The 57,671-nt window shown below is 52.8% G+C and carries 51 protein-coding genes (2 of these 51 running past the window's edge); 24 read left to right on the top strand and 27 right to left on the bottom strand.

Going from position 1 to position 57,671, the window contains the following annotated elements; all coding sequences use genetic code 11:
• The 3 genes from ABU190_RS05495 to fabI form a co-directional block, all read right to left on the bottom strand.
• Positions 1-192, bottom strand: partial view of an exoribonuclease II gene (locus ABU190_RS05495; protein WP_354690658.1) — the start only. The gene continues 1,743 nt to the left of window position 1, outside the view; 192 of the gene's 1,935 nt are visible here — the first part of the coding sequence; the start codon lies at positions 190-192; its stop codon lies beyond the left edge, outside the window.
• A gap of 139 nt (positions 193-331) precedes the next feature.
• The gene (locus ABU190_RS05490) at positions 332-1,489 is read right to left on the bottom strand and encodes a CMD domain-containing protein (RefSeq protein ID WP_354690657.1); all 1,158 of its coding nucleotides are present in this window, start codon (positions 1,487-1,489) and stop codon (positions 332-334) included.
• A gap of 243 nt (positions 1,490-1,732) precedes the next feature.
• A complete protein-coding gene (gene fabI / locus ABU190_RS05485; RefSeq protein WP_039076945.1) occupies positions 1,733-2,521 on the bottom strand; it encodes an enoyl-ACP reductase FabI in 789 nt (262 codons plus the stop codon).
• A gap of 766 nt (positions 2,522-3,287) precedes the next feature.
• Here fabI and ABU190_RS05480 point away from each other — a divergent pair.
• A complete protein-coding gene (locus ABU190_RS05480) occupies positions 3,288-4,469 on the top strand; it encodes a fimbrial protein (protein WP_354690656.1) in 1,182 nt (393 codons plus the stop codon).
• 180 nt (positions 4,470-4,649) lie between these two features.
• Here ABU190_RS05480 and sapF read toward each other — a convergent pair whose 3' ends face one another.
• From sapF to pspF, 6 genes are all read right to left on the bottom strand, one after another.
• The gene (gene sapF / locus ABU190_RS05475) at positions 4,650-5,456 is read right to left on the bottom strand and encodes a putrescine export ABC transporter ATP-binding protein SapF (protein ID WP_354690655.1); all 807 of its coding nucleotides are present in this window, start codon (positions 5,454-5,456) and stop codon (positions 4,650-4,652) included.
• Position 5,457: 1 nt separating this feature from the next.
• Positions 5,458-6,450, bottom strand: coding sequence for a putrescine export ABC transporter ATP-binding protein SapD (gene sapD / locus ABU190_RS05470; protein WP_354690654.1), 993 nt, complete (start codon positions 6,448-6,450; stop codon positions 5,458-5,460).
• A complete protein-coding gene (gene sapC, locus ABU190_RS05465; RefSeq protein ID WP_354690653.1) occupies positions 6,450-7,340 on the bottom strand; it encodes a putrescine export ABC transporter permease SapC in 891 nt (296 codons plus the stop codon). Before sapC ends, sapD begins: the two co-directional genes overlap by 1 nt.
• Positions 7,327-8,292, bottom strand: coding sequence for a putrescine export ABC transporter permease SapB (sapB, locus tag ABU190_RS05460; protein WP_354690652.1), 966 nt, complete (start codon positions 8,290-8,292; stop codon positions 7,327-7,329). The genes sapC and sapB overlap by 14 nt, the downstream gene beginning before the upstream one ends.
• Positions 8,289-9,932: an ABC transporter substrate-binding protein SapA gene (gene sapA / locus ABU190_RS05455; RefSeq protein WP_354690651.1), complete on the bottom strand. Its 1,644-nt coding sequence runs from the start codon at positions 9,930-9,932 to the stop codon at positions 8,289-8,291. Before sapA ends, sapB begins: the two co-directional genes overlap by 4 nt.
• Before the next feature lie 98 nt (positions 9,933-10,030).
• Positions 10,031-11,011 (bottom strand): phage shock protein operon transcriptional activator, encoded by a 981-nt coding sequence (pspF, locus tag ABU190_RS05450; RefSeq protein WP_354690650.1) that lies wholly within the window; start codon positions 11,009-11,011, stop codon positions 10,031-10,033.
• A gap of 166 nt (positions 11,012-11,177) precedes the next feature.
• On the opposite strand from pspF, the gene pspA reads away from it, so the two are divergent.
• The 8 genes from pspA to tyrR all read left to right on the top strand — a co-directional run bounded on the left by pspA (position 11,178) and on the right by tyrR (position 17,384).
• Complete coding sequence (gene pspA / locus ABU190_RS05445; protein WP_039076953.1) at positions 11,178-11,846, top strand: phage shock protein PspA; 669 nt, start codon at positions 11,178-11,180, stop codon at positions 11,844-11,846.
• Between the two features lie 67 nt (positions 11,847-11,913).
• Complete coding sequence (pspB, locus tag ABU190_RS05440; RefSeq protein ID WP_354690649.1) at positions 11,914-12,138, top strand: envelope stress response membrane protein PspB; 225 nt, start codon at positions 11,914-11,916, stop codon at positions 12,136-12,138.
• Entirely contained in the window at positions 12,138-12,497 is a 360-nt protein-coding gene (gene pspC / locus ABU190_RS05435; protein WP_039076955.1) for an envelope stress response membrane protein PspC, read from the top strand. The genes pspB and pspC overlap by 1 nt, the downstream gene beginning before the upstream one ends.
• A gap of 17 nt (positions 12,498-12,514) precedes the next feature.
• Positions 12,515-12,733, top strand: coding sequence for a phage shock protein PspD (gene pspD, locus ABU190_RS05430; RefSeq protein ID WP_039076956.1), 219 nt, complete (start codon positions 12,515-12,517; stop codon positions 12,731-12,733).
• Positions 12,734-12,824: 91 nt separating this feature from the next.
• Positions 12,825-13,139: a thiosulfate sulfurtransferase PspE gene (pspE, locus tag ABU190_RS05425; RefSeq protein ID WP_079497516.1), complete on the top strand. Its 315-nt coding sequence runs from the start codon at positions 12,825-12,827 to the stop codon at positions 13,137-13,139.
• 112 nt (positions 13,140-13,251) lie between these two features.
• A complete protein-coding gene (locus ABU190_RS05420) occupies positions 13,252-14,649 on the top strand; it encodes a YcjX family protein (protein ID WP_079497544.1) in 1,398 nt (465 codons plus the stop codon).
• Entirely contained in the window at positions 14,646-15,692 is a 1,047-nt protein-coding gene (locus ABU190_RS05415) for a YcjF family protein (RefSeq protein WP_193796074.1), read from the top strand. Before ABU190_RS05420 ends, ABU190_RS05415 begins: the two co-directional genes overlap by 4 nt.
• Before the next feature lie 150 nt (positions 15,693-15,842).
• Positions 15,843-17,384 carry a transcriptional regulator TyrR gene (gene tyrR / locus ABU190_RS05410; RefSeq protein WP_132439331.1) on the top strand — a complete coding sequence of 514 codons (1,542 nt, stop codon included), beginning with the start codon at positions 15,843-15,845 and terminating at the stop codon, positions 17,382-17,384.
• 42 nt (positions 17,385-17,426) lie between these two features.
• On the opposite strand, the gene tpx is transcribed toward tyrR, so the two are convergent.
• Positions 17,427-17,933, bottom strand: coding sequence for a thiol peroxidase (gene tpx / locus ABU190_RS05405; protein WP_132439330.1), 507 nt, complete (start codon positions 17,931-17,933; stop codon positions 17,427-17,429).
• A 117-nt stretch (positions 17,934-18,050) separates the two neighbouring features.
• Between tpx and ycjG the strand changes: the two genes are divergently transcribed.
• Positions 18,051-19,025, top strand: a complete 975-nt coding sequence (gene ycjG, locus ABU190_RS05400; protein ID WP_354690648.1) for an L-Ala-D/L-Glu epimerase — start codon at positions 18,051-18,053, stop codon at positions 19,023-19,025.
• Here ycjG and mpaA read toward each other — a convergent pair.
• Positions 19,007-19,720, bottom strand: a complete 714-nt coding sequence (gene mpaA / locus ABU190_RS05395) for a murein tripeptide amidase MpaA (RefSeq protein WP_039076961.1) — start codon at positions 19,718-19,720, stop codon at positions 19,007-19,009. The genes ycjG and mpaA overlap by 19 nt on opposite strands.
• A gap of 187 nt (positions 19,721-19,907) precedes the next feature.
• Between mpaA and ABU190_RS05390 the strand changes: the two genes are divergently transcribed.
• Both ABU190_RS05390 and ABU190_RS05385 read left to right on the top strand, forming a co-directional pair.
• Complete coding sequence (locus ABU190_RS05390; protein ID WP_354690647.1) at positions 19,908-21,524, top strand: ABC transporter substrate-binding protein; 1,617 nt, start codon at positions 19,908-19,910, stop codon at positions 21,522-21,524.
• A gap of 341 nt (positions 21,525-21,865) precedes the next feature.
• A complete protein-coding gene (locus ABU190_RS05385; RefSeq protein WP_354690646.1) occupies positions 21,866-22,054 on the top strand; it encodes a YdiH family protein in 189 nt (62 codons plus the stop codon).
• A gap of 55 nt (positions 22,055-22,109) precedes the next feature.
• On the opposite strand, the gene ABU190_RS05380 is transcribed toward ABU190_RS05385, so the two are convergent.
• On the bottom strand, positions 22,110-23,330 hold the full coding sequence (locus tag ABU190_RS05380) for a sensor domain-containing diguanylate cyclase (protein ID WP_354690645.1): 1,221 nt from the start codon (positions 23,328-23,330) through the stop codon (positions 22,110-22,112).
• Between the two features lie 143 nt (positions 23,331-23,473).
• On the bottom strand, positions 23,474-24,841 hold the full coding sequence (locus ABU190_RS05375; protein WP_354690644.1) for a diguanylate cyclase: 1,368 nt from the start codon (positions 24,839-24,841) through the stop codon (positions 23,474-23,476).
• 456 nt (positions 24,842-25,297) lie between these two features.
• Between ABU190_RS05375 and ABU190_RS05370 the strand changes: the two genes are divergently transcribed.
• Together ABU190_RS05370 and zntB are read left to right on the top strand one after the other, a co-directional pair.
• Positions 25,298-26,494, top strand: a complete 1,197-nt coding sequence (locus ABU190_RS05370) for a methyl-accepting chemotaxis protein (protein ID WP_354690643.1) — start codon at positions 25,298-25,300, stop codon at positions 26,492-26,494.
• Positions 26,495-26,627: 133 nt separating this feature from the next.
• Positions 26,628-27,611, top strand: coding sequence for a zinc transporter ZntB (zntB, locus tag ABU190_RS05365; RefSeq protein WP_039076965.1), 984 nt, complete (start codon positions 26,628-26,630; stop codon positions 27,609-27,611).
• A gap of 458 nt (positions 27,612-28,069) precedes the next feature.
• Here the strand turns inward: zntB and ttcA are convergent, their stop codons facing one another.
• From ttcA to nifJ, 4 genes are all read right to left on the bottom strand, one after another.
• Complete coding sequence (gene ttcA, locus ABU190_RS05360) at positions 28,070-29,005, bottom strand: tRNA 2-thiocytidine(32) synthetase TtcA (protein ID WP_039076966.1); 936 nt, start codon at positions 29,003-29,005, stop codon at positions 28,070-28,072.
• Positions 29,006-29,149: 144 nt separating this feature from the next.
• Positions 29,150-29,245, bottom strand: a complete 96-nt coding sequence (locus ABU190_RS05355; RefSeq protein WP_139153700.1) for a YoaK family small membrane protein — start codon at positions 29,243-29,245, stop codon at positions 29,150-29,152.
• A 482-nt stretch (positions 29,246-29,727) separates the two neighbouring features.
• Positions 29,728-29,940, bottom strand: a complete 213-nt coding sequence (locus ABU190_RS05350; RefSeq protein WP_193796080.1) for a KTSC domain-containing protein — start codon at positions 29,938-29,940, stop codon at positions 29,728-29,730.
• 123 nt (positions 29,941-30,063) lie between these two features.
• Positions 30,064-33,588: a pyruvate:ferredoxin (flavodoxin) oxidoreductase gene (gene nifJ / locus ABU190_RS05345; RefSeq protein ID WP_354690642.1), complete on the bottom strand. Its 3,525-nt coding sequence runs from the start codon at positions 33,586-33,588 to the stop codon at positions 30,064-30,066.
• Between the two features lie 559 nt (positions 33,589-34,147).
• Between nifJ and ABU190_RS05340 the strand changes: the two genes are divergently transcribed.
• From ABU190_RS05340 to ABU190_RS05330, 3 genes are all read left to right on the top strand, one after another.
• Positions 34,148-34,618 carry an Hsp20 family protein gene (locus ABU190_RS05340; RefSeq protein ID WP_354690641.1) on the top strand — a complete coding sequence of 157 codons (471 nt, stop codon included), beginning with the start codon at positions 34,148-34,150 and terminating at the stop codon, positions 34,616-34,618.
• 225 nt (positions 34,619-34,843) lie between these two features.
• Positions 34,844-35,041 carry a hypothetical protein gene (locus tag ABU190_RS05335; protein ID WP_354690640.1) on the top strand — a complete coding sequence of 66 codons (198 nt, stop codon included), beginning with the start codon at positions 34,844-34,846 and terminating at the stop codon, positions 35,039-35,041.
• Between the two features lie 299 nt (positions 35,042-35,340).
• Positions 35,341-35,607, top strand: a complete 267-nt coding sequence (locus ABU190_RS05330) for a DUF333 domain-containing protein (RefSeq protein WP_072039689.1) — start codon at positions 35,341-35,343, stop codon at positions 35,605-35,607.
• On the opposite strand, the gene hslJ is transcribed toward ABU190_RS05330, so the two are convergent.
• A complete protein-coding gene (hslJ, locus tag ABU190_RS05325) occupies positions 35,601-36,029 on the bottom strand; it encodes a heat shock protein HslJ (protein ID WP_354690639.1) in 429 nt (142 codons plus the stop codon). The genes ABU190_RS05330 and hslJ overlap by 7 nt on opposite strands.
• Before the next feature lie 112 nt (positions 36,030-36,141).
• Positions 36,142-37,131: a 2-hydroxyacid dehydrogenase gene (locus ABU190_RS05320; protein ID WP_079497506.1), complete on the bottom strand. Its 990-nt coding sequence runs from the start codon at positions 37,129-37,131 to the stop codon at positions 36,142-36,144.
• Between the two features lie 208 nt (positions 37,132-37,339).
• Between ABU190_RS05320 and ABU190_RS05315 the strand changes: the two genes are divergently transcribed.
• Together ABU190_RS05315 and ABU190_RS05310 are read left to right on the top strand one after the other, a co-directional pair.
• Positions 37,340-39,982 carry a YdbH family protein gene (locus ABU190_RS05315; RefSeq protein ID WP_354690638.1) on the top strand — a complete coding sequence of 881 codons (2,643 nt, stop codon included), beginning with the start codon at positions 37,340-37,342 and terminating at the stop codon, positions 39,980-39,982.
• On the top strand, positions 39,979-40,173 hold the full coding sequence (locus tag ABU190_RS05310; RefSeq protein ID WP_271850371.1) for a YnbE family lipoprotein: 195 nt from the start codon (positions 39,979-39,981) through the stop codon (positions 40,171-40,173). The genes ABU190_RS05315 and ABU190_RS05310 overlap by 4 nt, the downstream gene beginning before the upstream one ends.
• Before the next feature lie 6 nt (positions 40,174-40,179).
• Here ABU190_RS05310 and azoR read toward each other — a convergent pair whose 3' ends face one another.
• On the bottom strand, positions 40,180-40,785 hold the full coding sequence (gene azoR, locus ABU190_RS05305) for an FMN-dependent NADH-azoreductase (protein ID WP_354690637.1): 606 nt from the start codon (positions 40,783-40,785) through the stop codon (positions 40,180-40,182).
• Between the two features lie 202 nt (positions 40,786-40,987).
• Between azoR and hrpA the strand changes: the two genes are divergently transcribed.
• On the top strand, positions 40,988-44,890 hold the full coding sequence (hrpA, locus tag ABU190_RS05300) for an ATP-dependent RNA helicase HrpA (RefSeq protein ID WP_354690636.1): 3,903 nt from the start codon (positions 40,988-40,990) through the stop codon (positions 44,888-44,890).
• 564 nt (positions 44,891-45,454) lie between these two features.
• Here the strand turns inward: hrpA and ABU190_RS05295 are convergent.
• From ABU190_RS05295 to ABU190_RS05275, 5 genes are read right to left on the bottom strand one after another with little or no spacing between them, the layout of a single operon-like run.
• Positions 45,455-46,114 (bottom strand): O-methyltransferase, encoded by a 660-nt coding sequence (locus ABU190_RS05295; RefSeq protein ID WP_354690635.1) that lies wholly within the window; start codon positions 46,112-46,114, stop codon positions 45,455-45,457.
• Positions 46,115-46,129: 15 nt separating this feature from the next.
• The gene (locus ABU190_RS05290) at positions 46,130-47,518 is read right to left on the bottom strand and encodes an efflux transporter outer membrane subunit (RefSeq protein WP_354690634.1); all 1,389 of its coding nucleotides are present in this window, start codon (positions 47,516-47,518) and stop codon (positions 46,130-46,132) included.
• Complete coding sequence (locus ABU190_RS05285) at positions 47,515-48,597, bottom strand: HlyD family secretion protein (RefSeq protein ID WP_354690633.1); 1,083 nt, start codon at positions 48,595-48,597, stop codon at positions 47,515-47,517. Before ABU190_RS05285 ends, ABU190_RS05290 begins: the two co-directional genes overlap by 4 nt.
• 25 nt (positions 48,598-48,622) lie before the next feature.
• The gene (locus tag ABU190_RS05280; RefSeq protein WP_039076980.1) at positions 48,623-50,278 is read right to left on the bottom strand and encodes an MFS transporter; all 1,656 of its coding nucleotides are present in this window, start codon (positions 50,276-50,278) and stop codon (positions 48,623-48,625) included.
• Entirely contained in the window at positions 50,278-50,709 is a 432-nt protein-coding gene (locus ABU190_RS05275) for a MarR family transcriptional regulator (RefSeq protein WP_071194114.1), read from the bottom strand. The genes ABU190_RS05280 and ABU190_RS05275 overlap by 1 nt, the downstream gene beginning before the upstream one ends.
• Before the next feature lie 215 nt (positions 50,710-50,924).
• On the opposite strand from ABU190_RS05275, the gene ABU190_RS05270 reads away from it, so the two are divergent.
• Positions 50,925-51,722, top strand: coding sequence for a YdcF family protein (locus ABU190_RS05270; protein ID WP_354690632.1), 798 nt, complete (start codon positions 50,925-50,927; stop codon positions 51,720-51,722).
• 198 nt (positions 51,723-51,920) lie between these two features.
• Positions 51,921-53,360: an aldehyde dehydrogenase gene (gene aldA, locus ABU190_RS05265; RefSeq protein ID WP_354690631.1), complete on the top strand. Its 1,440-nt coding sequence runs from the start codon at positions 51,921-51,923 to the stop codon at positions 53,358-53,360.
• A gap of 135 nt (positions 53,361-53,495) precedes the next feature.
• Here aldA and ABU190_RS05260 read toward each other — a convergent pair whose 3' ends face one another.
• Positions 53,496-54,422: an alpha/beta hydrolase gene (locus ABU190_RS05260; protein WP_354690630.1), complete on the bottom strand. Its 927-nt coding sequence runs from the start codon at positions 54,420-54,422 to the stop codon at positions 53,496-53,498.
• A 103-nt stretch (positions 54,423-54,525) separates the two neighbouring features.
• Complete coding sequence (gene gap / locus ABU190_RS05255) at positions 54,526-55,527, bottom strand: type I glyceraldehyde-3-phosphate dehydrogenase (protein WP_354690629.1); 1,002 nt, start codon at positions 55,525-55,527, stop codon at positions 54,526-54,528.
• 181 nt (positions 55,528-55,708) lie between these two features.
• Here gap and cybB point away from each other — a divergent pair, with 181 nt between their 5' ends.
• Together cybB and ABU190_RS05245 are read left to right on the top strand one after the other, a co-directional pair.
• The gene (cybB, locus tag ABU190_RS05250; protein WP_039079139.1) at positions 55,709-56,239 is read left to right on the top strand and encodes a cytochrome b561; all 531 of its coding nucleotides are present in this window, start codon (positions 55,709-55,711) and stop codon (positions 56,237-56,239) included.
• A gap of 216 nt (positions 56,240-56,455) precedes the next feature.
• A protein-coding gene (locus ABU190_RS05245) for an MFS transporter (protein ID WP_039079138.1) crosses the window boundary here: on the top strand, positions 56,456-57,671 show its 5' portion. 110 nt of this gene lie beyond the right edge of the window; only the first 1,216 of its 1,326 coding nucleotides appear in the window; its start codon is at positions 56,456-56,458; the stop codon falls past the right edge of the window.

Below are 57,671 nucleotides of genomic sequence, written 5' to 3'. Positions count from 1 at the left end.
GATCACAGCGATAATTCGATCGCCGTGCATCACTTTTTTCATCTGCGGCGGCGGAATAAAGTAGCTTTTTTGCGCATCGACTTCGAGGAAACCAAAGCCTTTTTCCGTGGCTTTAACGACACCTTCCGCACGGGGTGTTTGGGAATGAAGTTGCTGTTTTAGCTGCGCGAGCAGCGGGTTGTCCTGAAACATAATTTTGTATTTTCGTGGCTGAAAGAGCGGCTGACAGTTTTACGCGAATCTGCCTGTTGCAGCAAGCGCTGTTTCAGCAAAATGCCCGTCCCTGACTTAGCATAAAGCCACATGCCGGGTAAGGGCGCTGGTGCCAGATTCAGGCGATATCACCGAAGGCAATTTTCAGACGGTTTAACCAGCCGCATAACGCACACCAGATAAGCAATCCAATGGCTGATTTTTCGTTAATGCCATTCTCGTTCAACTGAGCAAAATGCGCCGGGCTGAAACGATCGGGGGCGCAAGTCAACATCTGGACAGCTTGTGCAATGGCACCTTCCTTAATTTGTGTTTGCCCCTGGCGTTTGAGTACCCGATCGCCATTACGCACTGCTTCGGCAAGGTCATCATCACCGTTCCAGCCTTGCCAGGCTTCATTAAAACAGCTCACGCTGCCGTTAATTCGCGCGGTGTAGAGAGTGACCAGTTGCGTGATGTTGTCGTCCACCAGCGTCGGGAGCGCGCCACTATAAATTTCACCCAGCGCATCCAGTGAGGGGGACTCATGCGCCAGCACGGGCGCGAGAAGCTGAAAAGCAGGCAACGGTTGCCATTTAGCAAGTGACTCCATCTGACGTGCACTGGCGGTGCGTAAATCCACTGGCGCAATGCCTGGCGTCCACTGTGCTTGCGTTGCGTCAAACAAGGCGTGTTCGGCCTCTTGCTGCATTTCCATGCCGGGGATCCAGCGCACAGGCTGTCCTTGTAGCGCCTGAAAAGTGGCGATGGCGCGCGCCTGAAAACCAATAAAACCGATAACCTGGCCCATCAGAATAATGTCGTATTCTGTTAACCCCACTTCATCAAGCTGCTGTCGGGCACGTGCGTTAATAACGCCAGGTGACAGTGCGAGCTGGCGGGCATATTGCGTGATTTGCGCCAGACGCCGATTGCTCTCACGTGAAGAGTCCGGGCCAGGAAGAGGGGCCAGACGTGCGGCATAGTGATTACACAGGCGTTGCACGCCATATACCTGAGCGACAGTCAGCGCAGTACTCAGGCGGTCATAGGTGTTGAATGTGTGCAGGCGATTGACCGTCACGCGCTGGGGAAACAGGAATTTGTACAGTGTTCGTGCTGGCGTCAGCCAACTGTTGCACGCCTGAATTAACGAATCTGGCAGGGTGAGGTTTAACAGAAACGGGTCGTCAACAGTGGCTGCTTCGGGAACTAAGGGTAGCGCCTGAGCCTGACGGGCGCTCGACTGGGTTTCATGATACCAGTGGCTTTTGCCGGAAACACGGCGTTGTTCCATGGTCGTTCCTTGGTCTAAAAGTGGCGATCCGGACTCGTCGTTATGCTGGTACGCGGATCTTTTTCGCTGTTTTATCCTGGCGTAAGCGGTGGAAGGGATGAAAGAATGTTACGTGATAATAAATATCAGAAAGATATATATAACGTTAAAGCGTACAGACATCAGGATGAGGGGGAAAGGGCAGGAATACAAAGCGGAAAAGAGGTAACGAAATTCGCCCCCTGTGGCAGGGGGCGAGGGAAATTATTTCAGTTCCAGCTCGTTCATTGCAGCGATGTTGAAACCGCCATCAACGTGAACAACTTCACCGGAAATACCTGCGGACAGGTCAGAACACAGGAACGCAGCGGTGTTACCCACATCTTCAATGGTAACGGTGCGGCGAATCGGGGTAACCGCTTCGCAGTGGGAGAGCATTTTACGGAAATCTTTGATACCAGACGCCGCGAGGGTGCGGATCGGGCCAGCAGAGATACCGTTAACACGAACACCTTCCGGACCCATCGCGTTCGCCATGTAACGGACGTTCGCTTCCAGAGAGGCTTTTGCCAGACCCATAACGTTGTAGTTAGGAATAGCACGTTCTGCGCCCAGGTAGGACAGGGTCAGCAGTGCGGAGCCTGGGTTCAGCATTTCGCGGCAGGACTTAGCCAGTGCCACAAAGCTGTAGGAGCTGATGTCATGTGCGATTTTGAAGCCATCGCGGGTTACGGCATTAACGTAGTCACCGTCCAACTGGTCGCCCGGCGCAAAGCCGATGGAGTGAACGAAACCGTCAAATTTCGGCCATACTTTAACCAGTTCGCTGAACAGGGCTTCGATGCTGGCATCTTCTGCAACGTCACACGGCAGTACGATGCTGGAACCCAGTTGAGCGGCAAACTCTTCCACACGGCCTTTCAGTTTGTCGTTCTGATAAGTGAACGCCAGTTCAGCGCCTTCGCGATGCATAGCTTGCGCGATACCGTAGGCGATGGAAAGTTTGCTGGCAACACCCGTTACCAGAATGCGCTTACCGGTAAGAAAACCCATAGCTTTTAATCCTTATAGTCATTGCTTTTATTTACTTTAACAATCAACAAGTTATGATTGCCATTTCAACATAAATCAAAACGAAATCGAATTATCCCAGCAGCCGCTGTCGGTGTCACGTTTTTTCCGTGATGCCAGCGCGCGCCAGAGAATTGTTTCAGACTGACTCATTAACAGTTCGATACCGCAAAAGTATATCATCAGTCTGCCATTTCGGGTCATCCAACCAGCGGGAAAGAGGGGGGATATAAGCGGAGCAATACGAATGGGACATCTGGGTGATATCTGACCGTATTCATTTTAAATGACAATGATATTATTAGGATAAGTATCACTTTTAGTAATCAGGAACACTATTTTTGTGACGAGATTTACCCAGGGGAAATGCCATCAGGCTATAAGTATATTCTAACTCATATATCAATTCAGGTTTGCGATATTTGAATGGAATCAGTCGAAAATGGACTGTCTTGAATCAATATGTCTGGTTAAGATTATCCGCCAGCGCCAGAGGAAAAAATATACCTTTGCATAAAGAGTGTTTTAATGGTTGTCATAATCAAAAAACAATATTTTTGATAATTCCTGGTTAAATCTCTGGCTGATATATTATTCATGTGAATAATGTCATTTGGTTTTATATAAAAAACTAATTAAAAGGCAATTTTTTGGCTTGTGAGCTATTATTCTGGAGAGGGCTAATATCTATCCATGATGAACTATTGTATATTTTCCGCAATGGATAGTAGCTGGCAAGGAGTTCTCAATGCGGAAAATTTTGGCGGTAATGAGTGTGGTACTGATATTAGGTAGTAAAACAGTTCATGCGGAAAATATTGATGTCGTTGTAACAGGGACAGTCATAAGATCGTACAGTGTCAATCTCACAAATAAAGTTACGCTGGGAAGTGGTCTGTCGAATTGCGCAATGATAGGCAGTGCTAATTCAATCGACATGGGCGGGACCGTTGCAACGAAAAAAGATGGAAGCCCAAAAGTGTCCTATTATACGCTGATCAGGAATGATGGCTTTCAAATATCTGAGGTTTGTCAAGGGCAATATGGGAATTATCGAATTTACAAAACGTCTGTTGACGGCATTGGTATCTCCTATAATGATGCTGATCCAAGCTCAGAATCTAAAGGAAAGCCAATAACACCAACCGCGCTGACTAAATATGTAGCAACTGTAAATGCAACTAATGTCCATGTATGGGTAGACGTACGTTTATGGCGTTATTCGGCGTCAGCAGATTCACTGCCGTCCGGTTTACTGAATATTCAGGGGCCAGCCTTGTCGCAGGGTGTTGGGGCTACGGCGGCGGGAGACGTGATAAATAATTGTACTTCTTTTTCGACAGGTTCTGATCCCAGGTTATGTTTAACGGACATCATTAAATATCCGCAAATTACAACATCTGTCTATTCCGGTACCTGTGAATTTGTCGATGCGTCTAAAACAGTGCAAATGGGCAAGCGTAATATCCCGGCAAATGCGGCCGCGGGGTATGGCAGCCCGTGGGTGGATGCCAGTTTTCAGCTACGCTGCCCGAATGCCTGGGGCTATTATTCAAACCCGTCCAGCCCGACGACTGTTACAAGAAACAGTGCCGTGATGGTCACCGTTAAGCCGCGTGATGGTGTAGTGGATGCCTCCAAAGGTATTTTCAAACTCGACGGTTCCGGGGCGCAGGGGGTAGGCATTCAGCTTGCCTGGGGGGATTACGGCAGCCAGGGTCAGACGCCAGCGAAACCGGTGCAGCTCAATACGCCGACAAATGCGAGCGGCATAAGCAGTAATTTTGCCGTCGGGCCTTACGCCACAGGCAGTAATGCCGTGACAGGGGACGGTACGATAAAAATGGCTGCCCGGTATATTCGCACAACGGGTACAGTGCAACCAGGGCCAGCAAATGGCCTGGTAGAAATCCTGGCTAATTACCAGTGATGCTACGGCAGTGGAAAAATCGGTCCGCCGGGACGGGCCGATAACGCTGCGCAACCCCTTTCAGACTAATAAAGATGGTCAAACATATTTACCTGATAAAATCAGGGCAAATAACCAACAGCGCCTAATGAAAATCATCACGGTGCTATTTGCCGGGCGCGAAGAACGCCCTAAGCATTATCAGCGATCCTGCCGCCAGGCATCGGCGGTCAGCGCCTCGCCAAAATGTCCGGCAATCAAGCGCTTAGTCAGATCGTGAAGCGGCGAAGCCAGCACGCTCGCGGTACTCCCGCGTTCAACCACTTCACCCTGATGCATCACCAGAACCTGATCGCTGATATGTTTCATCATACCGATATGCTGGGTCACATAAATATATGAAATACCCTGTTTTTCCTGTAATTCCAGCATCAGGTTAATCAGTTGCGAGCGCATCGACATATCCAGCGACGCCAGCGCTTCGTCGGCAATGATCACCTTCGGGCGCAAGATTAAGGCGCGTGCCAACCCCAGACGCTGTTTTTGCCCCGGCGCGAACATGTACGGATAGTAACTGGCGTGATCGGGCAGCAGGCCAACCATGCGCAACGTTTCATAGATGCGCTTTTGCCGTGCCTCCGGCTCCAGATCAGTATTCAGACGTAGCGGGAAATCAAGAATCTGCGAGATGCGCTGACGCGGGTTTAGCGAGGTCGACGGGTCCTGGAAAATCATGCGGATACGTTGACTACGAAATGAATAGTCGCCGTAATGCAGAGGATGATCGTCAATCAGTAACTCACCGGTGGACGGTTCCACCATGCCTGTCAGCATTTTTGCCAGGGTCGATTTACCAGAGCCATTCTCGCCGATAATGGCCAGCGTTTGCTTCTCACGCAGGGTAAAACTGAGCGATTTAACCGCTTCCACGGTTTGCGGACGAAACCAGCCGGTACGATAGCGGAACGTCTTACTTATATTGCGCACTTCGAGCAGCGTTTCAACCATCTCACTCTCTCTCCATATTCAACGGGAAATGACAGGCATACAGATGGTTTTTCGCACCACTCAGACGCGGTCTTTCTACACATTTGCGCTGGGCATAAGGACAGCGCGGCCCAAGGCGACAGCCGATCGGCAGATGTTCGAGCAACGGAATGGCACCCGGCATGGTGTTCAGGCGGCTTTTATGCGGCATGGCACTGCCAAAATCAGGGATGGCGCGAATCAACGCCTGGGTATAGGGATGATGCGGTGTCGTCACCAGTTCTTCGCTTGGTGCGGTCTCCACGGTTTGCCCACAGTACATGACGTTAATGCGGTCGGCCCATTTGCTCAGCATCTGCAAGTCATGACTGATCAACAAAATGGTGGTGTTGTTGTTCTGGTTTAGTCGAGTTAACAGACGGAAGATTTGTGCCTGTGTTGTCGGCTCCATGGCGTTTGTCGGTTCATCGGCAATCAGCAGGCGTGGTTGGTTGGCCAGTGCGATAGCGATCATCACTTTCTGACATTCCCCTTCGGTCAGCTCATAGGGAAAGCTGCGCATCGCGTCTTTATGATCTTTAATGCCCACCCGGTGCAGCAGCTCAATAGCACGCTGTTTGCGCCAGCCAAAACGACGGAAGAAGCCGCCTTTCCACGTCCAGCCGGGGATATTTTGCATCAACTGTTTGCCAATTCGTTCAGACGGGTCGAGACACGACTGCGGCTCCTGAAAAATCATGGAGACGTTATGGCCTAGCAGCTTGCGGCGCTCGCGCGAGGAGAGCCGAATCAGATCGATATCATCAAAACGCATACGGTCGGCGGTCACCCGCCAGTTCTCTTTCGTCACCCCGCAAATGGCTTTGGCGATAAGGCTCTTACCCGAGCCGGATTCACCCACCAGACCGCGGATTTCCCCCTCGGCCAGCGTCAGGCTAACCCGGTCAACGGCCTTAACCCAGTCTTCACCGGTCTTTACTTCAATAGTTAGATTGCGAATATCCAGCAGTGGCATTATTCCACCCCCGCATTAATCGCGCGGCGAATACCATCGCCCAGCAGATTGACTAACAAAACGCTCAACATAATTGCAGCACCCGGTAGCATTACTGTCCAGGGGGCAACATAAATGAGTTCCAGTGCATCTCCGAGCATGGCACCCCATTCCGGAGAAGGAAGTTGTGCGCCGAGATCAAGGAAGCCCAGCGCCGCGATATCCAGAATGGCCATCGACAGCGAACGGGTAATTTCGGTGACCAGTCCGGAGGTCATGTTTGGTAGCACGGCAAACCACAAAATATTCAGCGTGGATGCGCCATCAAGACGGGCGGCAATAACGTACTCTTTTTCCAGTTCATCATGCACCAGGCTGTAAACCGACCTCACCATGCGCGGCAGAAGCGCCAGCCAGACGGCAAACATGGCATGAGAAAGGTGCGGCCCGGCGAAGGCCACCACAATGATGGCCAACAGCAGTGACGGAATGGAGAGCAGGGTGTCGAGAATATGGTTCAGTACCGCTGATCGCAGACCATGGGTCGCCCCGGCGAAGACACCTAACACCAGACCAACGAGCGTGGCGGCGAGCGTCACCACAAATGCGCCGCCGACGGTGGGGGCCGCGCCGCTTAGTAAACGGCTTAATACATCGCGGCCCAGGTCATCGGTGCCGAGAAAGAAAGAGACTTCGCCATAGCGCGACCAGGACGGCGGCAACAACTGATAGCCTAAAAACTGCTGATCAATGCCGTAGGGCGCGAACCAGCCACCGAACACGCATAACACCGCCAGCGCCGCACAGCCGTACAGACCGATCATTGCCGGCGTGTCACCATAGAATTTTCGCCACGCGGTGAGCAGGGCGCTGGGCGGGCGTTTTTCGCTATAGACGCTATCGTAAGGCATACCATTCCTTATGTTTCAATGGGTTCGCCAGTGCGCCCAGAATGTCAGAAAGCACGTTCACGATGATAACCAGTGAGCCTATCACCATTACCCCGGCAGAAATTGCCGCATAATCTTGCTGGCGTATTGCGTTGATGACCCAGCGTCCCAGGCCTGGCCAACTGAACACCATTTCGGTAATCATCGCCAGCGTCAACATGGTCGAAAACTGCAGCCCCAGGCGTGGGATGACCGGCGGCAGGGCATTATGCAGAACGTGGCGGCGCAAAATAGTCAGGCGTGACATACCACGCGTGGCGGCAGCCTTAATATAGTTTTTGTCGAAGACTTCGATGGTGCTGATACGCATTAAACGGATGACTTCGGTGGTGGGGGCAACCGCGAGTGTCAGAACCGGCAACACCATATGACGGATAGCGCTGATAATCATCTCGTCACGCCACGGCGAATCAGAAAGCCATGCATCGAGGATAGCGAACCCGGTAACAGGCTTCACTTCGTAGAGTAGATCGAAGCGGCCAGAAACCGGCAGCCAGCCCAGCGTCAGGGAGAAGAACAGTGTTAAGAGCAGCGCCAGCCAGAATACAGGAATGGAGAAGCCGAGCAGGGCGATGGCGCTTATCAATTTATCCTGCCACTTATTGCGCATAATGCCCGCCATCATGCCTATGGGAATACCCACCAGCAAGGCAAAGCCAAAGGCGAAAATACACAACTCCATGGTTGCCGGGAAAACCTCTTTCAGTTGTTCAGAAATCAACTGACCATTGATGCTCGAAACGCCAAAATCCCAGTGCAGTAGCCCGTTAAACCAAAAAACCCAGGCGTTCCACAGCGAGGCACCCTGCAATGGTGCATGTGGGGTGAAATAGCTCAAACTAAAGCCGATAAAAGTCAGCAGAAAGAGCGTCACCAGCAGGAGCAACAGGCGGCGTAAGGTAAAAATGATCATGGTTTTTTCACCTCTTCTTCTTTTTCCCGCGTCACCCCGGCAAACGAGGCGCTGCCAAACGGGCTCAGCACCAGCCCTTTAATATCGTAGCGATAGGCCTGCAGACGAAGCGATGAGGCGAGCGGCAGTACCGGCAGTTCCTGCGCCAGAATATTTTGCGCCTCATCGTAGGCATCAATGCGCGAGGCAAGCTGCTGCGACGCCAGCGCTTTTTGCAGGACGCTGTCAAATTCGCGGTTACACCAGTGGGCGAAATTGGTTTGGGAATCGATAGCCGCGCAGCTCAATAACGGACGGAAGAAGCTATCCGGGTCATTACTGTCGGTTGCCCAGCCAGAGAGGGTGAGGTCATGGTTCATGTCCATCAGACGCGCCTCCTGGAAACGGCCTTCAACAGGAACAATCACCACCTTCACGCCAACCTGCGCCATATCGGCCTGAATCAGTTCTGCTGTTTTGAGCGGACTGGGGTTCCAGGCCTGCGAGGTGGTCGGCACCCATAAATGCAGCGTCAGGTTTTCCAGCCCCAGCTCTTTAAGACGTTTTCGCGCTTTCTCCGGATCGTATTCGGTAACCCTGGCTTCACCGTCATAAGCCCAGGACGCGCGTGGTAAAATCGATGCCGCTGTTTCAGCCGTGCCGTAATAGATGGACTGCATCAGGCGCTGGTTGTTAATCGATAAGGCCAGCGCATGGCGAACTTCCGGGTTATTGAGCGGCGCTTTGTCAGTATTAAACGCCAGATAGGCGATATTCATGCCCGGACGCAGGGTCAGGCGCAGGCGCGGGTCGTCACGCAAAATCGTTAACTGACTCGCGGCAGGCCAGGCAAGCACATCGCACTCACCGGTCAATAATTTCGAGAGTCGGCCTGTACCACCGGAACCCAGATCCACCACCACTTGTGGCATCAGCGGTGTGCCACGCCAAAAATGGGCGTGACGTTGTAACCTGACATATTGCCCGGCGCGGTACTCTGCTAACTGGAACGGTCCGGTGCCGACGGGCTGGCGATCAAGAAGTTCCTGACGGTCAGATTTTGCCAGCATCGCCGCATACTCCGCAGACATCACCGAAGCGTAATGGGTCGCCAGATGCCATAAGAAGGAGGCGTCTGGCTGGCGCAGACGAAACTCGACGGTATGGCTATCGAGCTTGCGCACACTTTGTACGGAATCTGCGAATTGCAGACTGTCGAAATAAGGGAAGCTGGTGCCGTTAACGTTATGCCAGGGGTTATCGCGATCAAAAATGCGCTGAAAGGTAAAAACGACATCGTCTGCGTTGAAATTACGTTTAGGCTTGAACCACTGCGTCGTCTGGAAGGCAACGCCATCACGCAGGTGGAAGCGGTAGGTCGCACCGTTGTCCATAACTTCCCAGCTTTCCGCCAGTTCAGGTACCAGGCGGTAGGTATAGGGGTCAACGTCCAGCAGGCGGTCATAAAGTTGCGCTGCCAGCGTATCGACAATCAGACCGCTGCCCGCTTTCTGTGGATTAAACGTGCTTACTTGCCCGTTGACGCAATAAACGAAGCCACTGTCGCGAATATCGGCAGTCGCCGCCTGCGATGAAGCAGAGTGCGCAATACCGGCCCACAGGCTCGCGGTGATTAGCAGGAAAGGGGAAAGCAGACGCATGTTTTATTCAACGATTTTAGGTTCATGTGCAAAGTGTATCGCACTTGCCATAGCTTCGTACAAATGTCTGATAACGACTGCTGTTATTGTCAGCGATTTCAGCTTATCTGGTGCTTTTTCAGTAGCGCCCGCAACTGGTGATAGGTCAATCCCAACAGCTCCGCCGCTCGTTTCTGGTTAAATTTTGCCTGCTGCAAGCTGTTTAACAGTAACTCGCGTTCCTGCTGATGCTGGAACTGGCGGAGGTCGACAGGCAGCGCCGGTAAACCGTCCGATTCAGGTAAAACCGCGTCAACGATTGGCGTCTCGCTGTTGAAGGGGTCAATGATGATCTCATCGAGCGGCGTTTCACTTGTCCCGTGCCGGTAAACCGAGCGTTCAACGACGTTTTTAAGCTCGCGAATATTCCCCGGCCAGTTATAACGCATCAACGTTTCGCGCGCGCGCTCTGTAAATCCGGCAAACAACGGCAATTTAAGTTCGCGGCACATTTGGATGGCAAAGTGATCGGCCATCAGCATGATATCGCTCTGCCGCTGGCGTAACGGGGGAAGTTGCACCACATCAAAGGCCAGGCGGTCCAGTAAGTCGGCGCGGAAAGTGCCTTTGTAAACCATCTCCGGCAGGTTGGCGTTGGTGGCGCACACCAGGCGTACATTAACCTGCAGTGGCTGGCTGCCGCCGACACGCTCCAGTTCACCGTATTCAATCACGCGCAGCAGTTTTTCCTGCACCAGCATCGGGGCGGTGGCCAGCTCATCAAGAAACAGGGTGCCGCCATCGGCGCGCTCAAACCGACCTGGATGTCGTTTTTGCGCCCCGGTGAAGGCGCCCGCTTCATGGCCAAACAGCTCGGTATCAAGCAGATTTTCATTGAGGGCAGCGCAGTTGAGGGAGATAAACGGCCCTTGCCAGCGGCTCGACAAATAGTGCAGACGGTTGGCGATTAACTCTTTCCCTGTGCCGCGCTCACCGATGATAAGCACCGGTTTATCGAGCGGAGCCAGACGCGAAACTTGTTCCAGCACCTCAATAAAGCTGTTGGACTCGCCCAGCAGGTTGTCTCTTTGTTCAGTCATGATGAATTTCGCCACTTGTTAGCGTTATTCACCACTCTAAACTAAAAACACGCAACGGTAAAATAGAGTGTTTCTTTTAAAATCAACAAATTAAAAAATTGGCACGAAGATTGTAATACCTGAGAGCAGGGCAAGGCCCGATTACAGAAATTAAGAGGAACAGATTATGGGTATTTTTTCTCGTTTTGCCGACATCGTGAACGCCAACATCAACTCGCTGCTGGAGCGCGCTGAGGATCCGCAAAAGCTGGTGCGTCTGATGATTCAGGAAATGGAAGACACGCTGGTCGAAGTACGTTCAACCTCAGCCCGTGCGCTGGCAGAGAAAAAACAGCTCGTACGCCGCGTTGAGCAGGCGACCGCGCAACAGGTTGAATGGCAGGAAAAAGCCGAGCTGGCTCTGCGCAAAGATAAAGACGATCTGGCGCGTGCGGCGCTGATCGAGAAGCAGAAAGTGACGGCGCTTATCGATACGCTGGAGCAGGAAGTGGTGCAGGTTGATGAAACTCTCGCCCGGATGAAAAAAGAGATTGGCGAGCTGGAAAGCAAACTCAGCGAAACGCGCGCACGCCAGCAGGCGCTCTCTTTACGCCACCAGGCGGCGAGCTCGTCCCGCGATGTGCGTCGCCAGCTTGATAGCGGCAAGATTGATGAAGCGATGGCCCGTTTTGAGTCTTTCGAACGTCGTATTGACCAGATGGAAGCCGAAGCAGAAAGTCATGGTTTTGGTAAACACAAAACGCTGGATCAGCAGTTCTCTGAACTGAAAGCGGATGACGAAATCAGCGAACAACTGGCGCAGCTCAAAGCAAAAATGAAACAAGATAATCAATAACATTTTTGGAAGACATTGCAGGCGGCATCGGGAGATGTCGCCCCATTATCACCTGTAAGGAGTACACATGAGCGCGCTTTTTCTGGCCATTCCCCTGACGTTATTCGTTCTGTTTATTTTGCCGGTCTGGTTATGGCTCCATTACAACAACCGTACCTCACGCGGTGAACTACCGCAAAGTGAGCAGCAACGGCTGGCGCAACTGACCGACGATGCACGGCGAATGCGTGAACGTATTCAGGCGCTGGAAGACATTCTTGATGCAGAGCATCCGAACTGGAGAGATCGCTGATGGCAGGTTTAAACAGCAATAAAAAGTTATGGCGTATCCCGCAGGAAGGCATGGTGAAAGGGGTGTGCGCCGGTGTTGCGCACTATCTGGATGTACCGGTGAAGTTGATCCGTTTGATAACGGTGTTGGCCATGCTGTTCGGGCTGTTTTTCCCGGTTGTGGTGGTCTATATCGTTATGACCTTCGTTCTGGATCCGATGCCGGAGAGCGCAGTGGATGCCGAAAACACACCAACCAGCAGCCAGCTTCTGGATGCCGTGGACGCGGAACTGGCAGCCGGTGAGCGTCGTCTGCGCCAGATGGAGCGTTATGTCACCTCCGACACGTTCTCTTTGCGTAGTCGTTTCCGACAGCTTTAATGAAGAGGTATCAGGCAATGGCAACCTGGCGACAGGCTACACAGAAAGTTAAACCGGGGATGAAAATCGCCGGGAAAGTTGTCCTGCTGGCCGCGTTGCGCTATGGCCCGGCAGGGGTTGCAGGCTGGGCGGTGAAATCGGTGGCGCGACGCCCGGTAAAAATGTTGTTGGCTTTTGCGCTTGAACCGTTGCTCAATCGCGCGGCGAGCCGATTCTCGAAACGCTTTATGAAGTAACCCGTTCGCAAAATGCGATAACAGCGCTACAACCGGGTTGTAGCCGGGCGTATAGTTGGCGAAGGAATTAACAAAACCAAAGGAAGGAAAGATGTTAAAACAAACGGTTATCGCCGCTGCGCTCGCTGCCAGCACGCCCACTTTTGCCGCGGAGCACTGGATCGACGTGCGGATCCCGGAGCAGTATCAGCACGAACATATTCAGGGCGCACTGAACATACCGCTCAGTGATATTCAGGCCGGAACCTTTTCGCCACTGGCAAAAGAGGACACCCTTTATCTGTACTGCAATTCCGGGCGTCAGGCGACGCTGGCCCAGGAGGCATTACAGCAAATGGGTTACCAGCATGTCATCAATATGGGCGGCATAGCCGGTCTGAATAAGCCTGTCGTTACCTCCAAATAAACCTTCTGGCGGCGGGGCATTCGCCTCGCTACCGTTGATATCTGCCGAAGTGCACCTCATTTCATATATTCTATGAATAAATTTTCTGATTTCATGGCGGCACGGAATGACGATTGAACGCTGGAAAAATGAACTTAACGCCCTGGTAAACCGGGGAATGGATCGCCATCTGCGGTTAGCCGTTACGGGGCTTAGCCGCAGCGGAAAGACGGCGTTTATCACCGCAATGGTGAATCAATTACTTAATGTTCATGCAGGCGCGCGGCTTCCCTTGTTTAGCGCGGTACGTGAAGAGCGACTGCTTGGTGTTAAACGCGTTCCTCAACGTGATTTTGGTATTCCGCGTTTTACCTATGACGAAGGGCTTGCGCAGCTCTATGGTACGCCACCCGTCTGGCCTACCCCGACACGCGGTGTCAGCGAGATTCGACTCGCGCTGCGCTTCCGGTCGCAGGAGTCGCTGCTGCGCCATTTTAAAGAGACCTCCACGCTGTATCTGGAAATAGTCGATTATCCGGGGGAATGGCTGCTGGATTTACCGATGCTGGCTCAGGATTATCTAAGCTGGTCACGACAGATGCGCGGCCTGTTACAGGGGCAACGTGGCGAATGGTCGCAGAAGTGGCAGGCCTTGTGTGAAGGGCTGGATCCTTTAGCGCCTGCCGATGAAAATCGCCTGGCAGATATTGCCGCCGCCTGGACAGATTATTTGCATCAGTGCAAACGCGAAGGGCTGCATTTTATTCAGCCGGGGCGTTTTGTTCTGCCCGGTGATATGGCCGGTGCACCTGCATTGCAGTTTTTCCCATGGCCCAATGTGGACGAAACGGGGGAAGCCAGACTGGCGCAGGCGGGCAAACACACTAACGCGGGCATGCTGCGCGAGCGGTTTAACTACTATTGCGAACATGTGGTGAAGGATTTTTATAAAAATTACTTCCTGCGTTTTGACCGCCAGATTGTGCTGGTGGATTGCCTGCAGCCGCTTAACAGCGGGCCACAAGCCTTTAATGATATGCGTCTGGCGCTGACGCAACTGATGCAAAGCTTTCATTACGGTCAGCGGACGCTGTTTCGCCGTCTGTTCTCGCCGGTTATCGATAAGCTGCTGTTTGCCGCCACAAAAGCGGATCATGTCACGCTCGACCAGCACGCCAATATGGTGTCGTTGCTCCAGCAACTGATTCAGGATGCGTGGCAAAACGCCGCATTTGAAGGGATCAGCATGGACTGCGTTGGTCTGGCCTCTGTCCAGGCGACCCAGAGTGGGCTGATTGATGTTAATGGCGAGAAAATTCCTGCTTTACGTGGCCACCGGCTGAGCGATGGTTCTCCCCTGACATTTTACCCAGGTGAGGTGCCGGCGCGTCTGCCAGGCCAGGCATTCTGGGAAAAACAAGGGTTTCAGTTTGAGTCCTTCCGTCCTCAGGCGCTGGATGTGGATAAGCCATTGCCGCATATCCGTCTGGACGCTGCGCTGGAATTTTTATTGGGAGATAAATTGCGATGAGTGAACCCCTCAAACCGCGTATCGATTTTGCCGGACCGCTGGAAGCGGAGACCGTCATGCAGGTCAAGGCCGCGCAAACATTCAGCGACGATCTGGCCGATAACTTCGCGCCAGTCAATCCCGACGAGATCCGCGAAGAAGGCCCGGCAGAAGCCGCAGTAGAAGCGGCGCTGCACCCGAAACGTAGCCTGTGGCGCAAAATGGTGCTCACCGGGATGGCGCTATTTGGCGCAAGCGTTGTCGGTCAGGGCGTGCAATGGGCGATGAATGCCTGGCAAACTCAGGACTGGGTCGCCATGGGCGGGTGTGCCGCTGGTGCATTGATTGTCGGTGCGGGCGTTGGGTCCGTGGCGACGGAGTGGCGTCGGTTATGGCGATTGCGGCAGCGAGCCCAGGCACGAGACGAGGCGCGGGAACTGCTTCACAGCCACGGTACGGGGAAAGGGCGCGCATTTTGTGAAAATCTGGCGCGCCAGGCCGGGCTTGACCATGCGCATCCTGCACTCCAGCGCTGGTATGCTGCCATTCATGAGACGCAAAATGACAGGGAAGTGGTCTCGCTATATGCCCATATCGTCCAGCCTGTACTGGATAACCAGGCGCGGCGTGAAATCAGTCGCTCCGCGGCTGAGTCAACATTAATGATTGCCGTCAGTCCGCTTGCGGTGGTGGATATGGCGTTTATCGCCTGGCGTAATCTGCGTCTGATTAACCGCATTGCCACGCTTTATGGTATTGAACTGGGGTATTACAGCCGACTGCGTCTGTTTCGCCTGGTGCTGCTCAATATTGCTTTTGCCGGCGCCAGTGAAATGGTGCGTGAAGTGGGGATGGACTGGATGTCGCAAGATCTTGCCGCACGTCTTTCCGCCCGTGCTGCGCAGGGGATCGGCGCAGGCCTGTTGACTGCCCGATTAGGCATCAAAGCCATGGAACTGTGCCGCCCGTTACCGTGGCTTGGCGATGACAAACCGCGTCTTGGCGATTTTCGTCGCCAGTTGGTGGTACAGCTCAAAGAGACGGTGCAAAAAGGTAAAGCGTGATGATTATAAATTGCGCGCTGCGCGTTTAACTTTACGGCACAGCGCCCACTTTTCCGCCATGCTGTCAATATTTCTTGACAGACATCTTCCTGCCAGACGGGAACTGACATATCATCCCGGCATTCGTTGATTATCTGGGGTGATATTTCCATGCGTCTTGAAGTCTTTTGTGAAGACCGACTCGGTCTGACACGCGAACTGCTGGATTTACTGGTGTTACGCGGCATTGATTTACGCGGAATTGAGATAGACCCTGTCGGGCGCATCTACCTGAATTTTGCTGCCCTGGAGTTCAATACATTCAGCAGCCTGATGGCAGAGATTCGCCGCATCCCTGGCGTAACCGATGTGCGCACCGTGCTGTGGATGCCTTCCGAGCGTGAGCATCGTGCGCTGAGTGCGGTGCTGGAGGCGCTGCCGGAACCCGTTTTATCGCTGGATATGAAAGGGAAGATTGAACTGGCGAACCCGGCGAGTTGCCAGCTATTTGCGCTGGACCAGAGCAAACTGCGCAATCACAACGCGGTACAGCTCATTTCCGGTTTCAATTTCACGCGCTGGCTGGAAAGCAATCCGCACAACTCTCATAGCGAACATGTTGCCATTAATGGACAAAATTTCCTGATGGAAATCACCCCGGTCCATCTGGAAGGCGAATCCGGCGAACCGGTTCTGACCGGTGCGGTAGTGATGCTGCGTTCCACCGTCCGAATGGGGCGTCAATTACAAAACCTTTCGCAACAGGATCTGGGCGCTTTCAGCCAGATTGTCGCCGTCAGTCCGAAGATGCGTCAGGTGATGGAGCAGGCCCGGAAGCTGGCTACGCTTACGGCACCGCTACTGATTACCGGTGACACGGGGACGGGTAAAGATTTGCTGGCACGAGCCTGCCATATGGCCAGCCCGCGAGCGGCGAAACCCTACCTGGCGCTGAACTGCGCGTCGATTCCGGAAGATGCCGTCGAAAGTGAACTGTTTGGTCATGCCCCGGAAGGGAAAAAGGGCTTTTTTGAGCAGGCGAATGGCGGTTCTGTGTTGTTGGATGAAATCGGCGAAATGTCGGCGCGCATGCAGGTTAAACTGCTGCGTTTTCTCAATGACGGGACTTTCCGCCGGGTTGGGGAAGACCATGAGGTGCACGTCGATGTGCGGGTGATTTGCGCCACCCAGCGCAATCTGGTGGAGCTGGTGCAAAAGGGGATGTTCCGCGAAGATCTCTATTACCGCCTGAATGTTCTGACGCTGAATCTACCGCCGTTGCGGGAGCGTCCGCAGGATATCATGCCGCTGACCGAACTCTTTGTTGCCCGCTTTGCCGATGAGCAGGGCGTTCCCCGGCCTAAATTATCGGCCGATCTGGGTAATGTTCTGACCCGTTATGGCTGGCCAGGCAACGTACGTCAGTTGAAAAACGCGATCTACCGTGCGCTTACCCAACTGGAAGGCTACGAGCTACGCTCACAGGATATACTGTTGCCGGACTTTGATGCCACTACCATGCCTGTTGGCGAAGATGCGATGGAAGGGTCGCTTGATGAGATCACCAGCCGCTTTGAGCGCTCGGTACTGACACAGCTTTATCGCAGTTTCCCCAGCACGCGTAAGCTGGCTAAGCGTCTTGGTGTTTCGCATACGGCGATCGCGAATAAACTACGGGAATATGGTTTGAGCCAGAAGAAGGGTGACGAGTAAGACGAATTGCCCGGTAAACAGGGTGTTACCGGGCAGACTTTATTAGCCTTTCAGCACTTCAAGTGCGGCAGCATAGTCAGGCTCATTGGTGATTTCATTCACCAGTTGGCTGAAAATGACATTGTCGTTTTCGTCAATGACCACCACAGCACGTGCCGCCAGACCTTTCAGCGCGCCTTCGGAAATGCCCACACCGTAGTTTTCCAGAAACTCCGTATTACGCAGAGTGGACAGGGTGATCACATTGCTCAGACCTTCCGCACCGCAGAAGCGAGACTGGGCGAACGGCAGGTCAGCGGAAATGCACAGAACGACAGTGTCGTTTACGCCTGTTGCCAATTCGTTAAATTTACGCACAGATGCGGCGCATACGCCGGTATCAATGCTCGGGAAAATGTTCAGAACTTTACGTTTTCCTGCAAACTGGCTCAATGCAACGTCAGACAGGTCTTTCGCCACGAGAGAGAACGGTGCGGCTTTGGAACCGACCTGCGGAATCTTACCGGCAACGGAAACTGGATTACCCTGGAAATGGACAAGCTGTGACATATATATCTTCCTGTTTACATATAGTTAACTTCGTCGCTAGTGTATTCTGAAAGCAAGGATCACGGCAAACCTAATTTCACATCTATAATCGTGGAAAAGGCGGCAGAGGAGAAAGGGATGAGAAGCGTTAAGGTTTATGATGAAACCTGGCCGTTACACACGCCATTTGTCATTGCTCGAGGTGCGCGCAGCGAGGCTCGGGTAGTGGTTGTTGAACTGGAAGAAGACGGAGTGAAAGCCGTAGGTGAATGCACACCATACCCACGTTATGGCGAGAGCGAAGCTTCGGTGATTGCGCAGATTATGACGATCCTGCCGCAACTGGAAAATCGTTTGACCCGCGAAGAACTCCAGACATTGCTTCCTGCTGGGGCGGCGCGTAATGCCGTTGACTGTGCGCTTTGGGATCTGGAAGCCCGGCGACAGGGTATGACGCTTGGGCAGTATGTGGGAGTGACATTGCCCACTATAGTCACTACTGCGCAAACCGTGGTCATCGGTACGCCTGAGCAAATGGCCGCCAGTGCCTCGGCGCTGTGGGAGACGGGGGCAAGATTGCTTAAGGTGAAGCTTGACGATCATTTGATCAGCGAAAGGCTGGTGGCAATACGTGCCGCTGCACCGGAAGCCACGTTGATCGTTGATGCCAATGAGGCCTGGCAAAGTGAAGGGCTTGCTGCACGTTGCCAGCTTCTGGCAGACCTTGGCGTGGCAATGCTCGAACAGCCCCTTCCGGCAGGCGATGATGCTGCGCTGGATAACTTTATCCATCCTTTGCCCATCTGTGCCGATGAAAGTTGCCACACGCAACGGGATCTTGCCGCGCTGGCGGGGCGCTATGAGATGGTCAATATCAAGCTCGATAAAACCGGCGGGTTGACAGAAGCGCTGGCGTTGGCCCGTGCGGCGGACGAGCAGGGTTTTGGCCTGATGCTGGGCTGCATGATCTGTACCTCACGCGCCATTGCCGCGGCACTACCTTTGGTGGGTGAGGTTCGCTTTGCCGATCTCGACGGCCCTACCTGGCTTGCGGTAGATGTCGAACCGTCGCTGCAATTCACCCCTGGTCAGCTTCATCTCTCCACATCATGACGCAGTAGCGCTGTCATCGCGCTGAGGTATTTCTCGCTGGCTTCATCGGCTGAAACTGGCGGGAATTCCAGTGTGATGCAGTGCAAATTCATATCTGCGCACCAACTACCGAAAGAGCCGGGTGTTTCGTAGCCAACACTGGTGACCAGCGGTAAATTAAACGCCTGCGCCAGCCACTGACCAAAGGCGCTGTTGCGTGGATCTTCCACACAGGCCAGCGGATCGTGAAACGACACCACCCAGGCGGGGCGGACCTGGTGAATCAACTGGCACAATGCTTTAGTTTCAGGTTCGGAGCCGGGGGCATCACCTGTCGATAACACCACATCACGCGCTTCGGCGGCGCTGTTCCAGCGGTAAACCGTTTCGCCAGGTTTCCAGTTTGCGGCCGGAAAATTACGATTCAAATCCACGCCGCTGGCATTCGCACGCAGGCCAAGCTGGCAACCATCCGGATTGACGGCCAGCACAACATGGTGTCGACGAAGTTCTGGTTTCAATGTCCGCAAGGCGCAGGAAAGCGTCACAATAGAAGAATTTTCATCACCATGGGTTCCCGCAATGATAAGCCCGCTGGCATGTGAAGCTTCGGTTGCCGGAAACCAAATGAGCGGGGCACCTAACAGAGAGTGTCCGTAATATTCGCTACCGGAAGGAAAGGCGCCCCGTTCCGGGCGTGGGCGTGAAGCAGGCATAGTCATCCTTATTCTGGTTGGCTTATTGCAAGTGTTGGGCATATTTCTCGCCTGGGCAAATTATTGCTGTATTCAGGCAAAAAGGAATAGCCGTCAACTTTCCATCGACGAAAATTTGCATTCGCTCTTTCTAAAACAAATAATTACCTCATCTTTCGTTTTGCTTCAAAACATAAAAGGGGATCTCATGAAGCATCCTGTCTCGTTGCTCAGTTGTGCGCTTTTACTCTGTGGTTTTTCCTCATCGCCCTGGGCTGCGGATGTTCCGCAGGGCACAGTGCTGGCTCAGAAACAGGAGTTGGTTCGCCATATTAAAGACGAACCCGCATCGCTTGACCCGGCGAAGGCGGTAGGGCTGCCGGAGATTCAGGTCATTCGCGATCTGTACGAAGGCCTTGTCAATCAGAATGAGAAAGGCGACATCATCCCTGGCGTGGCCACCAAATGGCAGACCAGCGATAACCGCGTCTGGACATTCTCCCTGCGTAATGATGCAAAATGGTCCGACGGCACGCCGGTCACCGCACAAGATTTTGTTTATAGCTGGCAGCGCCTGGTCGATCCGAAAACAACGTCACCTTTTGCCTGGTTTGCGGCGCTTGCAGGAATCACCCACGCGCAGGATATCGTTGATGGCAAGGCGACGCCGGATAAACTTGGCGTGACGGCGGTCGATGCCCATACGTTGCGGGTGCAACTCGATAAGCCGTTGCCATGGTTTGCGAACCTGGCTGCGAATTTCGCCTTTTACCCGGTGCAGAAAGCCAATGTTGAAAGCGGCGCTGACTGGACGCGTCCAGGCAACCTGGTCGGCAATGGCGCTTATGTACTGGAAAACCGGGTGGTGAATGAAAAAATTGAACTCAAACCGAATACCCATTACTGGGATAACCGTAAAACCGTCATTCAGAAAGTGACATTTGTGCCGATCAATCAGGAAACGGCGGCGACAAATCGCTATCTTGCCGGGGGAATTGATATCACGGAGTCCTTCCCGAAAAACCAGTACCAGAAATTGCTCAAGGAGATTCCGGGTCAGGTTTACACCCCGCCGCAGCTCGGCACCTATTACTATGCCCTTAATACGCAAAAAGGGCCGACAGCCGATCCGCGTGTACGTCTGGCGCTGAGTATGACCGTTGACCGCCGCGTGATGGCTGAGAAAGTGCTGGGAACCGGGGAAAAACCGGCATGGCGATTCACTCCGGACGTAACGGCAGGCTTTAAACCACAGCCTTCGGCGCTGGAAAAGGTGAGCCAGGCGGAGCTCAATGCCCAGGCGAAAACCCTGCTCCAGGCCGCGGGCTATGGCCCACAACGCCCGCTGGAACTGACGTTATTGTATAACACCTCCGAAACGCATCAGAAAATCGCGATTGCGGTGGCGTCAATGTGGAAAAAGAATCTGGGCATTGATGTCAAACTACAAAACCAGGAGTGGAAAACATATATCGATAGCCGTAATACCGGCAACTTTGATGTTATCCGCGCCTCATGGGTGGGGGATTACAATGAACCGTCTACCTTTCTGTCGCTGTTGACATCCACTCATAGCGGCAACATCGCACGTTTTAACGATCCGGCATATGACAAGGTCATGAATCAGGCCGCACAAGAGACACAGGCCGAAGCCCGCAATGCGGATTACAATGCGGCCGAGAAGATCATCGCGGAAAAAGCACCTATCATTCCTATCTATCAATACACCAATGGTCGCCTGATTAAGCCGTGGCTTAAAGGCTATCCCATCACTAACCCGGAAGATGTGGCGTATACACGCACAATGTATTTGATTAAGCACTGAGTTTTCTGACGGTATAACGTCTTTGATATCCCCGCTGGCGCTAATACAGCGCCAGCACCGCGTTTTCCCATAGGCCGATGCTGCCATCAAAGAAAGGGGGGGTGTCATGTGGCTGGGGCGGGAGAAGTGCCAGGAAAAGTGTTAAACGGGCTGTGTCCTCGCAAAATTCATAAAAGTTAACTCATTTATTTCGCTATTCCCGGCGCATCATAACTCTCTGAATTTTATTGACTGCCTTGCACGAAAATAAGTGTGTAGACGAACGCGCATACGACTTTGGTCAAAAAATGGTCGAAATAATGTGTTATAGTGATTATGTTTTAACCACATATGAGGATTATATGCACACCGAATTAGACCCCACTCAGTTGGCAATTGAATATCTCCGTCGCGATAAAAGCGAATTGACGCCTGCGGAATACCTTAAGAAATTAAAACAACTCAGGCTGGAATTCGCGGATTTGCTGACGCTCTCGCATAGCGAGCTGAAAGAAGAGATCGATTTTGCCTGGCGAATGGGCATCCACTAAAGAACGCCCATCGTTGAAAAGCGCCCTCGGCAGGGCGCATTTTTTTGTCTCGAATTCAGGCTGCCAGCACCTTATTACGCCCACTGTTTTTTGCGCGGTACAGCGCTTCATCCACACGCTTAAACAGATCGTCCAGCGACTCTCCCGCCAGATGGCGAGCCACGCCGATACTCACAGTACATCCCGGAAGTTGGGGAATATTGATACTGGCGACGGCCTCGCGTAACTGTTCAGCGATGCCAATAGCGGTTTCCTCTGTCGTGTGGGGCAACAGCAACAGAAACTCTTCGCCGCCCCAGCGGAAAACATAATCTCCGCGTCGGCAATGTTGCTCAAGCGTGCGGGAAAGTTGTATCAGGACTTCGTCACCCTTCTGATGACCGTATTGATCATTGATGCGTTTAAAGTGGTCGGTATCGACCAGCAACAGGCTGAAATCGAACGCGGTCGGCATAATCTGTTCAGTCAGATGGTAGAACTGCCTGCGGTTCAGCAGACCGGTGAGTAAATCGCGGTGTGCGGCAAATTCCAGCTCCTGCTCAAGGCGTTTCTGCTCAGTAATATCGTGAATAATGCATAGCATCAGTCGATCATTATAGATTTCAACCGGACCAGCATAGGTCTGAACATGGCGGGTTGAGCCATCAGCCAGCCTGTGTACAAAATTGAGCGGTTTATGGCCGCCAGGCAGATGGGCGATTTCAGCCATCACTGGCAAAATACCACGTCCGAGGGTGTTGATCTCCCAGGTGTGCTTTTGGCACATCTCATCGTACGAGTAGCCGTAAAAACGCAGTGCAGCAAGATTGGCATCAACGATCAGACCATCTCTGGCGGGATCGATAAGCAGAATAGGTGCGGAGTTGGTATAGAAAAAACGGGCATAAAAGCCTTGTTTGCGATGGCGGTATGTTGTAGAACGGCTGGCTTTAACTCTGGCGGATGTTCCCGAGGATAATCCTTCAAAAAATATCACTTCTCCTATACCGCTGAGTTCGCGCAGGGAGGCTTTACAACTTAAACTCACCTCTTCGCCATCAATGTAAACAGTCCATACTTCGATAATATTTTGCTCGCCCCTGAGACCCGGCAGGTACATCGCCAGGCTGTGCTGTGCATATGCCGAATATGTACCAGTTCGCAATTCCCGTACTGAACGCTCAGCAGTCAATTTCTTCGCGGTTGCGTTGGTGAAGAGCAGTTCTTCTGTATCGGGTGAAACCACCCAAACGGGTGTCGTCAACAGGTTTAGCGCATCCAGGCGATCTGTAAGCATGGATTTATCCCCTTATTGTGCGCGTCGCTTTAGTCTTTGTAACTTATCGAATAATAACTTTTTCGGCAGTTTTTTTATCAGGCTTGAGGAAAATCTAACGCAAAAAAATGTGAATTGATATGTATCGTTGCAATAAGCAAACTTTACTTTTGGTTGATTGATATATCAGAGAGGAAAAAAGGAGTGTTTGCCGCATTGTGGGTTATTGCCGGATGCCAGACTTCCCAGCCATTACGCCCATTTTGTTTGACACGATACATCGCGGCGTCTGCTTTAAATTTCAGATCCTGAACGGTGTCACCGTGCAGAGGATAAAAACTGATGCCCACACTTAATGACACGTTTATGACATGCCCTTGTTCGTAAAACGGAAAATGAATACTGTCTACCAGTCTTTTTGCCAGCGTGGTGATTTCCTCATCTATACAATCAGGTACCAGCAAAATAAACTCATCGCCCCCAAGACGTGCCAGCGTCATTTTTGCATTGACGCAGGTCGAAAGTCTTACGGCGACGGACTTTAATAATAAATCGCCAACGTGATGTCCAAATGCATCATTGACCTGCTTAAAACGGTCAAGATCCATAAACAATACGGCAAATCGCTGCCGCTGGGCTGCTGCGCTGGCAAGGCAGGCATCCAGTAAAATATCGAATTGAATACGATTTGCCAGGTTGGTCAGAGGGTCGAAATGGGCCTGCATCTCCAGTTGATGATTCAACTGACGCAGGCTCTCTGTGAGCCGCGAGGTGCGGATTTGGGAGTCAATGAGTGAAATAAACAGCATTATTCCCAGTACAATCAGCGTGGAAGTAGAGACCCAGATCGAAAGGCCGGTTTCGCTCACGCTGGTATGTGTAGAGTAATAGGCGGTACTGCGAACAATAATTCCAGTGCTGTCTTTTCCATTACTAAACTCAACGGCGCTCATCGCCACATAATGCATTGCACATATCGTAATTCCGAGAACGAGACCCGCGAAAACCCGATAGATAAATGCGCCGTGATGGTTGAACTGGCGAACAAAGGCAAGCCATAGCGAAAAGCCGGAGGCAAAAAAAGCAATGGTTACAGAGAGGATGAGACGCGGCGTGTTCCAGTAGAGAGTGACGTAATCGGTGAGGGCGGCCATACCGAGAGCATGCATTCCCACTATGCCCAGACACAATAAACAGGTCGCCAGTATAAGGCGTTTAAAGGGCAGTATTTCTTCGCTGACAACAACGTTGATGGCCAGTGTTGCGGCAATTAAGGCAACAACGAAGGAAGCAATGGTTAACACTAAGTCGTAATGCATCACGATAGGCATGCGCATTGCCAGCATGCCAACAAAATGCATCGACCATATTCCCATGCCTAGTGTCGCACCACCACAGAGTCGCCAGAACAGCGCGCCACGAACGGTGGATGAAAAAATTTTGCTGGCGCTATCCAACGCCACAAATGAGGCAATGAACGCCACAACAAAAGAAATACCGATAAGTATGGGGTCCCACGATACATAAAGCATTATGCATTTCACGCCCGCTGAAAAGGAAAGAGTTAATTCTAATTTTTATTCTAGCAGCTAACCTGATGAATTTATGTTGTTGGAAATATTTATTGTTTATACTGCTATTTAAGCTGAATTAAAAGTAAATTATTATTATCGGCATTCATATGAGTAACTTTAGGATTACGAATCATTTTAGCGCTGCTTAAATATAATTTAAGCAGCGTAATGAATTAAATTATTGAGATGGAAAGCTGCTTTTTGCATGGCGGGTTACCTCCTGACATGACAAGTTATTTAGATATCTTAACTTTAAAATTTGCAGCACCTCTGGGTTTGTGGATTTTAATGTCGCTCTTAAGTTAAATTTCAGTGAAGGTAAGCTAAACATGTCTTGCGATCAAATTCGGGATGAAAAAGTTATTTTCGAATGCTATAAGAATATTATCCCTCGTGAAGTATTGCTGGTGCCCCATGCTTAAAAATATTAGTGTAAGAAGCTTTATATTATCATTCCTGATTGTCTCTTTTTTCATTATCGATCTTTTAGTGATCGCCATCTCAAAAAATATGGCCTTATTTACAGCAATTAGCGTGGTTTCGGTAGCAACATTGGGTTTGCTTTGGCTGTATATGACGTATTATTTAGTCACACCAATTAATACTGTGAAGAAAAGTATCGAAGAGGTGACCGCTGGCAACCTGTCGATTACGATTCCCGAATTTGGCAACAATTGCGCCGGACGGTTAATTCCGGGCATTAATAGCCTTTCTGCAAGTATCGCAACGCTGGTTAATGAAATTCGTCTCTCTTCACAGAACGCAATGGATCTCTCCGATCAACTGGCATCGCGAAGCGGCGAGCTGTCGGTTAAAACTGAGGAGCAATCTGCGGCACTGGTGCAGACAGCGGCCAGTATGGAGCAGATAGCCAGTAGTACCCAAAATAATGCCGAAAACACGCGGCTTGCCAGTACCCGGGCAAACGACGCCAGTGCGAATGCGCGTAAAGGTGGCGACTTGATGGGGCAGGTGGCGAAAAATATGCAGTCCATTACTGACTGCGCGGGCCAAATGGCAGATATCATCTCTCTTATTGATGGCATTGCTTTTCAGACAAATATTCTCGCGCTGAACGCTGCTGTGGAAGCGGCAAGAGCGGGGGATCACGGTAAAGGCTTCTCTGTTGTAGCAGGAGAAGTCAGAGGCCTGGCGCACCGCAGCGCCGAAGCGGCCAAAAATATTAAGTCGCTGATTGCCGTCACCACGGAAAACGTCACACAGGGGGCGACAGTCGTCAACCAGGCTGAACAGAATATGCATGAAATTGTCTCCGGTGCGAGTGTGGTCAGCAAGTTAATGGGGGAGATTGCTGTATCGACCCTGGAGCAAGAAAAAGGCATTTCGCAGATTACACTGGCGTTATCTGAGCTGGAAAAAGTGACGCAGAGTAATGTCACTATGGTAGAAGAACTGGCGGGTTCTTCTGACATTCTGAAAAACCGGGTTATCGAACTGCAGGCTCGTACCTCTAAGTTCCGTCTGGCGGACAACCAGGTAAAAGACACTGGTCCCGTTACGACACTCTCAAGCGTTCCTTCCGAAAATCGTAGAAATCGTCAGGCAAGCCCTGCCATCGGTAACCAGGAAAATTACTGGCATTCGTTCTAATTTTCAGGTCATCCCGCCTCTGGCCCGCTCATGCGGGCTTTTTTTAATATTTGTAACGAATTCAGCATGATGGTTGCTTAACGGGCGCAGAGAGCTAGACTGACAACAGCACTTATGTTGATTGGGAGGCGCTGTGGAAGCGATCAAAGGAACGGATGTTGATATTCCGGATGCGGTTTTCGCCTGGCGTCTGGATGGAAAGGGCGGAGTCAAACCGCTGGAACCGGATGATGTGATTGATGCACAGCATCCTTGCTGGCTGCACCTGAATTATACCAATCAGGAGAGCGCGCAATGGCTCGCATCAACGCCGCAGTTACCTAATAGCGTGCGTAACGCGCTGGCCGGTGAAAGCCTGCGTCCACGTGTCAGTCGCGTAGGGGAAGGTACGCTTATCACGCTGCGCTGCATTAACGGCAGCACAGACGAGCGCCCGGACCAGTTGGTGGCCGTACGTGTTTATATGGATGAACGGATGATTATCTCAACGCGTCAGCGTAAGGTGCTGGCGCTGGATGATGTCGTGAGCGACCTGGAGGAAGGGACCGGGCCGACGGATTGCGGCGGCTGGCTGGTGGATGTTTGTGATGCATTGACCGACCATGCCAGCGAGTTTATTGAAGAGCTACACGATAAGATTATCGACCTTGAGGATAATTTGCTTGATCAGGAGATTCCCCCCCGAGGTTTCCTCGCATTACTGCGTAAACAGTTGATCGTGATGCGACGTTATATGGCGCCACAGCGCGATGTTTTTGCCCGTCTGGCCAGCGAGCGGCTGCCGTGGATGACCGACGATCAGCGTCGCCGTATGCAAGATATTGCAGACCGACTGGGGCGGGGACTTGATGAGATTGATGCCTGTATCGCGCGCACGGCGGTGATGACGGATGAAATCACGCAAGTGATGCAGGAGTCGTTAGCGCGCCGAACTTACACCATGTCTTTGATGGCAATGGTCTTCCTGCCCAGCACCTTTTTGACCGGGCTGTTCGGTGTCAATTTAGGCGGAATACCCGGCGGTGGCTGGCGATTTGGCTTCGCACTTTTCTGCATTATGTTGGTCATCCTGATAGGGGGTGTTACCTGGTGGTTGCATCGTAGTAAATGGCTGTAAAATTTCACTTTTTTAACAAAAATTGAACATAAAAACGCCGTTTACTTTGAGCGATATCAATAAATGCTCTACGCAACCAGTGCAATATTGCACTCGCAGGTGAATGCAACGTCAAGCGATGGGCGTTGCGCTCCATATTGTCTTACTTCCTTTTTTGAATTACTGCATAGCACAATTGATTCGTACGACGCCGACTTAAAAGAGTCGGCTTTTTTTTGCCTCTCAGTTTGTCCGGTCTACCCTTAAAGGATGGCAACGCGAAAGAAGGAGGCGAAAATGCGTACATTAACCCCACTGCAGATGAGCGACCCACTTCCGACAGACCCGGTTCCAGTGCCTGACCCTATACCAAAACCGCAGCCCATTCCCGACCCGCCGTTCGACCCGGACCCTCGACCAATTGTCGATCCACCGCCGCACAGATAGAAAAAAGCCCTCTGTGAAAGAGGGCTGATGGCTTACTTGATTTCAAGTATATCGAGGCGACTGGCAGCGAAATCGCCGTCGTCTTCATCAGGCTGCCAGCCCGCTGGCCGTAAAGGGATCTCTTCGCGGTCAAAGGCGAGGTCGCCACCGTCCACCACCGCAGAACCGTGATGAATAGATTTGAAATCAAACAGGGTGGTATCGCTCAGATGCGAAGGCACCACGTTTTGCATCGCACTGAACATCGTCTCAATACGCCCAGGATAACGTTTATCCCAGTCGCGCAGCATATCGGCAATAACCTGACGTTGCAGGTTCGGCTGTGAACCGCACAGGTTGCAGGGAATGATAGGGAATGCTTTTGCTTCGGCAAAACGCTCGATATCTTTTTCGCGGCAGTAAGCGAGCGGGCGAATCACGATATGTTTGCCATCATCGCTCATCAGCTTAGGCGGCATGCCTTTCATTTTGCCGCCATAGAACATGTTCAGGAACAGCGTTTGCAAAATGTCGTCACGGTGATGGCCCAGCGCGATCTTAGTGGCGCCCAGCTCAGTGGCCGTACGGTACAAAATGCCGCGACGCAGGCGTGAGCAGAGCGAGCAGGTGGTTTTCCCTTCCGGGATTTTCTCTTTTACGATCCCATAGGTGTTCTCTTCCACGATCTTATATTCGACACCCTGCTGGTCCAGGTACGCTGGCAGAATGTGCTCCGGAAAGCCCGGTTGTTTCTGATCGAGGTTGACCGCCACAAGGCTGAAATTGATCGGCGCGCTTTGTTGCAGATTGCGCAGAATTTCCAGCATCGTATAGCTGTCTTTACCGCCGGAGAGACAGACCATGATGCGGTCGCCTTCTTCAATCATATTGAAGTCGGCAATCGCCTCGCCCACATTACGGCGCAGACGTTTTTGCAGCTTGTTCAGATTGTATTGTTCTTTTTTGGTAATTTCTTGATTTTGCGACATGAAAAAAAGGCTCAATTCAGGTGTTCAACGTCAACCAGGCATGCCTGACCAACAGATATGGGCGCTAAAGCGAGATTGTAGCAATGCTTGACGGCGAATACAGGATTTTTATCGCGGAGACGATGGCAGGAATGAATGCCGCTATTAGCCCGGCGTAGCGTAGCCACCGATAATAAACCAACTGAGAAATGCGACAGCGACGATAAATACGATGATGGGGAAAGCAATACCCAGTCTCATAACTGTTCTCTAATGCCAGAGGTGAAAAAGCAGAAGAGCACATTACCCAAACCGGATCGGCTCTGCAAATGTTATAACGCGAAAAATGACTATTGCTTAACGGCTCTCACCAGAATGACCGTTATTAGCACTTATTGAGGCGTTCAGCGGTAAGAGGAAAGGGCATTGCCGTTACGTTGAGGGAACATAACGGCGGACAAAGACAGGTATTCAGGATCTGCGGTTAGTCAGCACAAGGCTGAACTTCTTCCATTGGTTTTCGCGCTGACGCTGCAGGCTCCAGTGAATCTGCATCGTGCGGCGAGTTCTGCTTAATTTCATTCAATCGTTCTCAATGGCTAAGGAGTCGTCAGACCAATGTTCAGGTCTGAACATGAGTATGGCGCACTTATTTGACAGTTTTATATCAGCGGCGTCTGTTTGGCAGGATTTTCAGACAATGCGCCACTTTTTTACGCGTATTGTGAGGTTTTGCCTGTCTTTCAGGCCACTTTCTTTTCCGGAAATTTGCCTTTCACTACGCCATCGTAATAACGGCCTTTCGATACAACCGTCAGAAATACTGTGAAAATTCTTTCCGGCACGCCGTGGTACTGCCAGGTACTTTTATCGTGAAAACGGACTTCCAGCGTGTTTGTGCGTTCATCATAGCCAATGGACGCAATACGGGAGGATTTTACGGGATGGTGTCGCATGCTGGGTGTCCTTTACAACTCGGCGCGGGGAAGGTTTATCATCCACCAGATGCGCCGTCTGTTGCAAGACGCACAGAAATAAAAAGCCTGCAAATATGCAGGCTTTTTGTTCAACTTATCTTGTTATTCCGTCGAGCTTTTTTCCGATTTTCCTGCCATTTGGGCGAGGAAGTCATAGCGTTTTTGCAGATCGGCGGCGGCATCTTTCCAGAGCTGTTCTGCCACTTCCGGTTGCTGGGCGTTAAGCCGCCTGAAACGTTGCTCGTTGAGCAGCGTTTCGGCCAACGCATCAGACGGTGGACGGGAATCGAGCGCCAGCGGCAATTTACCTTCATCCGCACGGCGCGGGTCGAAGCGATACAGTGGCCAGAAGCCGGTAGCCGTAAGTTGACGCATCTGATCATGACTCAACGCCAAATCATAGCCATGTTCCTCACAGGGACTATAGGCAATGATCAACGACGGTCCAGGGTAGGCTTCCGCTTCCTGAATCGCTTTTACCGTCTGGTTGAGCTGCGCGCCAAGTGAAATCTGCGCGACATAAACATGGCCGTACATCATCATACTGACGCCAAGATCCTTACGTGCCTTACGCTTGCCATGTTCACCAAACTTGGTGACCGCACCAAGCGGCGTGGCTTTGGATGCCTGACCGCCGGTGTTGGAATAACATTGCGTATCGAGCACCAGGATATTGACGTTCTCGGTGAGGCTGAGCACATGATCCAGTCCGCCGAAACCAATGTCATAGGCCCAACCGTCGCCGCCAATCAGCCAGATCGATTTCTCGACCAGCGCATCAGCATCGGTTAACAGTTCTTTGGCTTCCTCGACACCGGCCAGTGCCTGACGCAGCGAGGCAACCTGTTCACGACGCACTTCCGGTGTCGCATCAGCATGCAGCGCATCGTTGAGTTCGCCTGGAATATGCGCGGCGAACTGTTCCAGCAGGCGCATCACGCGTTTGCGGTGCTGATCGACCGTCAGGCGGAAGCCCAGACCAAACTCGGCGTTATCCTCAAACAGGGAGTTCGCCCATGCCGGGCCACGTCCTGCCGCATCAGTGGTATACGGTGTGGACGGTAAGTTACCGCCATAAATCGACGAACACCCGGTGGCGTTAGCTATCAGCATGCGATCGCCATACAGTTGGGTTAACAGCTTGATGTACGGCGTTTCGCCGCAGCCGGAACAGGCGCCGGAGTATTCAAATAGCGGGCTGATAAGCTGCGAGGTGCGAATATCGATACGTTCCAGTTTACTGCGGTCAATTTCCGGCAAATTGAGGAAGTAGTCGAAATTCACTTTCTCTTCTTCAACGTGCTCCAGACGCGACATCATATTGATGGCTTTGATTTCCGGGTTCTGACGATCTTTGGCCGGGCAGACTTCCACGCACAGGTTACACCCGGTGCAATCCTCTGGCGCCACCTGCAACACGTACTTCTGTCCGCGCATATCACGGGATTTCACATCCAGTGAATGCAGACTTGCCGGAGCCTGTTCCATCGCTTCGGGTGAAACCACTTTGGCGCGAATGGCTGAATGTGGGCAGGCCGCAACGCAGTGGTTACATTGCGTACAGAGATCCTCTTTCCAGACAGGGATCTCTTCGGCAATGTTGCGTTTCTCCCAACGAGTGGTGCCCATCGGCCATGTGCCGTCTGGCGGCAGCGCAGAGACGGGCAGGGCATCACCCAGGCCTGCCAGCATGGCGGCCGTAACGGTTTTAACGAAATCGGGGGCGGCATCGGAGACCACTGGCGGGCGGGGCGCGCTGGCCGGATTCACCTGTTGTAGCGGAACCTCGAACAGCGATTCGCGCGCCATTGCCAGTGCCTGCCAGTTGCGCTCAACCAGTTCCTGGCCTTTGTTGCTGTAACTTTTGGCAATGGCCCCTTGCAACTCCGCCAGCGCGCTGTCGCCTGGCAGGATGCGGGTCAGATGGAAGAAAGCCATCTGCATTACCGTGTTGATTCGTGCGGCCAGGCCACATTCGCGGGCAATTTTCGCGGCGTTAATGACGTAGAAATGGGCTTGCTTTTGGTTCAGCACGGCCTGAACTTCCTGCGGCAGTCGATCCCACACTTCGTCGGCACTGTACGGGGTATTGAGCAGGAAAATGCCGCCAGGTTTCAGGCGCTCCGCCATCTGATATTTATCGATAAACTGCAATTGATGGCAGCCAACGAAATCCGCCTGCGAGACCAGATAGGCTGAGCGAATCGGGTGCTCACTGACGCGCAGATGCGAAACTGTCAGGCCGCCCGCTTTTTTGGAGTCGTAAACAAAATACCCCTGTGCATACCACGGCGTTGAATTACCAATAATCTTGATGTTGTTCTTGGTGGCTGAAACACTCCCGTCACTGCCAAGTCCATAAAACAGGGCTTCCAGTCGGGATTTTGATGGCAACGTATTTTCCGGCAATGGCAGCGACAGGTTTGTCACGTCATCATAAATGCCGACGGTAAAACGCGGTTTAGGTTTGCTGGCGCGCAGTTCATTGAAGACGGCCAGAACGCAATCCGGGCCAAACTCTTTGGATGATAATCCGTAGCGTCCACCGATAACACGGGGCAGGGTTTCACGTTCGCCGCCATTAAAGGCTTCTGCGAGCGCGGTCATCACGTCCAGATAGAGAGGTTCAGCCAGCGCACCTGGCTCTTTTGTGCGATCGAGTACGGCTATGGTTTTTGCCGATTCCGGTAAGACGGCAAGCAGATGCTGCGCGCTGAACGGACGGAACAGGCGCACTTTCAGTACGCCGACTTTCTCACCGCGGGTGAGCAGTTCGTCGACGACTTCTTCACAAGTACCAATTGCCGAACCCATCAGGATAATGACGCGCTCCGCCTGAGGATGTCCGTAATACTCAAACGGCTTGTACTGACGTCCGGTGGCGACGGCAAACGCATCCATAGCCTGCTCAACGTGGTCATAGACGGCGTTGTACCAGGGGTTAGTCGCTTCACGTGACTGGAAATAGGTATCCGGGTTGGCGGAGGTACCGCGAATGACCGGGTGTTCAGGATTGAGCGCACGGGAACGGTGGGCATCAATCTCGTCCTGTGGCATCAGGGCGCGGATCGTATCGTCAGAGAGCGGTACAATCTTGTTAATTTCGTGCGAGGTACGAAAGCCATCAAAGAAATGAATAAACGGCACACGGCTTTTTAGCGTCGCGATATGTGAGATCAGCGCAAAGTCCTGCGCCTCCTGCACACTCCCCGCACAGAGCATCGCGCAGCCAGTCTGACGGACAGCCATCACATCGGAATGATCGCCGAATATAGAGAGCGCATGGGTAGCAACCGTACGGGCCGCCACGTGCAACACGAACGGCGTGAGCTGACCGGCGAGTTTATACAGCGTCGGGATCATCAGTAACAGACCCTGCGACGAGGTAAAAGAGGTAGAAAGCGCGCCCGTTTGCAATGCACCGTGTACCGCAGCAATGGCCCCGGCTTCTGATTGCATCTCCACAACGCGTGGCGTATCACCCCAAACGTTATTTAGCCCATTCCCTGCCCAGGCATCTGCCTGCTCAGCCATGGTTGAACTGGGGGTAATAGGATAGATGGCGATAACTTCACTGGTGCGGAACGCCACCGAAGCGACCGCGCCATTACCGTCAATAGTGATCATATAGAAACTCTCATTGCTTAAATGTCAGTTTTAAAGCGGCTTTATGCTTGCATCGCGACTCTCTGGTGTACCACCAGGGCAGTTACAAGCATTTTTTTATTAAATAGATTTATCAAATTCGTTCTGGTGTATGTTCGCTTCGCTTTCAGGGTTATGACTCGCAGTCCGTTTTCTTTCCATACCTGCCGCCGCCCCTCATCATGCTTTCAGTCAGTATAGACAGCCAGGAACCAAAGGTTTTTGATCTCATGGGCTTTAGCGAAAGTTATAAGCCTGAGAAATGTATTGTATTCCGTCGTTCAGGCGCTGGTCGTAACCTGTTGAGCATGTCGCGCTATGTCCACTCCCGGAAAATAGCGCAATTTTGTGATCGCCATTTTCCCTTGAGTAGCACTAATTCGTTTTGCGAGGATGGCATGCGAATGTCTGTAACGGGCCGCAGGAAAAAATTTTTTCTTCAGGGCTTGAAAAACCGTTTTCGGCGCTTATTTTTATCAGCGGACAAGCCACGCTTGCCTTTAACTTGAACTTTTGAATCCAACATTCAGGAGGTTAATTTATGGCACTCAGAACCTTGTCAGCACTTCCGGGCTTTTCTGATTCTGTCTTTGCTGACCGATTCAACCGTATCGACAAACTTTTTAGTCAGTTAACCGGGGACTCGCCTGTCTCGGCGTTACCGGCCTATGACCTGAAAAAAGTCGACGAAAATAACTACCTTCTAAACGTAAGCGTTCCAGGCTGGAAAGAAGACGAGCTGGAAATCGAAACCGTGGGCGGCACGCTCCATATCTCTGGTAAACGTGCGGTTAACGACTCTCAGGATGAACAAGGGTGGATTTACAGAGGGATACGCCGTTCTGATTTTCGGTTAAGTTTCTCGCTGCCAGAGCATGCTAAGGTCAGTAATGCGAAACTGGAAAGCGGCCTTTTAGCGGTGAATATTTACCAGGATATTCCTGAACATGAAAAACCCAGGAAAATTGCCATTGAGAACAGTCAAAAAGTGATTGAGCATCACGCCGGATAATTTCCGTTAATAGTTTGTCTGTCGTGGGCCCGCTTTGGCGGGCCTTTTTTTGTACACGCAATCTGCCTTTTATCAGGGGATCCGCAGGGGCCTGTTGGCGCGCAATGTCTTTTCTGCCTATGCAGTTGCTCACAGCTTCCTGGATACGTTTAAACATCGCATACAGCTTTTTACTTTTGCTCCCGCAATATAGCCGCTGCAAGTTATCAACTTACAGGGTCATTGATGATGGGTAAGACGTTAAGAACGGCGTGGTTTTTACTGATTTTATCATTGGGCTCGGCGGCGGCTTACACAGAACAGCCTCCGGTTCTTCTGCAAGGGCATAATAATATTGTCCGGCATTCCTCAGGAGATGCCGAAAACCCGGATGAACATGTCCGGGAATCGATGGAGCAGTTCTTCCGTAAGGCACAACGCTGAAAGGGTATGCGAGTAAACGTCTTTGTGAACCTGTCCATCTGACAGGTTTTTTATTTCCAGCCTGCACAATAGCACTCGATTGTCTCGTTACGTATTACATCACGTTGAACCGCTTCTTATCGCCAAATCCATTTCATGCATAACGCTAATTACTCTATTGCGATGTGCTATTTTGCGTTTGCGCAAAAAAATAGCATCAAAATGTTTCCAGATCGCATAAAGGTGCGGTTTCGGTCTCGACGTAACGGACTGTGCTGCCTATGATGCTTAGGTTTTGCTAAATCATTGGGGGATGAGAAATGCGTTCAGCGTTTTGGGTAGGGTGTGCTGTTTTATTACTCTCTGCATGCAGCAGTGAACCCGTTCAGCAGGCAACGGCCGCGCATGTGGCGCCGGGGTTACGTGCTTCAATGTCCAGCAGCGGTGAGGCGAATTGCGCAATGGTCGGTGGGTCATTGTCTGTCGCACGCCAACTGGATGGATCTGCCATCGGGATGTGTGCACTCCCTAACGGCAAACGTTGTAGCGAACAGTCGCTTGCCGCCGGAAGTTGTGGCGCTTACTGAGCCTGATCGGCCTGGGTATAAATTAACGTTTGATCGGCAGTTGTCAGCGTAAGCTGACCATCGGTCAGATCGACCTGGGCACCTTCACTGAGCATTTTACCGATGATGTTGTCCAGTGCGTTGCGCTGGGCATCAGCACACATCATGCGCGTCATTGCCATCTTTTTCACCGTCAGCGTGCCTTCGGATAATTTCCCCTGACCCGTAAAGCGATTGCACATACTGCCAGAGACAACCATTTTATTGTCAAAATGGATGTCTGCCGGATGCTCGCCTTTCTCAACGGTTTGTCCGTTGACCGTATCGAGCACGAAGCGATGCTGTGCAAGCTGTGTCTCGTTTACTGAATTCTTGCTCACACCATGGCTTACACAGCCGGATAGCAGCACGCCAAAGGCTAACAGGGTAATGATCCTTTTCATTGGGTCCTCAAAGAAAATCAACGTAACGGCAGGATAGTAACAGACTGCGGTGATTGAGTGTTGGCAGGAATTGTCTTAAAGGGTTCCCTTCGGAGGAAGGGAACCGCAGTGTTTACACCAGTGCGTTCGGGCAGGTTTCGCCGTTCTCAAGCTGGCGCAGATTATTCAGTGTGGTTTCTGAAATGCTGATCAGCGCTTCTGCTGTCAAAAATGCCTGATGGCCGGTAAAGAGCACGTTATGACAGGCCGACAGTCGACGGAAAATGTCGTCCTGAATAACGTCATTAGATTTGTCTTCAAAGAAGAGATCGCGTTCGTTCTCGTACACATCCATCCCAAGCGAACCGATTTTCTGGTTTTTCAGCGCTTCAATCGCTGCCTGCGAATCAATCAGACCGCCACGACTGGTGTTAACGATCATGACGCCATCCTTCATTTGATCGAAGGCCGCGTGGTTAAGCAGGTGATAGTTTTCTGGCGTCAGCGGGCAGTGCAGGGAGATAACGTCGGACTCGGAAAAGAGCGTCGTAAGGTCGACATATTCTACGCCTAACTCGAGTGCGGCAGCGCTCGGGTACGGATCAAACGCCAGCAGGCGCATACCAAAACCTTTCAGGATCCGCAGCGCGGCAACGCCAATTTTCCCGGTACCGATAACCCCCGCCGTTTTACCGTACATGGTAAAGCCCGTCAGCCCTTCGAGTGAGAAGTTGGCGTCGCGGGTACGCTGATACGCGCGGTGAATACGACGGTTCAGTGCCATCATCATACCGATAGCGTGTTCTGCTACGGCTTCCGGGGAATATGCCGGCACTCGTACCACGTGGAGTCCCAGCTCTTTTGCCGCATCCAGATCGACGTTATTGAAGCCGGCACAACGCAGTGCGATGAATTTTACACCATGCTTTTTCAGCTCTTCCAGAACCGGGCGGCTGCCGTCATCGTTAACGAAAATACAGACGCCTTCGCAGCCATTAGCCGTTTTTGCCGTTTTTTCTGTGAGTAGAAAGTCAAAAAATTCAATCTCGTAGCCGAACTGCTCGTTTACGTGCTGCAAATACTTTTTATCGTATTGCTTTGTGCTGTATACCGCGAGTTTCATAAGACTTTCTCCATTAGGTTTGTCACCACATTAACATGGTTAAAATAATTGTGTAAATACTAAAAAATAATTGATAAACAGAGACATATAAAACAGTTTAAAACATCTACGCTTAAAAGGGGCAGCGACTTCACCTGTCAGGCTAAACATGCCACAATAATGGCCAGAATCGGCTTAATTATACGCAAAATCAGGATATTAACTGCCCATGAAGGGTAAATACAAAGCCGCAATCGCATTGCTACTGCTGTTTATTCTGCTGCCGCTGACGCTGCTGCTGACGCTCGCGTATTGGGTGCCGACGCTTGCAGGCATCTGGCTGCCCGCAGGCACACGTATTGTCTTCGAAGAAAGCCCACGCTTTACCCGTCACTCGCTGCAAATCCCGGACCTGCATTACTTGATTGAAGATTGTCCTGTGGCGCTGGTCAAAAATGCGCAACTGACGCACCCGAGCCGCTGGAAGCTGGATATAGGGTCGCTGGACATCAATACCACCTGTTTAGCGAAACTTCCCGAGACAGAACCGTCGCCTGGTGCGCCGACAACGCTGGCCGAATGGCAATCCATGTTGCCGAAAACATGGGTTAACATTGACCGTTTCACCGTCTCTCCCTGGCAAGAGTGGGAAGGAAAAATCTCGCTGGCGTTATCCAAAGAGAATCAGGATCTCCACTATGACGGCGACCAGGTCTCCTTTAAGGCCAGGCTGCGCGGACAGATGCTCACCCTGACACAAATGCAGTTACGTCTGATCGAGGGCGAACCGCCCGTCACGCTGGGCGGCGAGTTTGTCCTGCCAAATGTACCTAACGGCATACCGGTTAATGGTCATGCCCAGACCACGCTCACGCTGCCAACGGAACCGTCGCTGGTCGATGCCGATCTGGAGTGGCGCAATAATGAAGGGCAACTCATTATTACCGCACGCGACAATCCGGAACCTATTTTGGATCTGCCCTGGCAGGCGACACGTGAACGGTTAACCATCAGCGATGGCCGCTGGAACTGGCCATATCAGGGGTTCCCACTAAGCGGGCGCGTTGGATTACGTATTGATGGCTGGCAGGAGGGTTTGCAGAAAGCAGAAATCAGCGGTCGTCTGAATGTTCTGACGCAGGGCGATGCCGGAAAAGGGAATGCGGTACTCACCATAGGGCCGGGGCGTCTGAATATGGTGAACAGCGATATGCCACTGCAACTGACGGGTGAAGCTAAACAGGGAGAGATGATCTTCTACGCCGTGCTGCCTGCGCATCTGACGGGCGGGCTCAGTGACCCGACACTGGCATTTACGCCCGGCGCGCTGTTGCGCTCAAGCGGACGCGTGATCGACGCGCTCAATATTGATGATATTCGCTGGCCACTGGCGGGCGTCAAAGTTACCCAGAAGGGCGTGGACGGGCGGTTGCAGGCCATTTTGCGTGCCCATGAAAACGCGATGGGGGATTTTGTTTTACACCTTGACGGCCAGGCGCGTGATTTTCTGCCAGACGATGGTTTGTGGCAATGGCGTTACTGGGGGACGGGTAACTTTACCCCAATGAGCGCCCGCTGGGATGTCAACGGACGCGGCGAATGGCGTGACAAAACCATTTTGCTCAGCGATCTATCTACCGGTTTCGACCAGTTGCAGTACGGCACGATGCATGTAAGCTCGCCACGTCTGGTGTTGAATGAGCCGGTGCGTTGGCTGCGCGATGAGGATCACCCCTTTTTTAGTGGCGCGTTAACCCTGGATGCCGGAAAGACTACCTTCACTGGCGGGAGCGTGCTGCCACCTTCAACGTTAACGTTTAGCGTAGAAGGGAGCGAACCCACCATCTTCCAGTTCAAAGGCGATTTACGCGCTGAAAAAATTGGCCCGGTACGGGTAAACGGGCGCTGGGACGGTGAGCGCCTGCGCGGACAAGCCTGGTGGCCGCGCCAGTCGTTGACGGTGTTCCAGCCGTTGGTGCCGCCAGACTGGAAGATGAATTTATTGGATGGTTCTTTGTATGCCCAGGTGGCCTTTTCTGCCGCCGCCGGGCAGGGTTTTGAGGCGGGTGGGCACGGGGTGTTGCGTGGCGGCAGCGCCTGGATGCCGGATAACCAACTCTCCGGTGTCGATTTTGTTCTTCCTTTCCGTTACCGCGAAGGTAACTGGCAACTGGGTACACGCAGGCCGGTTTCGTTGCGTATTGGCGAAGTGGTTAATCAGGTGACGGCACGCAATATTGCCGCCGATTTACAGGGCAGTTATCCCTGGAGTGAACAAAATCCCTTACAGTTGAGTAACGTCAGTATTGATGTGTTGGGCGGCAAGGTCACGATGAGTCAGTTACGTTTACCGCAACACGATCCGGCACTGCTCCGCTTGCGCAATATCTCATCAAGCGAGTTAATCAGCGCCATTAACCCTAAACAGTTTGCGATGTCCGGTCCTTTTGACGGCGCGCTACCGTTATGGCTCGATAACAACGGCACATGGATTATCAAAGACGGCTGGCTGCATAACCCCGGCCCCATGACTTTACGCGTGGATAAAGACACGGCAGACGCGCTGGTGAAAGACAACATAGCAGCCGGTGCGGCCATCAACTGGCTGCGCTATATGGAGATTTCACGTTCCTGGACGACGCTCAATTTGGACCGTCAGGGCGTGCTAAAAATGAAGGCGGCCATTAAAGGCACCAGTTTTGTGGAAGGAAAAAGTAATACGGTGAACCTGAACTATACCCACGAAGAGAATGTCTTTGCGTTGTGGCGCAGTTTGCGCTTCGGCGACAATCTTCAGTCGCTGCTAAAACAAAAGGCAAAGCTGCCTGCGGTTCCCTGTGCGAACGGAAAAGAGTGTGAGGATAAACAATGAAAACCCTGCCAGTGATAATGATGACGATGATGCTGGCTGGCTGTACGCCGAGGATTGAGGTGGCTGCGCCGAAAGAGCCGATCACCATCAATATGAATGTGAAGATCGAGCACGACATCAATATTAAAGCGGATAAGGAAGTGGAGACATTGCTGGAGAAACAGAACCCTCCTGCGAGCGCAGGAGGGTAACAACACTTAGGCTGCGACCAGGCTGTCGATCGCCGCTTTTGCGTCGGTCTGCGCTTTGGTGGCAACTTCCGGACCGTAAGCAATACCTTCTGCAAACACGAAGTTCACGTCGGTAATACCGATAAAGCCCAGGAACAGTTTCAGGTACGGTGCAACCAGATCGCTTGGGGTATCCTTGTGAATACCGCCGCGGCTGGAAACAATAACAACACGTTTACCGGTTACCAGACCTTCCGGGCCTTTCTCGGTATAACGGAAGGTGACGCCAGCACGAGCCACCAGGTCAAAATAGTTTTTCAACTGTGTCGGGATGTTGAAGTTGTACATCGGGGCATTAATGACGATCACATCATGCGCTTGCAGTTCAGCAATCAGTTCGTCAGAAAGGGCCAGCGCTTCCTGCTGACGCGGTGTCAGCGGGGCGTCGGAAGGACGCAGCGCGCCAACCAGTTCGCCATCCAGTACCGGAATAGGGTTTGCAGCCAGGTCGCGAACGGTGATCTCATCAGCGGCGTGTTTTGCTTTCCACTGATCAACGAAATAGTCAGCCAACTGACCAGACTGAGAGTACCCTGCCAGAATACTGGATTTAAGAACTAATACTTTGCTCATGGGTGTATCCTTGTTATTTGATATGGGGGCGCGTGCCCCGTTACTGAATGACACTCTATTCACAAAATTGCTGCATGAATAGCGCAATATATCGAATCCTCTATTCAAATTTCTTGAACAAGAAATGATTTATTACGATGTGGTATCCTACAAGTATTAAGCCAAAGAGATTTTTCCCGTCAGTGCGCTGACCGATAACACTATGACAGAACAAAAGAAATTGACCTTATCCGATCTTCATCAGCAGTTAGACTCGCTGATGCTGCGCGATCGGTTGCGTTTTGCCCGCCGCCTGCAGGGGGCAAAGAAAGTTAAAAATCCTGAAGCACAGCAGGGCATTTTTCAGGCGATGGCTCAGGAGATGAACGAAGCCGCAGGGAAGGTGATGCTGCGTGAAGCATCACGTCCCGCCATTACCTATCCCGATAACCTGCCGGTAAGTCAGAAGAAACAGGCGATCCTTGAGGCTGTACGTGACAATCAGGTCGTGATAGTTGCGGGTGAAACCGGCTCCGGGAAAACCACCCAGTTGCCAAAAATTTGTATGGAACTGGGTCGTGGGGTGAAAGGGCTGATTGGCCATACCCAGCCGCGCCGCCTGGCGGCACGCACCGTCGCAAACCGCATTGCCGAAGAGCTGCAAACCGAGCCGGGCGCTTGTATCGGCTATAAAGTCCGTTTTAGCGATCATGTCAGCGACAACACCCTGGTGAAGGTGATGACTGATGGCATCCTGCTGGCAGAAATCCAGCAGGATCGCCTGTTGATGCAGTACGACACCATTATTATCGATGAAGCGCACGAGCGCAGTCTGAACATTGATTTCCTGCTCGGCTACCTGAAAGAGCTGCTACCCCGGCGTCCGGATCTGAAAATTATCATTACATCGGCGACCATCGATCCGGAACGTTTCTCGCGCCACTTTAATAATGCGCCGATCATTGAGGTATCCGGTCGTACTTATCCGGTGGAAGTGCGCTACCGGCCTATTGTTGAAGAAGCGGACGATACCGAGCGCGATCAGCTACAGGCCATTTTTGATGCAGTGGATGAACTAAGCCAGGAAGCGCCGGGCGATATCCTGATTTTTATGAGCGGTGAGCGTGAAATCCGCGATACCGCCGATGCGCTGAACAAGCGCGATCTGCGTCATACGGAAGTGTTGCCACTCTATGCGCGGCTGTCTAACAGTGAGCAGAACCGCGTTTTCCAGTCACACAGCGGGCGACGCATTGTGCTGGCGACCAACGTTGCGGAAACGTCGCTGACGGTGCCGGGGATTAAATATGTGATTGACCCCGGTACTGCGCGTATCAGCCGCTACAGTTACCGTACCAAAGTACAACGCCTGCCGATTGAGCCGGTTTCCCAGGCGTCTGCTAACCAGCGTAAAGGGCGCTGCGGGCGTGTTTCCGAAGGGATCTGTATTCGTCTCTATTCAGAAGACGATTTCCTCTCCCGTCCGGAATTTACCGACCCGGAAATCCTGCGTACCAACCTGGCGTCCGTTATTCTGCAAATGACCGCGCTGGGGCTGGGCGATATTGCCGCGTTTCCTTTTGTTGAAGCGCCGGATAAACGCAATATTCAGGACGGTGTGCGTCTGCTGGAAGAACTCGGTGCTATCACCACTGACGAACAGGCCACTGCTTACAAGTTAACCCCGATGGGGCGTCAGCTCAGTCAGTTGCCGGTAGACCCGCGTCTGGCTCGCATGGTGTTGGAAGCGCAAAAACACGGCTGTGTACGCGAGGCGATGATCATCACCTCAGCGTTGTCTATTCAGGATCCGCGCGAACGTCCGATGGACAAGCAGCAGGCGTCCGACGAAAAGCACCGTCGTTTCCACGATAAAGAGTCTGATTTCCTTGCGTTCGTGAATCTGTGGAACTACCTTGGCGAGCAGCAGAAAGCCCTCTCGTCGAATCAGTTCCGCCGCCAGTGCAAGCTGGACTACCTCAACTATCTGCGCGTGCGCGAGTGGCAGGATATCTATACCCAACTGCGCCAGGTGGTGAAAGAGTTGGGGATCCCGGTGAACAGTGAACCGGCAGAGTACCGCGAAATCCATATCGCATTGCTGACCGGGCTACTGTCGCATATCGGGATGAAAGATGCTGACAAGCAGGAGTTCACGGGTGCGCGCAATGCGCGTTTCTCTATTTTCCCTGGTTCCGGTTTATTTAAAAAGCCGCCGAAATGGGCCATTGTGGCTGAACTGGTGGAGACCAGCCGCCTGTGGGGGCGCATCGCGGCGCGCATCGATCCAGAATGGGTAGAGCCTGTCGCCCAGCATCTGATCAAGCGTTCTTACAGTGAACCGCACTGGGAACGTTCGCAGGGTGCGGTGATGGCAACGGAGAAGGTGACGGTTTACGGTTTGCCGATCGTGGCTGCCCGTAGCGTGAACTACAGCCAGATTGATCCGGCCCTGTGCCGCGAGTTGTTCATTCGCCACGCGCTGGTGGAAGGCGACTGGCAGACGCGCCATGCGTTTTTCCGCGACAACCTCAAACTGCGCGCCGAAATCGAAGAGCTTGAACATAAATCCCGCCGCCGCGACATTCTGGTCGATGACGATACGCTGTTTGAGTTCTATGACCAGCGCATCAGCCATGATGTGATTTCTGCCCGCCACTTTGATAGCTGGTGGAAGAAGGCGAGCCGTGAAACCCCGGATCTGCTCAACTTTGAAAAGAGTATGCTGATCAAAGAAGGGGCGGAGAAGGTCAGCAAGCTGGACTACCCGAACTTCTGGCATCAGGGCAACCTGAAACTGCGTCTTACCTATCAGTTTGAACCGGGTGCGGATGCCGACGGCGTGACGGTGCATATTCCGCTGCCGTTGCTCAATCAGGTTGAAGAAAGCGGCTTTGAATGGCAAATACCGGGGCTGCGTCGTGAGCTGGTCATTGCCCTGATTAAATCCTTACCCAAACCGGTACGACGCAATTTTGTGCCAGCGCCAAACTACGCGGAAGCGTTTTTGGGCCGCGTAACGCCGCTTGAACTGCCGTTATTAGACGCGCTGGAGCGTGAACTTCGACGCATGACGGGGCACACGATTGATCGCGATGACTGGCACTGGGATCAGGTTCCCGATCATCTGAAAATCACCTTCAGGGTGGTGGATGAGAAGAACAAGAAACTGTCAGAAGGGCCGTCATTAAGTGCACTGAAAGCGTCGCTGAAAGGAAAAGTGCAGGAGACTCTGTCTGCGGTGGCAGACGACGGTATCGAACAAAGTGGGCTGCATATCTGGAGCTTCGGCCAGCTTCCGGAAAGTTACGAGCAGAAACGCGGCAACTATAAGGTGAAGGCCTGGCCTGCGCTGGTGGACGAGCGCGACAGCGTAGCCATTAAGCTGTTTGATAATCCGCTGGACCAGCAACAGGCTATGTGGAGCGGCTTACGCCGTCTGCTGTTGTTGAATATTCCTTCGCCCATCAAATATTTACATGAGAAGTTGCCGAACAAAGCCAAACTCGGGCTGTACTTTAACCCGTATGGCAAAGTACTGGATCTGATTGATGATTGTATCTCCTGCGGCGTCGATAAGTTGATTGATGAGGCGGGGGGACCGGTCTGGACGGAAGAGGGCTTTACGGCGCTGCATGAGAAAGTCCGTGCTGACTTGAATGAAACGGTGGTTGAGATAGCCAAGCAGGTCGAGCAGATCCTCACGGCGGTGTTCAATATTAACAAGCGTCTGAAAGGGCGTGTGGATATGACCATGGCGCTGGGGTTGTCGGATATTAAGGCGCAAATGAGCGGGCTGGTCTATCGTGGTTTTGTCACTGGCAATGGTTTCCGCCGTCTGGGTGATACGCTGCGCTATCTGCACGCCATTGAGAAGCGTCTGGAGAAGCTGGCGGTTGATCCGCACCGCGACCGGGCACAAATGCTGAAAGTCGAGCAAGTTCAGCAGGCGTGGCAGCAGTGGCTGAACAAGCTACCGCCAGCGCGTCGTGAAGATGAAGAGGTCAAAGCGGTTCGCTGGATGATTGAAGAGCTTCGCGTCAGTTATTTTGCGCAACAACTCGGCACACCGTATCCGGTTTCCGATAAGCGCGTGTTGCAGGCGATGGAGCAGGTGAGCGCGTAGTTTTTTCTTGCATCCTGAATGCGGCGCAGATTTTCTCCCTCTCCTGTGGGAGAAGGATCCCCACAAAAAATGCGAGCACTAATGGTCCCCTCTCACTGAGGGAGAGGGTTGGGGTGAGGGGGAAAATACGGCCTGGGAGGTGGGTTCCGTTCACCTTATGTTTATGGCGAAATGGAACCTCCGGACACGTGAACGGGTAAAGGGGAACACCGCGTTCCCCTTTACAATCCCCGCGGCCCCGCAAAAAATCGGTGCTTCGCACTGCGTTCGCCTCCCGCCCCGCTGCCTGCGGTCGGTTTGACTCGACGTCCTGTCTCGACAAACCTCAGTCCGCCATCCCTGGCGGCCTGCCCTTGTCATCGGGTCTTCGTCTCACCGATTTCAGCGGGGACTCAACCCCCTCGCTGCACGCTCTGCGCCAGGGGGGCCAAAGATGTCGCTATGGGGAAAATGAGTCAGTCGTGGGCTAAAAAGGTCGAAGACGTTCACAGTATCTACATTTCGATGTTGTGGTTGCTCTGATACGTAGCCCGGCTAAGCGAAGCGCCATCCGGGTAAATCAATTCAGGCATTCACCCACGCCAGGGTAAATCCATCCCACCCTTTAACGCCTACGGTCTGTATCGCGGTCGCGGTCAGCCGCGGGTCTTCGCCCAGCATCTCAATAAAGGTTCTGACGCCCTGAACCCTTTCGTCATCACTCTGTGGGTTGGTCACTTCACCGTCGCGAACCACATTATCACCAATGATTAACGTACCGGGGCGGGAATAGCGCAGCGCCCAGCGCAGGTAATCCGGGTTGCTCGGTTTGTCGGCATCAATGAAAATCAGATCAAACGGCGGATGTTCGCCCAGTTGTTCAAGGGAATTGAGTGCAGGGCCTTCAATAAGCTTTACTCGCTCAGCCACTCCTGCCAGTTGCAGATTCTGCCGGGCAATACTGGCGTGATGCGCGTCGGCTTCCAGCGTTAGCAATTCCCCGTCGGTCGGTAATTCTCGCGCCATCCAGATGGTGCTGTAGCCACCGAGAGTCCCTATCTCAAGGATACGTTTAGCCCCCGTCATGCGCACAAAAAGGGCCAGTAACTGGCCCTGGTTGGCCGCCACATCAAAGGCGGGAAGGCCTGCTTGCTGGTTATTCACCAACACCTGCTCAAGGATGTCATCTTTGGGGATGAGATTTTCAATCAGATAGTTATCAACATTAGACCACTGTTTCTGCATAACATAACTCCCTGGTTAATCGCTCACTGCGGGCGTGGACCATCCTCCGCCGAGTGCGCGATATAAATCGATCTGTGCCAGTAACAGGTTACTTTTGGCCTGAATGACGCTGAGTTGCGCGGAGAAGAGCGTTCGTTGGGCATCAAGCTCATCGAGATAGGACGAGTAACCATTGCGATAGCGGTTTTGCGCAATGCGTAATGCCTCCTGCGCGACCAGCGTCTGCGCCTGCAATTCCGCCAGTTGTTCCTGCAAATGCGTTATTGCATCCAGACTGTCATTGACCTCTTTGAAGGCATTTCGCACTGTCTTTTCATAGCTATACAGCGCCTGGTTACGTTGTGACGCTGTCACGTTTACCTGCGCATTCAGCGCCTGACGATTAAGCAACGGAGCCAGAATACTGCCGCCAATACTCCATAGCTGGAGCGGGTTATCCAACAAGCCGGGCAGTGTTCTGTCCTGAATGCTGCCCGTGGCGGTGAGATTGATGGATGGCAGCAAACTGGCGCGCGCGGAAGCCAGCGTGGCATCGGCGGCGATCAACTGTTGTTCCGCCTGGGCAATATCCGGGCGACGATTAAGCAGTGACGATGGCAGGTTTGGCGGAATGTTCAGCGGCGTGAGTTGATCGAGCTCATTTTGCCGGGCGATGCTGCCAGGGTTGGCGCCAATGAGCAGACTAAGCGCATTTTCCTGCTGGGCGATTTGGTGGCGTAAGCTGGGAATTTGTGCCCGCGTCGCGCGCATCTCAGAATCTGACTGCATCAGTTCCAACCGTGAGCTGTATCCCGTTTCATACTGACGCTGCGCCAGCCTGAACGCTTCTTCCCGGGCTTTTAAGGTCGATTCTGTTACCCGTAATTGATTATCAAGCGAAAGCAGACTGACATAGCCGGAGGCAACCGAGGCGGCGACGGTTAGATCAGCCGCTGCGGCTGCGGCTTTTTGTGCCGCCAGCGAGGCCTGTGCGGCATCGGTGGTAGTGCGATGAACGCCCCAGATATCCACATCGTAACTCGCCGTGAGCGTGCCTTTATATAAGGTGCTGTAGATAGGCAGGCCGGTGGCCGCAGACTGGCTCCGGGCGCGCGTGCCGCTCACACCGGCACTGAGCGAAGGAAAAAGACTGCCTTCTGTGCCGTAAACCCGTGCCTGGTACTCATTGACCCGCTCACGGGCAATCAGCACGTCACTGTTATAGCGCAGCGCCTGGTCTACATAACCGTTGAGCGCATTATCGTGAAAATTGCGCCACCAGACCTTTTCGACCGGACTCGACGGACCAACGGCGCTCCGCCAGGCCGCAGGGATCTGTAACGTGGGTTTCGCCGGTTTGACTTCAACGGACTGACACGCCGTCAGCAGCAGACAGGTGAGTGCCACGAGAGGACGCACAGTCATTGCTTCGCCTCCCGGGTATCAATATGGACCTGTACCGACATGCCGGGGCGCAGGCGGGCGACGTCTTCTTCTTTGCCGTTCACTTCAATACGCACCGGGATACGCTGGGCGATTTTCACAAAGTTGCCCGTGGCGTTGTCCGGTGAGATGGCGCTGAATTCCACGCCTGTCGCCGGAGAGATACTCTCCACACGACCTTCAAACGCTTTACCGTCGAGCGCATCGACGGTAAGGCGTACCGGCTGGCCAGGGTGAACATTCGCCAGTTGCGTCTCTTTAAGATTGGCGATAACCCAGTGTTGGGCGGGGACCAGCGACGTCAGATGCGTACCGGCGGTGACATATGCCCCCAGTCTGACGCTAATTTGTCCAAGCTGGCCATCGCGCGGGGCGACAATGCGGGTGTTTTGCAGGTCGATATCTGCCAGTTCTAGCGCCGCTTTGGCATTTTCCACATCCGCTTCCAGGGAACCGCGATTAACGATAGTGGTTTGCAGATCCTGACGGGAGACGTCAAGGGTGGCCTGTGCCTGCGCAATACTGGCATTGCCCTGCGCCGCGCTGGCGAGAGCCGCGTCGCGTTCACGAACAGAGAGCGAACCGTCTTCACTCAGGGCTTTTACGCGTTTAAGGTTCGCCTGCGACTGGATATTCTGCGCTTTCGCACTGGCCAGCGCTGCCTCGTTACGCTGAATCACCGCCTCGGCACTTTTCCGTTGCTGAATATTGTTATTCAGCGCGGCGATTTTCATTGCCAGTTGCGCCTGTGCCTGATGGACGCGCTGACGATAAATACGATCGTCAATCTGCATCAGCAGGTCGCCTTTTTTCACCCTGGCAAAATCCTGAACATTCACCTGCGTAATATAGCCGTTCACCTGAGGACTGATGAAGGTCGTCAGACCGCGCACGTAGGCGTTATCGGTAAACTGGGTTTGCCGGGTAAAAGGGGGCAACTGCCAGGCATAAAGAATCACCAGTACGCCAACAATGCCAATAGCGGCAGCGGCGAAAATTGACACAACACGCAGGTTACTGCGGGTATTTGCCCGCTCTTTGGCGGCATCCTGCTGGCTCATAGATACTCCAGTAAAGTTAACACTCTTATTTTTTGGTTCCGGTTGCCTGTCTTAATACGATACGCGCGGTGATACGCAGGCGTAGCAGTCGCCAGAATATCCACACCAGGGTGGCTGCCGCGACGGAGGCGGTTAACAGATAAGTATCGTTATAAGCGAGAATATTCGCTTCCAGGGTCGAGACGTTTTGCAGTTGGGTGGCGGCCTGTACGCTCAATAACGTACTGTCACCGATCATGCTCTGGTACATCTGGCTGTAGAGTTGCAGCCGTTCGTTGACCAGTGGGTTAAGCGTGGTGAGCTGGTCGGCAAGCAGGCTGGAGTGGTATTTCTCACGCCAGGTCTGGAATGTCCCCAGAATGGCCGAACCCAGTAGGCCGCCAATATTCTGGCTCATCCCAAACAGTACCGAAAAGCTAACCAGATTACGCGGATCGGCTACCACGCCGCCGATCCCGGCCAGCATGGCGGGCGCGAGGAAGAAGGCGCTGCCAAAACCGAGCAAAAACTGGCTTATCATCAGTTGGTCCGGGCGCGTCAGGCTGGTTGACTGGCTGTCCATCAGCGAGGCAATGATCATCAATACCAGCGAGGTAACGATAGGCCAGGACAGGCGTTGGGGCTTGATAGTCAGGCAACTGGCGATAATGCCGCAGATAATCCCGGCAAGAATAGACCACGCAAGGTTGGTCATCTGTTCGTTCTGCAAACCGACATACTGCAACCAGCCAAACACACCGGTGTTTTGCTCTGCCAGCACAATACGGATTAACAGCATGATTAAACCAAGCCGCACAATGCTGCCGCTGGAGAGCCAGCGCGTATTTAAGAGCGGGTTGCTGCGGTTATGCTCGAACACAATGGCGCTCACGATCAGCACCACCGCCAGCGCCAGTGACCAGCCAATCCACGGCGCTTCAAACCACCAGTCAAGACGACCCAGCGACAGTACGGCACAAATCAGCGCCATACCGGGCGCCAGCAAAAAGAAGGTAATAAAATCCTTCTTTTCAAAGACTTTCTTGCGATCGCCGGGCGGAAGTTTGAGCATCATTACGCAGGCGAGGGAGATCAGTGCCAGACCCAGTTCGAAAAAGTACAGGCCACGCCATTCATCAAGTTGCAGGAGTTCGGTGGAAAACAGCCTGGCGATAGGAATGGCCAGCGACGAACCGGTGATGCCGATCGTCAGGGCTTTCAGTCGATGACGGGCAGGCCAGGCCTGAATTTGATAATAGATCCCAAGCGAACTGAGTGCGGCAGCGACCATGCCGTGGGCCGCGCGCACCAGGAGCGCTGAACTGAGATCGTTAACGAAGAGGTGAAAGAAGGTCACCAGCACGTACAGCACCAAAAATCCTTCGGTAAAGGCGCGCAGCCCAAACTGCTGGCGGAACTTGACCAGCAGCAGGTTAATAGACACATTCGTCATTACGTAGACGGCGGGCAGCCAGGCAATTTCCGTCGACCAGGCGGCAAAGGTACCTTGCAGGTTTTGCAGATTAGCGGTGACCATGGCATTACCCAGCGCCCCGGTCATGCAGACCAGCAGGCCGACGATGCCATAGGCGATGCGTTTCGGTGTGCTGTGAAACGGGGTCGAAGGTGATCCCAGGAGCATCGGCTTTTCGTGTGGTGCCCATTCTCGCGGCGCATACGGATCGCTTTTCGGCAGGCGCATTACTTCTTCTCAACCTCAATGAGCAGTTTTTCCAGCACCCGGCGGGTTTGTGCCTGCTCCTCAGGGCTGATGACCGATAAAATTTCTTCGCGCAGGCTATCAGCCACGGTCTTTACCTGATGGTAAAGCGCCATGCCTTGCTCTGTTGCGACCAGCAGGCGTTTGCGCTTGTCCTGATCGGTCAGTACGCGCTCTACCAGTTGCTGTTCCACCAGGCGATTAATCAGCGGCACCAGCGTGGCGTTCTCAATGCCCAACTCCTGTGCGAGTTCACTCTGCGACAGCGGGGTTTCATTGCGCGCGATAGCGGCGACCGCAACCCAACTGGCCTGGCTCATGCCCAACCCACGCAGGCGACGGTCAACCGCCAGGCGCCAGTGATGCGCCGTGAGATAAAGCAGATGAGAAAAAGTGAGGTCGCGGTTATCCATATCGTTTTCTGATGATTAGTTAGATATCTAACGAGTTTATCGTTCACGGCGTGAATATTTCAAGTGTATTAGAAAGCTCAGGTTTTGTTGGAAAGCGTTTAAAGATAACAACGCCCTGAGAAGGGGCGGCATAATGGACGGGATCGTAGGGTGCTTTACGCTGTAGTTACGCTTCACTAAGCTGTACTGAGGCTTAAAAATGGAGGGCTCTTTCCATGACGATTTTTCCCCGCCTGGCTGAACAGACGCTTGCGGCTGCCAATACGCTGGGTCAGTGGCTGGCGCAAAATGATTTTGTTAGCAAGCCGACCCCCGTGCGTGCCGATGCGGTCATCATTCCTGGCCATTCGGTGATTCCAGTGATTGATGCCGCCTGTGCTATAGCTTCGGCTCAGCATATTCCGCTGATCATTAGCGGCGGCATTGGGCACTCCACGCCATTCCTTTACGCCGCGGTTTCCCGGCACTCTGCTTACAATTTAATCCCCACCACGGGGCGCAAAGAGGCGGAAATCATTGCGGATATCGCAGAGAAATTCTGGAAGATTAAGCGCAAAACAATTTTTGTCGAAAAACAGTCGACGAATTGTGGCGAAAATGCGCGGTTCTCGATAGATATGATGTTGTCGCACGGTATGAACGTCAAAACCGTATTGATTGTGCAAGATCCCGCGCTGCAGCGCAGAACGATGGCGACATTTACCCGGGCAAGCCAGGGCTGCGCCAGTGCCCCTCACTGGCTGAGTTACTCAGGGATTACCCCTGAGCTGATGAATACCGCTGATGGTCTGGCTTTTGTATCCCCGAAAGAAGGGCTATGGCCAGTTGATCGGTATTTATCACTGATTCTGGGCGAAGTGCCGCGCTTAAGAGATGACGCGCAGGGCTATGGCCCGGCAGGACGCGATTTTATTGTTCATGTTGATTTTCCCCCGGCGGTTGAGGAAGCGTGGCAGGTTCTTCAGTCCGACGCGCTGCTTTACGAAACGCTGCGCCGACGTTCGCTGGTTTAAACGATGCCCGTTTGCGTCGATGCTGGCGCAAACGGGCAATCAATGTTGGTTTGATGTTATTTCGTTGTTGCGTTTATGCTTTTCTTTTATGAGTTGACTCACAAAACTCGCTCTCCACCCTGGGAATCAGACCGTGCACTTGTAGATTTTTAACAATGAGTTCACTTGTTAAAAACAATGTCATTACAGGAGCAGGTCATGACAGCACCCGTACAGCACCCTATGTATATCGATGGTCAATTTGTTACCTGGCAGGGCGATGCCTGGATTGATGTCACCAACCCGGCAACGGAAGCGTTGCTCTCGCGTATCCCGGACGGGACTGCGGAAGATGCGCGCAAAGCGATTGATGCCGCTGATAAAGCGCAGCCTGCGTGGGAAGCATTGCCTGCCATAGAACGCGCCGGGTGGTTACGCAAAATTGCCGCCGGTATTCGTGCCAGAGCGAGCGAAATCAGTGCGCTGATTGTTGCCGAAGGCGGCAAAATCCAGCAACTGGCGGAGGTGGAAGTCAATTTCACCGCCGACTATATCGATTATATGTCGGAATGGGCGCGTCGCTATGAAGGTGAAATTCTCCAAAGCGACCGTCCGGGCGAAAATATCTTCGTCTTTAAACGTCCGCTGGGTGTCACCACCGGGATCTTGCCATGGAACTTCCCGTTCTTCCTGATTGCCCGCAAACTGGCGCCAGCGCTGATTACCGGCAACACCATTGTCATCAAACCGAGTGAATTTACCCCTAATAACGCCATCGCTTTTGCGCAGATAGTGCATGAAGTGGGATTGCCCAAAGGGGTCTTTAACCTGGTGCTGGGCCGGGGTGAAACCGTGGGCCAGGAGCTGGCGGGCAACCCGAAAGTGGCGATGGTCAGCATGACGGGCAGCGTGGTCGCGGGTGAAAAAATCATGGCCGCGGCGGCGAAAAATATCACCAAAGTCTGCCTCGAACTGGGTGGCAAAGCCCCTGCTATCGTTCTTGACGATGCCGATCTGGAATTAGCGGTTAAAGCCATTGTCGATTCTCGCGTGATCAACACCGGACAGGTCTGTAACTGCGCCGAACGTGTTTATGTGCAGAAAGGCATTTACGACCGTTTTGTTAATCGCCTGGGCGAGGCGATGAAAGCGGTGCAATTTGGTGATCCGGGCCAGCGCAATGACATCGCAATGGGGCCGTTAATTAACGCCGCCGCCCTGGAGCGCGTGGAATCCAAAGTCGCCCGCGCGGTGGCGGAAGGGGCGCGCGTGGTGCTGGGCGGTAAAGCGGTAGAAGGTAAAGGCTATTTCTACCCGCCAACGCTGCTGCTGGATGTGCGTCAGGAGATGTCCATTATGCATGAAGAGACATTTGGTCCGGTGCTGCCGGTGGTGGCATTCGATACCCTGGAAGAGGCGCTGGCGATGGCCAATGACAGCGATTACGGCCTGACGTCCTCTGTCTATACGCAAAACCTGAATACCGCGATGAAAGCCATTAAAGGGCTTAAGTTCGGCGAAACCTACATTAACCGTGAGAATTTTGAAGCGATGCAGGGCTTCCATGCCGGCTGGCGTAAGTCGGGGATTGGCGGCGCGGATGGTCGTCATGGGTTGGAAGAATATCTGCAAACCCAGATGGTTTATCTGCAGGCATAACGGGATATCCCCGGTGGCGCTTCGCTTACCGGGGCTACTCAGGGATACGCAACCACACCGCACACATTTCGCGAGTGGCGCGATCGCGTAGCCCGGATAAGGCGGTTCACCGCCGCGTCCGGGACATCACACAACTCACACCTTTGTTTCAATCCAGTTCATCATCAGCTCCGGCCATACCGCGGCAGGTAATCCCTGCGCATCGCGGATTCCAAAGCCATGTGCGCCCTGCTCGAAAAGGTGCATCTCAACCGGCACGCCAAGACGACGTAGCGCGCTAAACATCACCACACTGTTTTCTACCTTTACCGCCGGGTCATCCACCGCGTGGAGTAAAAAGGTCGGCGGCGTATTACTGTCCGCGCTCTCTTCTAACGAATAATGATGAATCTGCTGCTCCGCAGGCGTATCGCCAATGAGTTCGTGGCGAGAGCCGGGATGGTCAATCTCCGCCCGCATGGTGATAACCGGATAAACCAGCGCCATAAACGCCGGACGGGCGCTGAATCCATCAATGTCATCCAGAACCGGAGAAACCTTTTCGGCGTAGCGTGTCCCAAGGCTGGCGGCGGCATGGCCCCCTGCGGAAAACCCCATGACGCCAAGGCGCTCCGGGTCAAGCTGCCATTCCTGCGCCCGCGCCCGCAGGGTTCGCATCGCGCGCTGAACATCGGCAAGCGGGGCGTTGGCGCCTTCGGTATGACCGTCACCCGGAAGGCGATAGGTCATCACAAAGAGTGTGTAACCCCGGGCATTGAAGAAGGGCGCCAGGGCGCTGCCTTCTTTATCGAGTACCACGCGGCGATACGAACCGCCAGGCGTCACGAGGATACCAACCCCATTGGGGTTTTCCGGCGCGTAAACGGTGATTTGTGGCGCACGAACGCCGGTGACAGAACGGTCAAACGCTGACGGGCCAGTATGATTTTCTTCCAGTTGAAAAACCGTCGGGCTGGCAATGGCGCCGGGCGCTTCGCCCTGCGGCCAGACCGGAAATGTCGCGGAACGATTTACCGCGTCTTGCATAAGGGCAACTAACTCTTGCGTACTGATGTGCTTCACGCCGTATCTCCACAAATTGAAACGGTGGTTTATATCACAGGCATCAGCCAGAAAATGTGGGCGAGGTGGGAAAAGCGGGTGGTAAAACCACCCGCTTCATAACTTAGAGTTGGCGGTATTTTTCCAGAACGCGAACCAGTTGGGTGACGAAGCCATATTCGTTATCGTACCAGGAAACCGTTTTGACTAATTGCAGATCGCCCACCTCGGTGATTTCGGTCTGCGTGGCGTCAAACACCGAACCGAAATGGCTGCCAATCACGTCAGAAGAGACAATCTCTTCGTCGGTATAGCCGAAGGATTCGTTATTCTCGGTGGCTTTCTTGAGCGCCTGATTAACGTCGTCCGCAGTGACTTTTTTACCGAGAACGGAGACCAGCTCTGTGACGGAACCGGTTTTCACCGGTACGCGTTGGGCATGACCTTTCAGCTTACCGCTCAGGTCCGGAATGACCAGACCAATCGCTTTAGCTGCCCCTGTGGTATGCGGAATGATGTTTTCCGCAGCGGCGCGGGAGGCACGAAGATCCTTCCCACGAGGTCCATCTACCAGTGCCTGGGTGCCAGTATAGGCATGGATAGTGGTCATCGTACCCACCTTAATGCCAAAGCTGTCGTGCAGTGCTTTTGCCATCGGCGCAAGGCAGTTGGTGGTGCAGGAGGCAACGGAAATGATGGTGTCCTGGGGGGTAATCGTGTCGTCATTGACGTTAAAAACGATGGTTTTCATCTCGCCAGCCGGGGCAGAGATCAGCACTTTTTTCGCCCCTGCTTCCAGATGCGCCTGTGATTTTTCGCTGGAGGTATAGAAACCAGTACACTCCACAATGATCTCAGCGCCTGCGCTGCGCCAGGGAATGTGTTTTGCCTCTTTTTCTGCATAAACGGTGATTTTTTTACCGTCGACGATCAAGGAATCTTCTGTGAAGTCCACGCTCCAGCGGAACGGGCCGTAGTTTGAGTCGTGCTTTAACAGATAAGCCAGCACTTTCGGGGAGGTCAGATCGTTGATAGCAACAACTTGTGCATCGCTGTCCACTTCGAGCAAACGGCGCAATACCAGACGACCAATACGCCCGAAACCATTAATGCCAATTTTACTCATCACTCTTCTCCATCGGGTTCAAAAAATCACTTCACCAGGCATAGCCTGGGTTACACACAACGGCAAATGACAGCTTCTCATCCAGACGTAAGCGATTGATAATTGATAAAGAAAAGTTAATGAATTTTTAAGAAAAGCCCGGTATGTTGGCTTTTCTTCTGTTTCGTTTCAGGATTTTCATATGCGCAGCAACTATTCCGGGCTTCAAATTGCTATACACTGGCTGGTGTTTCTTCTGGTCATTGTCACGTATTGCGCCATGGAGTTTCGTGGTTTTGCGCCGCGCGACTGGCGTCCCTATTTCAATATTGTCCATGTCTCCTGTGGCATCACTATTTTGGTATTGATGATCGCACGCCTGTTGGTTCGCCTGAAAAGCCCGACACCGCCCATTGTGCCGAAACCGTCACCGATGCTGACCGGGCTGGCGCATCTTGGCCACCTGATCATCTACCTGCTGTTTATCGCTCTGCCGATTCTGGGCTTGTTAATGATGTATAACCGCGGCGGTAACTGGATTGCTTTTGGTTTGTCGATGCCGCATGCAGCCGAAGCCAACTTCGATCTGGTTGATATGCTTAAGGAATACCATGTGACGCTGGCGATGTTTGGTTATTATGTCATCGCCCTGCATGCATTGGCCGCGCTTGCACACCATTATTTCTTCAAAGACAACACGTTATTGCGCATGATGCCGAAGAAACGTGTATAAATATAAATGCGATAGCGGTGTCATCATGCCGTTATTTTTAAGCCTCGCCTGGTTGCGGGGCTTATTTTTTGCTTAAAAGAAATGTGATCGTCTTTGGTTTTTCACAGAGAAAGCAGGGCGGCTATCACATTTTGGGCGTTAGTTGCTGTGCGAAATTCGAACTGTCAGTGTAGATAGTATATCTATTATAGAAACACTGTCATAAATGGAGGGGCTATGACACAGCCTGCACAGCAATCTCTCGAACGGACGGTTTTGTCGGAGGATGCCACTACGTCACGCAAATTACGTAAAGTTCTGCTGGCCACGGGCGTCGGCCATTTCGTCGAATGGTTCGATTTTGGTCTCTACGGAACACTCGCGGCCATCATCGGTTTACAATTCTTCCACGCGGAAAATCCCAGCGTGGCGCTGTTGTCATCGTTCGCCGTCTTTGGCGCGGGCTTTGTTATGCGCCCACTTGGCGGTCTGTTTTTTGGTTCTCTTGGCGATCGGAAAGGGCGGCAAAAAGTCCTTGCTACCGTCATTCTTCTGACCTCGGGCGCGACCTTTGTGATGGGGTTGCTGCCGACCTATCAGCAGATTGGTATTACGGCCACCGTGTTGCTGGTGATCACCCGACTCGTGCAGGGCTTTGCCGCCGGTGGTGAAAGTTCCGGTGCAACGACCTACCTGGCAGAATACGCGCCCGTTAACAAACGCGGCTACTTTACTTGCTGGATAGATAACTTCGGCTTTATGGCATTTGTGGCAGGCTCCGGGCTGGTCTTTCTATTGACGGCATTTCTGGGCGAAAGTGCCATGAATGACTGGGGCTGGCGAATCCCATTCCTTATCGCCGGGCCATTAGGCTGGGTTGGTCTTTATCTGCGAACGCATCTGGAAGATTCACCCGAGTTCCTGGAAGCGAAAAAGCAGGGGCAAACGGACGCCACGCCGCTGCGTTCTGCGGTGACCCATGCCTGGGCGGCGCTGCTTTTCTGCGTGGGATTTGTGGTCATCAAAGCGGTCGGCCACTGGACGCTGCAAACCTTTATGCCCGGTTACCTTTCAACAGAGCTGCACTACTCAAAGCTGGATTCGTATGCCATCACCACGATAGGCCTGTTTTCGGTCGCGGTACTGGTACCCTTTATGGGCTATTTATCCGATAAATTTGGCCGTAAGCCGTTGATGCTGACGGGATGTGCCGGTTTCATTCTGCTGAGTTACCCGGCAATGATGCTCATGGCCAACGGTGATATGTTCTCAGCGGTGCTGGCAATGGTGATGCTCGGCGCATTTATTGCGGCCTTTGACGGTGCCTGCAGCGCGGCGATGGCGGAGCTCTTTCCCACCAGTGTACGTTATGGCGGGTTGTCCATTGCCTACAATTTCGCTGTCGCCTTCTTTGGTGGTATTACGCCGTGGTTCTCTATCTGGCTGATAACCT

Origin of the sequence: Phytobacter sp. RSE-02 (genome assembly GCF_040578655.1) — a bacterium.
Classification (GTDB): domain Bacteria; phylum Pseudomonadota; class Gammaproteobacteria; order Enterobacterales; family Enterobacteriaceae; genus Phytobacter; species Phytobacter diazotrophicus.
Note: the sequence above shows the minus strand (reverse complement) of the source record. Positions and strands in the feature narration are given on the sequence as shown.

Coding starts and splice junctions, on each gene's coding strand:
- ABU190_RS05315 (WP_354690638.1), top strand. CDS start 37,340: ATGAAGGGTAAATACAAAGCCGCAATCGCATTGCTACTGCTGTTTATT.
- aldA (WP_354690631.1), top strand. CDS start 51,921: ATGACAGCACCCGTACAGCACCCTATGTATATCGATGGTCAATTTGTT.
- ABU190_RS05490 (WP_354690657.1), bottom strand. CDS start 1,489: ATGGAACAACGCCGTGTTTCCGGCAAAAGCCACTGGTATCATGAAACC.
- azoR (WP_354690637.1), bottom strand. CDS start 40,785: ATGAGCAAAGTATTAGTTCTTAAATCCAGTATTCTGGCAGGGTACTCT.
- ttcA (WP_039076966.1), bottom strand. CDS start 29,005: ATGTCGCAAAATCAAGAAATTACCAAAAAAGAACAATACAATCTGAAC.
- ABU190_RS05285 (WP_354690633.1), bottom strand. CDS start 48,597: ATGAGCCAGCAGGATGCCGCCAAAGAGCGGGCAAATACCCGCAGTAAC.
- ABU190_RS05295 (WP_354690635.1), bottom strand. CDS start 46,114: ATGCAGAAACAGTGGTCTAATGTTGATAACTATCTGATTGAAAATCTC.
- pspD (WP_039076956.1), top strand. CDS start 12,515: ATGGCAACCTGGCGACAGGCTACACAGAAAGTTAAACCGGGGATGAAA.
- gap (WP_354690629.1), bottom strand. CDS start 55,527: ATGAGTAAAATTGGCATTAATGGTTTCGGGCGTATTGGTCGTCTGGTA.
- ABU190_RS05370 (WP_354690643.1), top strand. CDS start 25,298: ATGCTTAAAAATATTAGTGTAAGAAGCTTTATATTATCATTCCTGATT.
- sapB (WP_354690652.1), bottom strand. CDS start 8,292: ATGATCATTTTTACCTTACGCCGCCTGTTGCTCCTGCTGGTGACGCTC.
- fabI (WP_039076945.1), bottom strand. CDS start 2,521: ATGGGTTTTCTTACCGGTAAGCGCATTCTGGTAACGGGTGTTGCCAGC.
- ABU190_RS05415 (WP_193796074.1), top strand. CDS start 14,646: ATGAGTGAACCCCTCAAACCGCGTATCGATTTTGCCGGACCGCTGGAA.
- hslJ (WP_354690639.1), bottom strand. CDS start 36,029: ATGAAAAGGATCATTACCCTGTTAGCCTTTGGCGTGCTGCTATCCGGC.
- pspE (WP_079497516.1), top strand. CDS start 12,825: ATGTTAAAACAAACGGTTATCGCCGCTGCGCTCGCTGCCAGCACGCCC.
- hrpA (WP_354690636.1), top strand. CDS start 40,988: ATGACAGAACAAAAGAAATTGACCTTATCCGATCTTCATCAGCAGTTA.
- ABU190_RS05270 (WP_354690632.1), top strand. CDS start 50,925: ATGACGATTTTTCCCCGCCTGGCTGAACAGACGCTTGCGGCTGCCAAT.
- mpaA (WP_039076961.1), bottom strand. CDS start 19,720: ATGCCTGCTTCACGCCCACGCCCGGAACGGGGCGCCTTTCCTTCCGGT.
- tpx (WP_132439330.1), bottom strand. CDS start 17,933: ATGTCACAGCTTGTCCATTTCCAGGGTAATCCAGTTTCCGTTGCCGGT.
- ABU190_RS05385 (WP_354690646.1), top strand. CDS start 21,866: ATGCACACCGAATTAGACCCCACTCAGTTGGCAATTGAATATCTCCGT.
- ABU190_RS05390 (WP_354690647.1), top strand. CDS start 19,908: ATGAAGCATCCTGTCTCGTTGCTCAGTTGTGCGCTTTTACTCTGTGGT.
- sapC (WP_354690653.1), bottom strand. CDS start 7,340: ATGCCTTACGATAGCGTCTATAGCGAAAAACGCCCGCCCAGCGCCCTG.
- ABU190_RS05480 (WP_354690656.1), top strand. CDS start 3,288: ATGCGGAAAATTTTGGCGGTAATGAGTGTGGTACTGATATTAGGTAGT.
- ABU190_RS05335 (WP_354690640.1), top strand. CDS start 34,844: ATGATGGGTAAGACGTTAAGAACGGCGTGGTTTTTACTGATTTTATCA.
- sapD (WP_354690654.1), bottom strand. CDS start 6,450: ATGCCACTGCTGGATATTCGCAATCTAACTATTGAAGTAAAGACCGGT.
- ABU190_RS05380 (WP_354690645.1), bottom strand. CDS start 23,330: ATGCTTACAGATCGCCTGGATGCGCTAAACCTGTTGACGACACCCGTT.
- ABU190_RS05375 (WP_354690644.1), bottom strand. CDS start 24,841: ATGCTTTATGTATCGTGGGACCCCATACTTATCGGTATTTCTTTTGTT.
- ABU190_RS05355 (WP_139153700.1), bottom strand. CDS start 29,245: ATGAGACTGGGTATTGCTTTCCCCATCATCGTATTTATCGTCGCTGTC.
- ABU190_RS05330 (WP_072039689.1), top strand. CDS start 35,341: ATGCGTTCAGCGTTTTGGGTAGGGTGTGCTGTTTTATTACTCTCTGCA.
- pspB (WP_354690649.1), top strand. CDS start 11,914: ATGAGCGCGCTTTTTCTGGCCATTCCCCTGACGTTATTCGTTCTGTTT.
- ABU190_RS05350 (WP_193796080.1), bottom strand. CDS start 29,940: ATGCGACACCATCCCGTAAAATCCTCCCGTATTGCGTCCATTGGCTAT.
- cybB (WP_039079139.1), top strand. CDS start 55,709: ATGCGCAGCAACTATTCCGGGCTTCAAATTGCTATACACTGGCTGGTG.
- ABU190_RS05320 (WP_079497506.1), bottom strand. CDS start 37,131: ATGAAACTCGCGGTATACAGCACAAAGCAATACGATAAAAAGTATTTG.
- pspA (WP_039076953.1), top strand. CDS start 11,178: ATGGGTATTTTTTCTCGTTTTGCCGACATCGTGAACGCCAACATCAAC.
- ABU190_RS05340 (WP_354690641.1), top strand. CDS start 34,148: ATGGCACTCAGAACCTTGTCAGCACTTCCGGGCTTTTCTGATTCTGTC.
- ycjG (WP_354690648.1), top strand. CDS start 18,051: ATGAGAAGCGTTAAGGTTTATGATGAAACCTGGCCGTTACACACGCCA.
- pspF (WP_354690650.1), bottom strand. CDS start 11,011: ATGACTGAACAAAGAGACAACCTGCTGGGCGAGTCCAACAGCTTTATT.
- sapA (WP_354690651.1), bottom strand. CDS start 9,932: ATGCGTCTGCTTTCCCCTTTCCTGCTAATCACCGCGAGCCTGTGGGCC.
- tyrR (WP_132439331.1), top strand. CDS start 15,843: ATGCGTCTTGAAGTCTTTTGTGAAGACCGACTCGGTCTGACACGCGAA.
- ABU190_RS05280 (WP_039076980.1), bottom strand. CDS start 50,278: ATGCGCCTGCCGAAAAGCGATCCGTATGCGCCGCGAGAATGGGCACCA.
- nifJ (WP_354690642.1), bottom strand. CDS start 33,588: ATGATCACTATTGACGGTAATGGCGCGGTCGCTTCGGTGGCGTTCCGC.
- ABU190_RS05310 (WP_271850371.1), top strand. CDS start 39,979: ATGAAAACCCTGCCAGTGATAATGATGACGATGATGCTGGCTGGCTGT.
- sapF (WP_354690655.1), bottom strand. CDS start 5,456: ATGGTTGAAACGCTGCTCGAAGTGCGCAATATAAGTAAGACGTTCCGC.
- pspC (WP_039076955.1), top strand. CDS start 12,138: ATGGCAGGTTTAAACAGCAATAAAAAGTTATGGCGTATCCCGCAGGAA.
- ABU190_RS05290 (WP_354690634.1), bottom strand. CDS start 47,518: ATGACTGTGCGTCCTCTCGTGGCACTCACCTGTCTGCTGCTGACGGCG.
- ABU190_RS05275 (WP_071194114.1), bottom strand. CDS start 50,709: ATGGATAACCGCGACCTCACTTTTTCTCATCTGCTTTATCTCACGGCG.